Below are 57671 nucleotides of genomic sequence, written 5' to 3'. Positions count from 1 at the left end.
GAATCATTGCAATACGCCAATATGCACACGCTTTCGGGCGGTGAAACACAACGTGTTCTTTTGGCGCGTGCGATCTTAAAACAGCCGGATGTGCTGGTGTTAGATGAACCGGTGCAAGGGGTCGATGTCAGCGGCCAATTAGAAATGTATAGCCTCATCGCGCACCTGCGCGATACACTAAAATGCGCGGTATTAATGGTGTCACACGATTTGCATTTAGTCATGGCCAAGACCGATGACGTCATTTGCCTTCAACACCATGTGTGCTGCTCTGGCGCACCCGACGCCATATCTCAGCATCCATCCTATGTCGCGATGTTTGGTCGTCAAACCAGTGAACAACTGGCGTTATATCATCACCACCATCATCACCAACATGATCTTGCAGGCCAGCCTGTAAGCTGTGATCACCAAGAGCACCACCATGATTGAGTTCCTTCTTGCCCCTATTATGGGTGGCCTACTTATCGCTGCCATTGCTGGGCCATTAGGCTCTTTTGTGGTCTGGCGTCGGATGGCCTATTTCGGCGATACCTTAGCACACGCTTCATTACTTGGGCTCGCGCTTGGGTTTTTGCTCCAAATTGACTTAAATCTCGCGCTGGTGGTGACGTGTTTGCTTCTCGCGATCTTGTTGGTTGGTCTGCAACGCCAACATCTGGTTTCTACCGATACCTTACTCGGGATATTGGCACACAGCGCTCTGTCTTTGGGCTTAGTGGCGGTCAGCTTTTTAGACAACATGCGGGTTGATTTGATGGCCTATTTGTTTGGCGATCTGCTGGCGGTTTCATTTTCTGACCTTACCTGGCTCGCGGTCGGCGCCTGCTTTACGCTTGCTGTACTGGGATATTATTGGGAACAACTTCTATCGATGACCGTCAGTGAAGAGCTGGCTAAAGTCGAAGGGATAGCGGTCGAAAAACTGCGGCTTTTATTGATGCTATTGATTGGTTTAGTGATCGCATTGGCGATGAAGTTTGTTGGCGCGCTGATTATTACATCCATGCTGATTATTCCCGCTGCAACAGCCCGCCGACTGGCGTCTACGCCAGAGCAAATGGCTGCTTTTGCTAGCCTGATTGGCATGTTCGCCGTGATGCTGGGTATGGCTGGATCCTGGTTTTATGATACGCCCGCAGGGCCGTCAGTAGTGGTTGCTGCAGCCAGTGTATTTATGCTCACGCAGCTGGTCCCCTCTCGCGCCGTTACCTGAGTATCTGCGACCACGGCCTGAATGCGATGATGCTCTGAATGCGATCATAGCCTGAATACGATCATAGCTTGAAGACGATCATAGTCTGAACGAGTCTAAACGTTAAACACGTTTATGCTGTGAAAACGCGCGGGCCTTTGCTAACGCCTTAACGTCTTCCCTGAAACGACAAAAGCCGCTCACATGAGCGGCTTTGGGCTTTGCGTGATTGGAAAATTACATTACCAGTTGGTTTTTTCACGTAGTGCTTTGCCAATATCGGCCAAGCTTTTCACTGTTGTCACGCCTGCCGCTTCCAAGGCCGCAAATTTATCGTCTGCGGTACCTTTACCACCAGAAATGATTGCACCCGCATGGCCCATACGTTTGCCTGGAGGCGCAGTCACACCAGCAATATAAGCCACAACCGGCTTGGTAACATTCGCTTTAATGTACGCGGCGGCTTCTTCTTCGGCGGTACCACCGATTTCACCAATCATTACAATTGCTTCGGTGGCTGGATCCTTTTCGAACATCGCGAGGATGTCGATAAAGTTTGAGCCTGGAATCGGATCACCACCAATTCCAACGCACGTTGATTGGCCAAAGCCTTCATCGGTTGTTTGTTTTACCGCTTCATAAGTCAAGGTGCCTGAGCGTGAAACAATGCCTACCTTACCCGACTGATGGATATGTCCTGGCATAATGCCAATCTTAGACTCATCGGGGGTAATCACACCGGGGCAGTTAGGGCCGATCATTCGCACCCCTGCTTGATCCAGTTTCACTTTCACTTCCAGCATATCCAGCGTTGGAATACCTTCGGTAATACAGACGATCAGCTCAATCCCGGCGTCAATCGCTTCTAAAATGGCATCTTTACAAAAAGGCGCTGGCACATAAATGACCGAGGCAGTGGCGCCGGTCGCTTCAACCGCGTCTGCCACGGTATTAAAGACCGGAAGGCCGAGGTGAGTCGTGCCGCCTTTGCCCGGTGATACGCCACSGACCATTTGGGTTCCATATTCAATCGCCTGCTCGGAATGGAAGGTTCCTTGACCGCCCGTAAATCCTTGGCAGATAACTTTGGTTTCTTTATTGATCAGCACTGACATTGTTATTTACCCTCCGCGGCAGCAACGACTTTCTGTGCGGCTTCGGTTAGCGATGTTGCCGCAATGATGTTCAAACCACTATCGGCCAGTTTTTTGGCGCCTAAGTCTGCGTTATTCCCCTCAAGGCGAACCACAACAGGCACTTTAACGCCGACTTCTTCAACCGCACCAATAATGCCATCTGCAATCAGATCACAGCGCACAATGCCGCCAAAGATGTTCACCAATACCGCCTTTACGTTGCTATCAGACAGAATGATTTTAAAGGCTTCTGTCACACGCTCTTTTGTCGCACCGCCTCCCACATCGAGGAAGTTGGCAGGGCTGCCACCGTGCAAGTTAACAATGTCCATGGTCCCCATTGCCAAGCCAGCACCATTCACCATACAACCAATGTTGCCGTCTAGCGCAACATAGTTCAGCTCCCACTGTGCCGCATGCGCTTCGCGCTCATCGTCTTGACTCGGGTCGTGCATCGCACGCACCTTCGGCTGACGATATACCGCATTACTGTCAATCGCTAGCTTTGCATCCAAGCAATGCAAATCGCCTTGTTCAGTAATCACCAGCGGGTTTACCTCGACCAAGGCAACATCTTTATCCAAGAACAGTTGACCAATCCCGACAAAGATCTTAGTGAACTGCTTGATTTGCTCACCTTCTAAGCCAAGTTTAAATGCCAGTTGGCGACCCTGGTAAGGTTGTGGGCCAACCAAAGGATCAATCGATGCTTTGTGAATCAGCTCTGGCGTTTCTTCGGCCACTTTTTCTATTTCAACACCGCCTTCGGTGGATGCCATGAAAACAACGCGACGCGAGCCACGGTCGACCACGGCACCCAGGTAAAGCTCTTTAGCGATATCGGTGCAAGACTCAACCAAAATTTTGCTGACTGGTTGGCCATTCTCGTCCGTTTGAAATGTCACTAGGTTTTTACCCAGCCATTTCTGTGCAAATTCGCGGATTTCTTCTTTTGAGTTCGCGAGTTTCACCCCGCCCGCTTTTCCGCGGCCACCGGCGTGAACTTGGCATTTCACAACCCATTTGTTGCCGCCAATTTTATCGGCTGCTTCAGCAGCTTCTTGTGGTGTATCGCAGGCATAGCCCTCTGAAACTGGTAGACCATATTCAGCGAACAGCTGCTTTGACTGATATTCGTGCAGATTCATGATGTTCTATCCGTGTTAGTGTCCATTATTGTATCTTTATGCTTTCCAAAGAAGGGGACCTCCGTCCCCTTCAAAACGGTTTATTTCCCTCAAAAAGAGGTCGATAACACCATTAAACGTCTAGGAGCAGACGTGTTGGGTCTTCAAGGAGCTCTTTGATGGTGACCAAGAAACCAACCGACTCACGACCGTCAATAAGACGGTGATCATAGGAAAGCGCAAGGTACATCATCGGCAAGATTTCAACCTTGCCATCTACCGCCATTGGGCGATCTTGAATTTTATGCATGCCAAGAATGGCAGCTTGAGGTGGGTTAATGATCGGCGTTGACATTAATGAGCCGAACACACCGCCATTGGTCAGGGTAAAGTTGCCTCCGGTGAGTTCATCAACGGTCAACTTGCCGTCACGCCCCTTTATGGCTAAGTCACGAATACCTTTTTCGATATCGGCAAAACCTAGTTTATCGCAGTCGCGCAGTACAGGCGTTACCAGACCACGCGGGGTAGAAACCGCCATGCTGACGTCAAAATAGTTGTGATACACAATCTCATCACCATCTATTGACGCATTCACTTCTGGATAACGTTTAAGGGCTTCAACGACCGCTTTGACGTAAAAAGACATGAAACCAAGGCGAATATCATGACGCTTTTCAAACGAATCACGATACTGCTTACGCAGTTCCATAATTGGCTTCATGTTCACTTCGTTAAATGTAGTTAGCATCGCGGTGCTGTTTTTTGCTTCGAGCAGACGTTCTGCCACGCGCTTACGCAAACGCGTCATCGGCACACGCTTCTCGCCTCGCTCTGCCACTGGCGGCACATCTTGGGTCGCCGCTTTCTGCTCACTGCTTTGCGCGGGCTGCTTCTTCAGGTGCGCTTCCACATCTTCTCGGGTAATGCGTCCGCCTACACCCGTGCCTTTCACCGCATCCGAAGAAAGATCATGTTCAGCCAATAAGCGACGGACGGCAGGGCTCAGTGAGTCATTGCTCTCTTCTTCTAGTGACGCAGTGTGGCGCTTATCCGGTGATGCCTCTGATTCAGCGGGCACATCTTTGGTTGGTTCACCCGCGACAGCCCCTTCTTTCAGCTTGGCGATCGCTTGTTTCCCCAGCACGGTTGACCCTTCATCTTCAATGATAGATTCCAGTACCCCATCTGCAGGAGCGGGAACTTCTAGCACGACCTTATCTGTTTCAATATCAACCAGTACTTCGTCACGGGTTACCGAGTCACCTGGCTGTTTATGCCATGTGGCAATCGTTGCGTCAGCCACAGATTCGGGTAAATCGGGAACCAGAATTTCGATTGTCATATCGTATTTATCCTTAATGTTCTAGTTCTTACTTTAGGGTCAGAGCGTCTTGTACTAACGCTTTTTGTTGTTTCTGGTGTACAGACATATAACCTACCGCTGGCGATGCCGAGGCGGCACGCCCAGCGTAGCTGAGTGTGGCACCATCCGGTAAGGCTGCACGGAAATTGTGCTGGCTGCTGTACCAAGCCCCTTGGTTTTGTGGCTCTTCTTGACACCATACAAAGTCTTTTGCGTTGCCGTAAGGCGCAATCACTTCTTTCACCGCCTCAAGCGGGAACGGATAAAGTTGCTCGATACGAACAATGGCTACGTCATCGATTTCTTGCTCGCGGCGTGCTTTCAGCAAATCGTAATAGACCTTACCGGCACACATAACTACCCGTTTCACCTTGCTTGGGTCCAGATCATCCATTTCACCGATAGCGGGTTGGAAATCGCCCTCTGTCAGATCTTCTAGACTGGATACGCAAAGCGGATGGCGTAGCAAGGATTTAGGTGACATAACCACCAATGGTCGACGCATCGGGCGAACAACTTGACGGCGTAACATATGATAAACCTGAGCGGGGCTCGAGGGCACCACGACCTGCATATTTTGCTCGGCGCATAATTGCAAATACCGCTCTAAGCGCGCGGAAGAGTGCTCAGGGCCCTGCCCTTCATAACCGTGAGGGAGCAACATGGTTAAACCACACATCCGGCGCCACTTCTGCTCGCCAGAGCTGATGAACTGGTCAATCACAACTTGCGCGCCATTACCAAAATCGCCAAATTGCGCTTCCCATACCGTTAAGCCACCCGGCTCTGCGGTCGCATAGCCATACTCAAATGCCACGACGGCCGCTTCAGACAACACAGAGTCATAAATTTCGAACGGCCCTTGCTTATTATGGATATTGGCAAGGGGGACATAGGTACTGCCATCGCCTTGGTTATGTAACACCGCGTGACGATGGAAGAAAGTACCACGACCAGTATCTTGGCCCGTAATACGAACACGCTTGCCGTCGTCCACCAGCGTGGCATAGGCCAATGTCTCGGCCATCCCCCAGTCAACAGGTTTTTCACCATCAATCATTGCTTTACGATCTTTGTAAAGCTTACCGACTCGGCTGTGTAGCGTATGGCTATCTGGCAATTGACAGATACGGTTACCAAGCTCTCTCAGCCGTTTGGCATCGAATTTGTTCGCCCACTCAACCGTCCAGTCGTGGCCGAGATAAGGGGTCCAGTCGACCGAGTGCAACACCATTGGGCGCCACTCTTTCACTACGCATTCACCGCTGTCCAACAGATCACGGTATTCGTTGATCAATTCGGTCGCTTTTTCTAGGTTGGCAATGCCTTGTTGATCAAGCACATCCGCATAGAGTTTGCGCGGCGTCGGATGTTTTTTGATCTTTTGGTACATCATCGGCTGCGTGGCATTCGGTTCATCCGCTTCGTTATGGCCATGACGGCGATAACAGACCAAATCAATGACCACATCGCGTTGAAACTCATTACGAAAATCAAGCGCTAAACGCGACACAAATGCTACCGCTTCGGGATCGTCGGCATTGACGTGGAAGATCGGCGCCTGAACCATTTTCGCGATATCGGTGCAGTACTGGGTTGAGCGAGAATCTGCCGGATTTGAGGTTGTAAAACCAATCTGATTGTTCACCACAATCCGCACCGTGCCGCCCACTTGGAAGCCCCGCGCTTGAGACATATTAAAGGTCTCTTGCACCACGCCTTGTCCCGCAATCGACGCATCGCCATGAATGGTGATCGGCAGTACGCTTGAGCCTGTGCTGTCTTCGAGTCGGTCTTGACGCGCACGCACGGAGCCCATGACCACTGGATTAACAATTTCAAGGTGTGACGGGTTGAACGCTAAAGCAAGATGAACGTCACCACCCGGGGTCGCAAAGTCAGATGAGAACCCCTGATGATATTTCACATCACCGGTTCCCCAGCTTTCATCTTGTTTCCCTGCGAACTCATCAAATAACTCTGACGGCTTTTTACCTAGCACATTGACTAAGACATTGAGTCGACCACGGTGAGCCATCCCAACAACCACTTCACGCCCACCTTTACTCCCCGCATGGCGAATAAGCTCTTTGAGCATAGGAATGAGCGAGTCGCCCCCTTCAAGCGAGAAACGTTTTGCCCCAGGGAATTTAGCCCCCAAATACCGTTCAAGGCCTTCTGCTGCCGTTAGCTCTTCCAAAAAGGTGAGCTTCTCTTCCTCGCTAAATTGTGGCTGTCCCACAACTGATTCGAGGCGGCTTTGAATCCAACGCTTTTCTTCGGTATCTGTAATGTGCATGTACTCAGCACCAATTGACCCGCAATAGGTCTTTTGCAGTGCGTCATACAACTCACCTAATTGCATATTGTCTTTGCCAATTGCAAATGAGCCGACATTAAAGGTTTCGTTAAAATCCTGCTCGTTAAGAGAATGGAAGTCAGGTGACAAATCGGGGACAGGTTTACGTTTCCATAATCCGAGGGGGTCTAAACTGGCCTGTTGATGGCCACGGAAACGGAACGCATTGATCAGTTGAAGAACTTTGACTTGTTTCGCGTCTACATCTGGATCATTGACTGAAGCACTTGCACGCGATGTATCGGTAGCTAAGCGTCGAAAGTAATCGCGAACTCGAGAGTGGGGTTGTTCTACCGCGGTATCACTCACCACTGGTAGCTGGTCAAAGACCGCTCTCCATTCTTGATCAACTAACTCCGGGTCACTGAGGTACATTTCGTAGAGATCTTCTACGTACGTTGCATTGGCGCCAGCCAAATGAGAAGACTCTAACCAAGCCTTCATCACGCCATTTTGCATTGTTATCCCTTAACCACTAGTTATTTATCCAAACACCGGTTCTAAGCCGGGTTACCTGTTATTAAGCCCCGTCCTAGAACGGGGCATTTTTTATCTACGTTATTGGTTCAGCGTTTTAAACGCCGCGCTGAATCAGCATTGACTTAATGTGCCCAATTGCCTTGGTTGGATTAAGCCCTTTTGGACATACACTGACACAGTTCATTATTCCGTGGCAACGGAAGACACTAAAAGCGTCGTCTAGATCAGATAACCGTTCTTCAGTTGCCGTATCACGGCTATCTGCTAGCCAGCGATAGGCAGCAAGAAGGCCTGCAGGGCCGACGAACTTGTCAGGGTTCCACCAAAACGATGGGCACGCCGTACTACAGCAAGCGCACATGATGCACTCATACAAACCATCAAGCTCTGCTCTATCTTCCGGCGCTTGAAGGTTCTCACGCGACGGTGGTGTCTCATCGTTGATCAAATAAGGTTTGACGCGCTCGTAGTTCTCATAGAACTGGCCCATATCGATAATGAGATCACGCACTACGGGCAAACCAGGCAACGGACGAATAACAATCTCCGACTTATCCATTAGCGAGGATAAAGGCGTGATGCATGCCAGCCCATTTTTACCGTTCATATTGACACCGTCAGAGCCACACACTCCCTCTCGACACGAGCGACGGAATGACAGGGTTGGATCCTGCTCTTTGAGTTGAAACAGCGCATCCAAAAGCATCATATCTGACCCTTCAGGGACGTCGAGTGTGTAATCCTTCATGTATGGCGCATCGTCCACATCTGGATTATAGCGATAGACTGAAAAATTAACGTTCATCGTTTCGACCCCCTTAATAAGTACGTGCTTTCGGTGGGAAAGCGTCACGATGCACAGGCGCCATATTGACGTCGCGCTTGGACATGGTTTCCGTTTCTGGGTTATAGATGGAGTGACACAACCAATTCTCGTCATCACGCTCTTGGTAGTCGAAGCGCGCATGAGCACCACGGCTTTCCGTCCGATAATACGCGGAGACCGCCGTTGAATAGGCAGTTTCCATCAGGTTCTCCAGCTCCAAACACTCGACGCGCTGGGTGTTAAACTCTGTTGATGTATCATCAAGGCGTGCTGTTTTGAGTCGCTCACGGATAGCATCCAACTCTTTCAGCCCTTTTTCCATCGCTTCACCTTCTCGGAACACCGAAAAGTTTTCTTGCATACACGCTTGAAGGTCTTTGCGAATTTCTACTGGGTCTTCACCCTGCTGAGTACTATTCCAGCGATTGACGCGAGCCAGAGAGGCTTCAATGTCTGATTCACTGGCATCTCTTGCTTCCACCTGCGCTGCCAAGGTTTCCCCTAGGTGTAACCCTGTTGCACGGCCGAAGACAACCAAGTCTAAGAGCGAGTTGCCCCCTAAGCGGTTGGCGCCATGTACAGAGACACTGGCGATTTCACCGCAGGCAAAAAGCCCTTGAACTTCGATATCATTGCCCAGTGGATCTTGTTTAATGGCTTGGCCGGATACTTGCGTTGGAATGCCTCCCATCATGTAGTGACACGTTGGGATAACAGGAATCGGCTCTTTGATCGGGTCGACATGTGCAAAAGTGCGCGACAAATCCAAGATACCCGGCAAGCGCGATTCCAGTACATCTTTGCCGAGATGGTCGAGCTTCAGCTTAATGTGTGGGCCCCATGGCCCCTCACAGCCGCGTCCTTCACGGATCTCGATCATCATTGATCGGGCAACCACGTCACGACCAGCAAGGTCTTTTGCATTAGGCGCATAACGCTCCATGAAGCGTTCACCATCTTTATTAAGTAGATAGCCACCCTCACCACGACAGCCTTCTGTCACCAAGACACCGGCACCCGCAATGCCTGTGGGGTGGAATTGCCACATTTCCATGTCCTGCATCGGTACGCCAGCACGGAGCGCCATACCGACACCATCACCGGTATTGATGTGCGCGTTAGTGGTTGACTGATAAATACGGCCTGCGCCCCCAGTCGCCAACACGGTTGCTTTCGATTTGAAGTAACAAATCTCACCCGTTTCCATGCACATCGCCGTTGCACCGACAATCACTCCATCTTGGTTTTTGACCAGATCAAGGGCATACCACTCTGAAAAAATCGTCGTTTTGTTTTTGATGTTTTGTTGGTAAAGCGTATGCAATAAGGCATGGCCAGTTCGGTCTGCTGCCGCGGCGGTACGTGCCGCTTGCTCGCCCCCAAATTCTTTTGATTGACCGCCAAAGGGTCGTTGATAGATCGAACCATCTTCAAAGCGAGAAAAGGGTAATCCCATTTTCTCTAGCTCAATGACTGACTGCGGGCCTGTTTTACACATGTATTCGATAGCGTCTTGATCACCAATATAATCGGAGCCTTTGACGGTATCGTACATATGCCATTGCCAATTATCCTTGTGCGAGTTACCCAGTGCCACTGTAATCCCGCCCTGTGCTGACACAGTATGAGAGCGAGTTGGGAACACTTTAGATAACAGCGCACACGTTAGGCCCTGCTCGGATATTTGCAGTGCCGCGCGCATACCGGCGCCACCTGCTCCAATAACGATTGCATCAAATTCGCGAACTGGAATACTCACTTACACACCCCACAATACAAAGAAACCGGCAAACACATAGATGAGAAGCGTGGCGACAACAGCAAGCTGTAATACACCGCGCAGCAAGGCTGGCTTGATATAATCAGTCAACACCTGCCACATCCCAATCCAGCCGTGGATCAGCACAGAGACCAGGGCCAACATGGTAAAGACCTTCGTGCTGGTCTGGCCGAAAAACGCTGTCCATGAGGCATACGTAATCTCAGGGCCAAAGACGGCAAAACCGACCATATAAAGTGTGTAAAGTGTGATGAGAATCGCAGTAGCTCGGACCAGCACATAATCGTGCACACCGTTGCGACCCACCGATGAAATATTTTTTGTTACCATACTAAAACCCCCGCCAACACAGCTAGCACGCCTGCAATTACAAACGAGACTTGGGCACTTTTTGCCCCCGACTCCAGCTCTTCAAAGTAACCCAGGTCTTGGATTAAATGACGAATCCCGCCAACGATGTGATAAGCCAGCGCCGTCAAAATGCCCCAAAGTACGAGCTTGACGAAGAAGGTATCGAGTATCGCAGCAGCAGATTGAAATCCATCAGGAGAAGAGAGAGACAGGCTAAGCAGCCACAGTAGGATGGCGATCGAAACAAAGGTGATCACACCTGATATCCGATGCAAAATAGACGCAGTCGCTGTAATGGGGAAGCGAATCGTCTTAAGGTCGAGGTTTACGGGTCTTGACTTTCTTTCTTTCACGATATTGCCCACTCAGCTCTATTGAGCATTTATAGTTATTACACTCTCTGAACCTCAGTACTCAAAGCGTAAGACCTGCAACATCTGCGTAACGCGCTTCATGTACCTTATTGCTTATAACTGCAATTCTCGGTGAATGGATCACGTCAGTTAGGAAAGGTGTTTGAGCCCCTAAACGCTCTAGGATACTGATTTGCCCAGAGACCTCGAAAAAGTATACGTGGCGTAACAGACAATTACAAACGCACAAAATTGACCGGAATCTCACAACAGATATTTAACCCCCATTGCAAATAAGTTATTAACTAACGCACATAAGTTATTAACTGACGCACACATCGATAGGTTAAAAATTGACATAATAGAGGTCGATCGGTAAAACGGTCGGGTCCGTATCCTGGATGGGATTATAAAATAACAAAGGAGATTGTTATGGCAGAGAAGAAAGCTACCCTACATATCGAAGGGAAAGCACCAATCGAACTGCCGATTATCGGAGGCACTGTCGGCCCGGATGTGATCGATGTGCGCAAGCTAGTCAATGAAGGTTACTTCACGTTTGATCCAGGGTTTGTTGCGACAGGATCTTGCGATTCGCAAATCACCTACATCGACGGCGAAGCAGGTGTTTTACTGCACCGTGGTTTTCCGATAGATCAACTTGCCAATAACGCTGATTACTTAGAAGTCTGTTACATCCTGCTCTACGGCGAAGTCCCTACAAAAAAACAATACGATGGTTTTCGTTCCATGATCGTGCGCCACACCATGGTTCACGAACAAATCGCGAGTTTCTTCCATGGTTTCCGTCGTGATGCTCACCCTATGGCCGTTATGGTCGGGGTTGTAGGGGCGCTTGCCGCGTTCTACCACGATTCTCTCGACATCAACAATGATAAACACCGTGAAATTACGGCGTTTCGTTTGCTGTCGAAGATGCCTACCCTGGCGGCTATGTGTTACAAGTATTCGATTGGCCAGCCATTTATTTATCCACGTAACGATTTGGACTACGCAGAGAACTTCCTTCATATGATGTTTGCCACACCATGTGAGGAATATGAGGTGAATCCGGTAGTTGCGCGCGCGATGGATAAGATTTTCACCCTACACGCGGATCATGAGCAAAACGCCTCAACATCCACGGTACGCCTAGCGGGATCATCGGGAGCCAATCCGTTTGCTTGTATTGCTGCCGGTATCGCGTCCTTGTGGGGGCCGGCACATGGCGGGGCCAATGAAGCTTGCTTGCGCATGCTCGAGCAAATCGGCCATGTCGATAACATTCCTGAGTACATTGAACGCGCTAAGGATAAAGATGATCCTTTCCGCTTAATGGGCTTTGGTCACCGGGTTTATAAGAACTATGACCCACGTGCAACGGTCATGCGCGAAGCATGTCATGAAGTGCTTGAAGAGCTACAAATTCAAGACCCGTTATTGGATGTGGCGATGGAGTTAGAACGCATCGCACTCTCCGATCAATACTTCATCGACAAGAAATTGTATCCGAATGTCGATTTCTACTCGGGCATCATCCTCAAAGCCATCGGTATTCCAACATCGATGTTTACCGTTATCTTCGCGATGTCGCGGACGATCGGTTGGATTGCTCATTGGAACGAAATGCATACGGATCCACACAAGCGCATTGGTCGTCCACGCCAGCTTTACTCAGGCTATACCCAGCGTGAATTCACGCCGATGGGTAAACGCGATTAACTGCGACACCTTGATGATAGAGCTAACGAAGCCGCCTCGATGGGCGGCTTTTTTTATGCGGGATTGTCGATATCGACAAAGTGCGTGGTAAGCCCATGATGGTCAGCTAACCACTCACCCAACGCTTTAACTCCATAACGCTCTGTTGCATGGTGCCCCGCGGCAACATAATGCACACCCTGCTCGCGCGCTGAAAACGTGGTTCGCTCAGAAATTTCACCCGATAAATACGCATCCATGCCTTGCTCGGCGGCTAAGTCGATAAAGTCTTGCGCCCCTCCCGTGCACAGGCCGACGGTCTCTATCCGTGCTGTCCTGCCACCGTCAACGACAAGTGGCGTTCGGTTAAGCACGGTCGCAACTTGTTGCCCGAATTGGCCAAGTGTCATCGGTGTTGATAATTTGCCATAGACAGGAATGGAGACTGGATTATTGGGCTCCAAGCCACCTATGAGCTCAATCCCCAATCGTTTGGCTAGCTGGGCGTTGTTGCCTAATGTGGGATGGATATCAAGCGGCAAATGGTAACCGTATAAGTTGATACCGTTTTCAATCAACATCTTAATCCGCTGATACTTCATGCCGCGTATTGATTGCGACTCACCACGCCAAAAGTAGCCATGATGAACCAAGATAGCATCGGCTTGATATTCAATTGCTTTATCAATTAAGTCTTGGCAGGCCGTCACGCCAGTGACAATGGTTTGTACGTTATCGCGGCCTTGAACTTGTAATCCGTTTGGGCTGTAGTCTTTAACTTGTTCAGGTTTCAGTTCAGCATTAAGCAGGGCTTCTAGCTGGAAATTATTCATAGCAATCACATTCACTTGCGAGACAATGGCAACAGTGTAACCTGACAAGCAAAGATAAAAAAAGCGGCTAGCATTAATGCTAACCGCCTTTTTCAACCACACGAAGTTGCGCGTTTAAGTCACATCTTCGCGGGTTACAGATAGCCCCCAGCTTTCTCGGACTCAGCCAGCCATACAGGTTTGGTGCTGTCTTTAAGCCACACTTGGTGCAAATGGCTATAAATACGAGAAGCCAGCGATGGCGCAATCAGCGTTGGCAGGCAAGTGATACCCGCCACTACGACAACACAACGACGCAGAACAACACGGGTTTTATCGAACGGTTTATACATAGCTAACCTCACTCATCTGACCAGTTATGTGTGAAGTCTATCATTAGTTTTGTAGTATTACTACATTTTGCTGCTTTTTTATCCTAAAAATACGCTTTTGGCATTAACAAACGATTAACAAGGTAATTAAATTACATTATGGATTATCTGCGGTCACACCACTCACCGGACGCATTGTTTGCCGATAAGGAACAAATACAGGCGGATATAAAATGGCTACAACGCCAATTTCCGTTGTTGTCTTCTGAGCAATTTTCGCTGGTGCCGCACGGACTTTTCTCGGCCGTCTCGGTATCGGCATCTAAACCGTACGCGGGCCCTAGGCGAATTGGCTTTTATTATCAATGGTTGCTCACTGAGTTAATCCATCATCATCCTCACTTGCGACTAGAAGCAGAGGAAATACAGGTTAATGAGGCTGGAAAAACACGAGGTGCCATTGATTTTTTGATTGAGTACCAAGGGCAGTTAGAACACTGGGAAGTCGCGGTAAAATTTTATCTTGCTCATCAGAATCGCTGGCTGGGTCCGAACGCCAAGGACGCACTCGATATCAAAGTTGCGCGCATGATTGACCATCAATTGGCTCTGTCGAGTCATCCAAGCTTTTGCCAACAGTTTCCTCATTGGCGGCCCACCCAAAAACGCTTAATGGTTCAAGGCCGGCTTTACCGTCATTACAGCCAGGATACTGACCTGCCCGACTGGCCTCCCGTTAATGCGGCAAGTGTCGGTGGTTGGTGGTGCTGGCCTGACGAACTGCCAACAGACAGAGAATTTGCCATGTTGGCCCGCGATCAATGGTTATCTCTACCAGAATTTGGGGAGTTATCCCCCATTGTCCCAGACAGTCTCGGTAACATAGACCGCACGTGTCATTTGTTAGATAACACACAAACACCTTGGTTCGTGGTGCCGAACACTTGGCCTAATAACGCACCTTCGCCCACCCCACAAAAATAAAAAGCGCGCACTTAATCGTGCACGCTTTTTGCAAACGGAGAACGGAAACAGCGCGCTAGACGCCCTGTTGCTCAAACACGCGATCGACAATTTGTTGCGCTTCCTGTTCAATCAAGCGCAAGTGTTGCTCGCCTTTAAAGCTCTCACAGTAGATTTTATAAATGTCTTCGGTTCCTGATGGGCGAGCCGCAAACCAACCATGATCTGTGACCACTTTGAGTCCGCCAATTGCCGCGCCGTTACCTGGTGCATGAGTCAATTTAGCAGTGATGACATCCCCTGCTAAGGTGTCAGCTATCACCATTTCCGGACGCAGTTGGCTCAGCACCTGCTTTTGTTGCGCGTTGGCGACCGCTTGCAAACGGTTATAGGCAGGATCCCCATGTTTATCCGCCAGCTTTTGATAATAAGCCTGTGGTGTCAGCCCCGTCACCGCCAGGATTTCTGCCGCCAGTAAGCAAAGAATAATACCATCTTTATCGGTAGACCAAGGCTGACCATCAAAGGTTAAAAACGACGCCCCCGCACTCTCTTCACCGCCAAAGCCAAGCGTCCCCTCATGCAAACCAGGCACGAACCACTTGAAGCCGACCGGGACTTCAACCAGCGGGCGTGATAAGTCATTGACGACTTTATCGATGATGGCACTAGACACCAGTGTTTTACCGACACCTAACCCTGCAGGCCACTGCTGACGATGTCGGAATAAATAATCAATGCACACCGCCAAGTAATGATTAGGATTCATCAAACCGGCGGGGGTCACAATGCCGTGACGATCAAAGTCGGGATCATTACCAAAAGCCAAGTCATAATCGTCTTTATAAGCGAGCAACCCAGCCATCGCATAAGCAGACGAACAATCCATCCGGATAACGCCATCACTATCGCGCGGCATAAAGCCAAACGTCGGGTCGACATGATCGTTAATCAAGGTAATATCGAGTTGATACTGAGTCGCAATCTGTTGCCAATAGGCGATACCTGCACCACCTAAAGGGTCAACAGCCAGCTTTAATCCCGCTTTTTGAATAGCTTCAATATCAACCACCTGAGTCAGACCGACAACATAAGGGGTCACGAGATCTTTTTCAACGTAATAGTCGCTGGCCATCGCCGCATCAATATCGATGTGTTGAACACCCTCTAAATAGGTATCGATGTATCGATTGGCTCGGGATTCAATCGCCCTGGTGATTTCTCCCTCTGCCGGCCCGCCATGTGGTGGATTATATTTAATGCCGCCATCTTGCGGTGGATTATGTGAAGGGGTAATGACAATGCCATCCGCTTGTTCAGCATGATCACGATTATAAGCCAGAATTTGCTGGGAAATGCCCGGTGTTGGCGTATAGCCCTGATTTGCCTGTGCGATAATTTGCACCTGATTCGCCGCCAACACTTGTATGACCGCCCCAAACGCAGGCGCAGACAATGCATGTGTATCTTTACCGACAAACACTGGCCCTGTGATGCCACGGGCTTGGCGTTCATCACAGATTGCCTGCGCAATCGCTAAAATATGATCACGATTGAAGGTGGTGCTTAATGCGCTCCCGCGATGACCTGACGTACCAAAAGCAACTTGTTGTTCGGGTTGCCCTGGTCGAGGTTGAGCTTGGAAAAAACGCGTAACAAGCGCAGGAATATCACACAAGTCTGCTGCTTGTGCGCGTTGTCCTGCTTGGGGATGCACTGCCATATTTCTCTTCTCCCATGAGTGGCATAGATTAAATCGCGTTCACAACCTTCTCGGTCAAATCACTGGGGAACTGCATTTTTTCCATCAACTGCTCCACCATTTGGCGTTTACGACCAGTGTTGGTATTGGTGATGACCCAAAAAGGTGTATCTGGAATCTGTTTAGGTTTGGTTGTTTTGCCGCTTTCCAACAGTGTTTGTGGATTATCGGAAAAATACAGACGAGTACGTCCTTTTAACGCCATACCATCAGCAAAACCTTGCTGATCAACACGGTATAAAGTGGTTAGGACAAGCATAAAACGGCCTATGGCACGATCTTGTGCGGCAAACTCATCTGAGATCAAAAGCGTTCGCATCGCTTTGACACGATCAGTGGACACACTCCGTCCAGCATCTTTACTGACAACAATGCCACTAGAACGAGAGGACGTCGTCGGCGCAGCTTGACTGGGCTGCGGTGCCGCATCCGACAGTAATAGGCGACGTAAAATGTCTGATGCACTTTCGCCAATATGCTGGGTTTGGCTGGCAATATAACGGTATAGATCGTCGTCAACCTCAATCGTTTTCATTGTTTTTCATCGCGTCCTGTTTATCGTTTGACGGGGCGATTATACAGAGATAGATAGGTATACTCTACGTTAAAGCCAGTAATCTGAGAGAAAAGCAACGTGTTGTTAAATGGAAAATCTCGTGGTGAGGGGTCACCACTCGTATTAATCCACGGTTTATTTGGGGATCTGGATAATTTAGGTGGGCTAGCTAAAAGCCTTGCTCAGCATTTTTGTGTCTATCAGATTGATCTCCCCAACCATGGACAGTCCTATCATACTAAGAGTATGGATTATCAAAGCCAGTCAGATGCTGTGGTTGCTTGGATGAACGCGCAACGTCTTGAGACGGTCACGCTGGTGGGCCATTCGATGGGCGGCAAAGTCGCCATGGCCATCGCCCAGCGTTTTCCCGAGCGCGTCTCGCAGCTGGTTGTGATGGACATTGCCCCCGTCGACTATCAAGTTAGCCGACATGACAATGTCTTTAACGCACTACGCGAGACCCAAACAGTTACCTTAGAAAATCGCCAGCAAGCGCAATCGATCATGAATCGATCGATCGAAAACCCAGGTGTGACCCAATTTTTATTGAAATCACTCTATAAAACCGATCACGGTCACTACGACTGGCGCTTTAATATTGATAATCTTTATCACGGTTATCGTGACATCATGGGGTGGACAGCCTTTGGACCGTATTCAGGCCCAACATTATTTGTTAAAGGACAGAACTCTGAATACATCCAGTCTGAGCATCGCGATACCATTGTCGCGCAGTTCCCCCATTCAAAAGCGCACATGGTGGCAGGCACAGGGCATTGGCTACATGCAGAAAAGCCAGCCGTGGTCGCAAGTGTCATCGAACGCTTTTTAATGCCGGGCGAGCGTTAACAGTTAAGCAACCCTTGTGGTATATTGCGCCGCAGAAGTCGGTGCTCAATGGAGGCACGCATGCTTTACGAGCACTTTCAATTGCTCGAAAAAATTGGTCTAGATCTCGTCTTCGCCGCGATTTTCTTTTTTATCGGCATGGCAATTAAAGACGTGTTACGTGAGGGCAACGTACCAGTATTCGGTCGACGGATCGTCTGGTTTGTGCTCACGCTAGGCTGTGTCGGCTTTATCGTAAAAGGGGTTATTCAATTGGTTTGGGAAGGCGTCGGTATCGGCTAACCCAACGGAGAATAATCGCCTATGCATATGGGTGTGAAAAAGCACGGCTTTTTCTTAAATTCGAGTTAGTTGCAAACAGCAACCCACTGACAAAAACGGGTATTTTTATATGGCGAGTGTAGGTCTCTTCTTTGGTAGTGACACAGGCAACACTGAAGCAATTGCGAAAAGCATTCAAAAGCAGCTGGGCAAGCAAATGGTCCACGTGCAAGACATCGCGAAAAGCAGCAAAGAAGATATTGATAACTTCGATCTGCTGCTGATCGGGATCCCAACTTGGTATTATGGTGAAGCGCAGTGTGATTGGGATGATTTCTTTCCCGAGCTAGAGCAAATCGACTTTTCCACCAAACTCGTTGCCATTTTCGGCTGTGGTGACCAAGAAGATTACGCAGAGTACTTCTGTGATGCAATGGGCACAGTGCGTGATATTATTGAAGCCAAGGGCGCGACCATCATTGGTCACTGGCCAACGGAAGGATACGAGTTTGAAGCCTCGCAAGCCCTTGTGGATGATAGCCATTTTGTCGGCTTATGCGTTGATGAAGATCGCCAACCAGAGTTGACCGACGAACGTGTGAGCAAATGGGTTAAGCAAATTCACGAAGAAATGTGTTTAGCCGAACTCGAAGACTAAAACACACTGATTCGAGAGACGAAAAAACGCCAAGGCGAGCTTAGCCTTGGCGTTTTTTATTACGCAGCTTCTTTGGGCGAGATATCACGGTATTGCCGTTTCTTTCTCACATACAGCGTGCGCTTGACTTCTGCAACCACCTCGCCATGTGCATCTTTCACATGTACCACAAATTCGGGTAACACCTTGTCGCCCCGCCCTGCCTTGTGCTGAATATCAGTTAATACCGCTTCGCTGATCACAAAATCTGCATATAAATCGGTGGTCCCAGGCTTGATAAAATTGATATCAGCTTGCTTGTCCCACACATGGTACTGTGGTCCTAAAATACCCATTAACATCAATGCGTAAACAGGATCAGTTAAGGAGAAGATACTGCCGCCATATTGAGTACGATTGGCATTTTTGTTCCACCAACGTAACTTCAATCGCATATTGACACGTTTAAAGTCAGGGCTGATGTTTTCAATACGAATACCGGCCCCCCAAAACGGTGGCCAGCTATTAAGTGCCCACTTCACCACTCGTGGCTTATAGAAACGATTCATGGTCTATTGACTTCCTTATCTGGTCCAACCAGGTAATATTCACATCTTGTAAACATTGATGCAACCACAGATGAACAATTTTCGTACGCAGAAAGCATGGCTGATGTAGCGAGAGCAGTGCAATTTTGATAGTCTTATAGAATATTTCCTTGCTAATCCAACTGTCTTCACAGAGACAGAAAACAGGTAGATACACATGTCAGACAATAACCAGGCGTTGAAGCAAGCTGGGCTGAAAGTCACGCTCCCACGACTCAAGATCCTAGAAGTGCTGCAACAGCCAGATTGCCAGCACATCAGTGCCGAAGACCTGTATAAGAAGTTAATTGATCTAGGCGAAGAAATTGGCCTAGCGACGGTCTACCGCGTATTAAACCAATTTGATGATGCGGGCATTGTAACGCGTCACCATTTTGAAGGCGGTAAATCGGTCTTTGAACTCGCGACACAGCATCATCACGATCACTTAGTTTGTCTTGATTGCGGTAAAGTCATTGAGTTTTCTGACGACTTAATTGAAGAGCGTCAGAAAGAGATTGCCGCCCGCTTTAATGTGAAATTAACCAACCATAGCCTGTATCTGTATGGCCATTGTCAGGAGGGCGACTGCAAAGCCGATCCTTCCATTCACAACGCAGATTAATCGATGCTCACCGACTAGCGGTGTGACATAACAACAAAAAAGCCGGCGTGATAAACACGCCGGCTTTTTATTACTTCCCTTCTATTTTCGCCCAAGTATCCCTTAGGCTCACTGTTCGGTTAAAAACAAGTGCATCGGGTTGGCTATCTTTGTTATCGACACAGAAATAGCCCGTCCGCTCGAACTGATAACCTTTTTCAGCCGGCGCATTCTGCATACTTGGCTCGACATAGCCTTGCTGTACTTGCAGTGATTCTGGATTAATCGTCTCGGCAAAGTTATCTGCACTTGCTGGGTTAGGTACCGTAAAGAGGCGATCATACAAACGGAACTCAGCAGGTAACGCCTTATCGGCAGATACCCAATGAATAACGCCTTTGACTTTACGACCATCGGCTGGGTCTTTCCCTAACGTATCGGGATCGTAGCGACAATACACCGTGGTAATATTGCCGTCTTCGTCCTTGTCACAGCGTTCTGCTTTCACCACATAGGCATTACGCAAACGCACTTCTTTGTCTAACACCAGACGCTTATATTTTTTGTTTGCTGATTCGCGGAAGTCTTCGCGCTCAATCCAGATTTCACTCGAGAAGGGTACCTGGCGGGTTCCCATTTCGGGTTGGTTCGGATGATTCGGCGCGTCAAGCCACTCAACACCGTCTGTTTTGTTTTCAATCACCAGTTTAATGGGATCAAGAACAGCCATTGCGCGCGGTGCGTTGTCGTTCAAGTCGTCACGGACACAAGACTCCAAAGAGCTCATTTCAATGGTGTTGTCTTGCTTAGTGACACCAATACGCTGACAAAACTCACGAATCGACGCCGGTGTATAGCCGCGACGACGTAAGCCAGAGATAGTCAGCATACGTGGGTCATCCCAACCATTAACGAGTTGTTCTTCCACCAATTGATTGAGTTTACGTTTCGACATCACCGTGTATTCGAGATTCAGACGGCTAAATTCATACTGATGAGGCGTACAATCAATGGTGATGTTTTCCAGTACCCAATCATACAATCGACGGTTGTCTTGAAACTCTAACGTACAAAGTGAGTGAGTAATGCCCTCAAGCGCATCAGAAATGCAGTGGGTGAAGTCATACATTGGGTAAATGCACCACTTATCCCCAGTTTGGTGATGATGGACAAAACGAACGCGATAAAGCACAGGATCACGCATCACCATAAACGGCGATGCCATGTCTATTTTGGCTCGTAGACAGGCTTTTCCTTCTTCGAACTCTCCCGCGCGCATTTTCTCAAACAGTGCGAGGTTTTCTTCAACAGTACGCTCACGGTAAGGGCTATGTTTGCCCGGCGCCGTCAGGGTACCGCGATACTCGCGGATCTCATCGGGCGTGAGCTCTTCAACATACGCCAATCCTTTTTTAATCAACTCGATGGCATAACCATAAAGCTTATCAAAGTAGTTTGAGGAGTAACGCACCTCTCCCGCCCAATCAAAGCCTAGCCACTGCACATCACGCTTGATTGACGCGACATACTCAACGTTTTCTTTCTCTGGGTTGGTATCGTCAAAACGCAGGTTACATTCACCCTGATAGTCTTGCGCAATCCCAAAATTCAAACAAATTGATTTAGCATGGCCAATGTGCAAATACCCATTCGGCTCCGGTGGGAAACGTGTCACGATCGCTGTGTGTTTCCCTTCCGCCAAATCTTTATCAATGATTTGGCGAATAAAGTTAGTGGGACGAGCTTCAGCATCACTCATCAAGGTTACCTCGTATCAAAAATGCGAATTTTAAAGCTACATAGACGTTATGATCGCCTATTCCGCCCTCTGACTCAACCCGTTGTTGTGATTGTCTTTGCTACGCCCTCTTAATTGTTACTTTTTTAGACGAAACCAACATGCTCAGTGGATAAAAAAAAACGCCCAGCAACCCGCTGAGCGTTTTCATCGTCATTATTTATCATTCAAACTAAGTTTAAGGCAACGACACCTTGGAGAGATCTTCATCTTCAGGGATCTGCTTGAGCTCCCCGGCAATAATCTCTGCCAATGGACCGAGGATAACCTGCAAATTATTTTCGCCGAGTTTGACCACGCCCATCGCACCAATCGCTTTCAGCTTCGCTTCATCAACAATATCACGGTCAGCAACTGACAGACGCAAACGCGTAATACAGGCATCAATCGAAGTCAGGTTTTGATGGCCGCCTAATGCTTTCAAGTATTGACGCGCAAGTTCACGGTTATCACTCTTGCCATTATTGTTGGCAGGCGCACTTTCAACCGCGTCATCTTCTCGACCTGGCGTTTTCAAGTTCATTGCCATGATAGCCGCTCGGAAGGTGGCATAGTAGAGCACAAAGAACACCAGCCCCATGACAGGAAGCATATACCACTCGTTGGCGACGGGGTTTTTCGAAGACAACACCAAGTCAACAAGGCCTGCCGAGAAACCAAAACCTGCCGTCCAGTTGAACGTTGCAGCAATGAACAACGAAATACCGGTCAAGAACGCATGCAAGACAAATAGCACTGGCGCGACGAACAGGAAGGCAAACTCAAGCGGTTCAGTCACCCCGGTAAAGAAAGACGCAAAACCTGCAGCAATCATGATCGATGCTACACGTGCTTTATTCTCTGGGCGAGCGGTGTGATACATAGCCAACGCTGCACCCGGTAGGCCAAACATCATCACGGGGAAGAAACCGGCCATATACATGCCTGTAGTGCCTTTAATCGCCTCACCAGATTCTAGGCCTTGCGCACCGAGCCAGAAACGACCCAAGTCATTAATCCCGACGGTATCGAACCAGAATACCGCATTCAGCGCATGATGCAGCCCGACTGGAATAAGTAGGCGGTTAAAGAAGCCGTAAATACCAGCACCGGCGGCGCCTAAGTTGGTAATGCTTTCACCGAAGTGAACCAGGCCACCAAACACCACAGGCCAGACAAACATCAGTACAAACGAAATGGCGATAGCCACCACAGATACAAGGATAGGTACCAAGCGTTTACCACTAAAGAAGGCTAACGCTTTTGGCAGCTCAACGCCGCTATAGCGATTATAAAGCTCAGCCGACACCACACCAATCAAGATACCGATAAACTGGTTATTGATTTTGCTAAACGCTAACTCATTGTTACCCAGAGAAATATCGATTAAACCAATTTGGCTAACCGCGCCTGGGGCACATAACGTGGTGATCACCATAAAGCCAACAAAGCCCGCTAGTGCCGCCGCACCGTCTTTATCTTTTGACATCCCATATGCCACACCAATGGCAAATAAGACGGACATGTTATCAATGATCGCCGCGCCTGACTTAATCATAAAAGCAGCAAGGGCATTATTTGCGCCCCAACCGGTTGGATCCAGCCAGTAACCGACCCCCATTAAGATCGCAGCTGCAGGTAGTACCGCTACCGGCACCATCAGCGCACGACCTATACGTTGTGCATAACCAAGAATATTCACCGTCGTTCCCCCTGTGTATTTTTCTGTGTTCAGCAATTGTGCGTCTATGCGCCTTTGCTGGAACCACCACTTGAGCATTCACTCAAGGACTTTTTATTAAATCACTTCTTTTGTAAAGCAATGTTACTCACTCGCAGTTTATGTCAATAAATTCGCTTCGCAAATTAAACCCGTGCTATTTGTGAGAATCATCACCGAATAACCCCAAAACAGAAGAAAATTGTTAGCCTGATCATAAAACTTATTTTATGATGAAAATAAATGCACATATCCGTTATGCTAGAGCCTAGATTCCGGAACCGATTACCGAGGTGATTCATGCGACTCATTCCTTTACAAACCAGCCAGCAAGTTGGTCTTTGGTCGGCGCGTTACATCGTCGATACCATTAACCAGTTTGCCCCGACCGCAGACCACCCTTTTGTGTTAGGTTTGCCGACCGGTGGCACCCCACTGAACACCTACAACCAATTGATTAAACTTCATAAAAAAGGCGAAATTAGCTTTGAACATGTGGTGACATTCAATATGGACGAATATTGTGGTATCCCGGCCAATCATCCGCAGGCCTATCGTACCTTTATGTATGAAAACTTCTTTAACCACATTGATATTCAGGAAAAAAACATCAATCTGCTTGATGGAAATGCGACCGATATCGAGGCGGAATGCCAACGCTATGAAGGAAAAATCAAAGCCTACGGCAAAATTCATCTCTTTATGGGCGGTGTGGGTAACGATGGCCACATTGCATTTAATGAACCGGCCTCTTCGTTAGCATCGCGAACTCGGATCAAAACCTTGACCGAAGACACGCGTGTGGCAAACTCTCGCTTCTTTGATAATGATATCAATCAAGTGCCAAAACACGCGCTCACCATCGGTGTTGGTACGCTACTCGATGCCGAAGAAGTCATGATTCTGGTTACTGGTGCCAATAAAGCGCAAGCGCTCGAAGCGGCGGTGGAAGGGTCCGTCAATCATCTTTGGACCGTCTCGGCACTGCAGCTTCATCCCAAGGCCATGATTGTGTGCGATTCGCCCTCAACCGCAGAGCTAAAAGTCAAAACGGTGAAGTACTTTCAAGAGCTTGAAGCCCAAAATATCCATCATTTATAAGGAATTTAAGCATGTATGCCCTAACCCACTGCCGGATTTTTACTGGCCATGAGGTACTTGATGATCATGCCATCGTCATTCGGGAAGGCCTGATTGCAGACGTATGCCCACAACATGCGCTTTCCACTGACATTGAAACACGCAGTCTAGAAGGTGCGATGGTTAGCCCTGGTTTTATTGATCTGCAGCTGAATGGCTGTGGCGGCGTGATGTTTAATGATGACATTACGTCCGATACCATCGATACCATGCACCAAGCGAATCTTAAATCAGGTTGCACTAATTTCCTGCCTACTCTGATCACCAGCTCTGATGCCGATATGAAAGCCGCTGTCGCGGCAATGCGGGACCATAAAGCCAAGCACCCGCATCAAGCAGTTGGGTTGCATTTAGAAGGACCTTATTTAAATACTCAAAAAAAAGGAATTCATAGCGCTGATTATATTCGCCCAAGTAGCGATGACATGATTGCCTACTTATGCGATAACGCAGACGTCATTACAAAAGTTACTGTCGCGCCCGAGCTCACCCCCCGCGCCCATATCCAGGCGCTGACAAAGGCAGGGATCATTGTCTCGGCAGGACATACCAATGCGACCTACGCTGAAGCAAGAGAGGGCTTCGCCAATGGTATCGGCTTTGCTACGCACCTGTTTAATGCCATGACATCGATCACAGGGCGCGAGCCTGGGATGGTCGGTGCGATTTATGATACTCCCGATGTTTATACCGGCGTGATTGCTGATGGCTTTCATGTGTCATATGCCAATATTCGACTCGCGCACCAAGTAAAAAGGGATAAATTAGTGTTGGTTACCGATGCAGTCGCACCAGCAGGAGCTGACATGGATCACTTTATTTTTGTAGGTAAGAAAGTATATTACCGCGACGGTAAGTGTGTTGATGAAAATGGTACACTTGGCGGCTCAGCATTGACGATGGACCGAGCGGTGCATAACAGTGTTGAGCATGTAGGGATCGCCTTGGATGAAGCCTTGCGGATGGCGACGCTCTATCCTGCTCGCGCAATGGGCATTGATCAGCATTATGGCAGTATTCGTCCCGGAAAAGTCGCGAATCTTGCCATTTTTGACCGTTCAATCAACATTCAAGCAACGATCGTAAACGGGCACTATTTACACAGCTAGGACACCTATGACTGGCGGAAAAATTGGGAATGTCGATCTCGTAAAGCAACTGAACGGCGCAGCCGTTTATCGACTCATTGATCAACAAGGGCCTATTTCACGCATACAAATTGCTGATGTGAGTCGACTGGCTCCTGCAAGTGTGACAAAAATAACCCGCCAACTCTTGGAAAGAGGCCTGATCAAAGAAGTGGCGCAACAGGCCTCAACCGGTGGACGTCGCGCCATTTCACTGACCACCGAGTGCGCCCCTTTTCATACGCTTGCCGTGCGATTGGGGCGTCATTTTATTGAGCTATCTTTGTATGACTTAAGCGGTGCCTCACTGGCTGAGCACGGTGAAACCTTTCATTACCAAGATCAAGACCAGTTGGTCAAAGGCTTAATCGATATCGTGAGCCAATTTATTGATACCCACCAACATGCCATTAGAGAGCTCATTGCCATTTCGGTTGTGATGCCAGGTTTGGTCGACCCAGATTCTGGTGTGGTCGAGTACATGCCCAATATTAATATTCAGCAACTCGCGCTCGCCGATACACTGCGCGATGAATTTGGCGTGCAAGCCTTTGTTGGCAACGATATTCGAGGACAAGCACTCGCTGAGCACTACTTTGGCGCCAGTCAAGACTACTACGATTCAATGCTGGTCAGTGTGCATCACGGAACCGGGGCAGGGATTATCGTCAATGGCCAGATTTTTCTCGGTTACAACCGGAATGTGGGTGAACTCGGCCATGTTCAAATCGACCCTCTCGGTAAAAAATGCCAATGTGGTAACTTTGGCTGCCTGGAAACCGTCGCATCAAACGAGGCCATCATTGAGCATGCGCAGCAATTATTGGCTCAAGGTCATCCCAGCAGCCTAACGCACGATCAAACGTTAACCATCGAGGCCATTTGCCAAGCCGCCGAGCAAGGCGATGAGCTGGCCCGTCAAGTCTTAGTCAAAGTCGGTAATCATTTGGGTAAAGCGATCGCGATGACGGTGAACCTGTTTAACCCGCAGCTGGTTGTCATTGCGGGTAAGATCACCGCCGCCAAAAGTGTGGTATTCCCCGCCATTGAGCGCTGTGTAGAAAACCAGTCACTGCCAAGCTTCCACCAAAAACTGGCGATCGTTAGCGCGGATTTACAAACTCAGCCGACTATGGCGGCGTTTGCTTTAGTCAAGCGTGCGATGCTGAACGGTGAACTCCTTCAACAGTTACTCGAAGAATAATGCTATCGGGCTTGCTCCTCTGTAAGCCCGTTTTTCTCCCTTTTCACATTTATCCCTCATCGGCCAAGTTAGCGACTATTTTACATTCACAGACTGACGACAAAACGTGTACATTATAGCCACGTGACAGACAAGACGTTGTCTCATTCAACTCTGGAATAAGTATAAAATATGGAACTGGTTTTTATCTCAACCGCTTTTGTTAGTGGCTACATATTAATGCGCTGCCACCTTCCCCCCTTAGTTGGCTTTCTGCTCGCCGGTTTTGCTCTCCATGCAATGGGGTACCAATCCACCCCCGTGATCACCCAGCTGGCCGAACTAGGGGTCACCCTTCTCCTTTTTACAATTGGGTTGAAGCTCGATGTCAAAACGCTGTTTGCCAAAGAAATTTGGTTTGGAGCCACCGCGCACAATGTGCTGACAACCGGCTTTTTTACCTTAGCGCTAATGGGCCTGAAAGCCTTGAGTCTTCCCATGCTATCAAGCATGGGCCTGTCAGAGATGCTGCTACTCGGTTTTGCGTTATCTTTTTCTAGCACCGTTTTTGCGATTAAAGCCTTACAAGATAAAGGCGAACTCAACGCGACGTATGGTACCTTGGCGATTGGCATGCTGATCATGCAAGACATCTTCGCGGTGATCTTTTTGACAGCCATCTCAGGAAAAACACCTGATCTGACCGCATTATTGTTATTCGCTTTGCCTCTGCTCAAGCCCGTACTCGGCAAGCTACTCGATAAGGCAGGCCATGGGGAAATGCTGGTACTCTACGCTATTTTCCTTGCACTGGTTGCTGGCGCCGGGCTATTTGGCGCGGTCGGGATCAAGCCTGATTTAGGCGCGCTCATCTTGGGAATGTTACTCGCCAGCCATCCCCGCGCATCAGAAATGGCTAAATCTCTATTTAATATTAAAGAGTTATTCTTAATCTGCTTTTTCCTCAATATTGGCTTATCCGAGCAACCTACTTGGCAAAGCTTTAGTTTTGCGTTGATTTTAATGTTACTGCTGCCGATAAAAGGCATTTTGTATTATTGGGTCGTTAGTGGTTTTCGCTATCGTGTGCGCACCGCGCTGTTTACCACCCTTACCTTGTTTAACTTCAGTGAATTTGGTCTCATTGTCGGTGGACTGGCGTACCAAACCGGATTAATGCCTGGGCCGATTCTTGTCTCTATTGCGATCGCGGTCTCGCTCAGCTTTATCTTCTCTGCGCCGCTAAATACCTTTAGTAACGCGTTGTATACATGGGCCTCGCGCTGGTTACCCGAGCGTGCTCCAGATAAACTTCACACCAGTGAACAACCCATTAATCTCGGTGACGCCAGCATATTGGTATTGGGGATGGGGCGTATCGGCACGGGCGCTTACGATGAATTGGCAACCACTCACCAGCAGCCCATCGTGGGGATTGATACCCGAGAGGAATCCGTCGCTCACCACCAGCAAGAAGGACGGCAGGTGATCCTGGGTGATGCCACCGATCCCGACTTTTGGTCCCGAGCGGTCTCAAATGGCAACGTATCACTGATTTTACTTGCGATGCCCAATAGCCAAGCCAATACACTGGCACTGGAACAAATCCGACAAACGCCCTTTAAGGGCAAAGTGGCCGCGATTGCTAAGTACCAAGATGAGTTGGAGCAACTTAAGGCTCTGGGTGTAGACGAAGCCTTTAATATCTACCAAGAAGCAGGCAGTGGCTTTGCCCGCCATGTGCGAGAGCGCTTTTCGTCATCGGCTGACTAGCGCCGTTTTATCGCTGTTTTCTCCCTTATGACGCACAAGACGCTGACGCTTCTTGTGCGTTTTTGTATGTTATCTGTGCTATTTTTAGTTTTTATTCGCTATTTATCGTTATTTTTAAATAATATTCATCACTGGCACGATTTAGATAACGAATTTGTTTTACCTGCTTGTGCATTTCCTCTCCCCAAGGCACAGTGTCTCTACATTGTGGCCACCACGTTGGCACCATATGACTGCCACAGCACATGGCTGCCACAGCACATCAATCAACACTATGGAGAGGAAAATTATGTGTTCAATCTTTGGAGCGCTCGACATTAAAACCGATCCGCAACAATTGCGTGACGTTGCGCTCAAAATGTCAAAAACCATGCGCCATCGAGGGCCTGACTGGTCGGGGATCTATTCATCAGATAAAGCTATTTTGGTCCATGAGCGCCTTGCGATTGTCGATCTTAACAGTGGTGCACAGCCACTTTATAACCCACAACAAACCCAAGCTTTGGCAGTGAACGGTGAGATCTACAATCACAAAGAGCTTCGTGCCGAATTCGCGGCGGATTATCCGTTCCAAACAGAATCAGATTGCGAAATTATTTTGGCGTTATACCAAGAAAAAGGCGCTGAGCTGCTGGATTACTTAAACGGTATTTTTGCCTTTATTTTGTACGATGAAGAGCAAGATGCCTACTTGATTGGCCGCGATCATATTGGCATTATTCCGCTGTATCACGGCCATGATGAGCACGGTAACTATTATGTAGCGTCAGAAATGAAAGCACTGACACCGGTATGTAAAACCATCAGCGAATTCCCTCCTGGTCACTTTTTATGGAGTAAACAGGGTGAGCCTGTCCGCTACTATAAGCGCGATTGGATGGACTATGATGCCGTCAAAGACAACCGCACCGATAAAGCCGCGCTCAAAGAGGCGTTAGAAAGTGCCGTACATCGTCAGCTCATGACCGATGTGCCGTATGGCGTATTACTCTCTGGCGGGCTCGATTCTTCCGTGATCTCTGCGATCACCAAACAGTTTGCGGCGAACCGCGTTGAAGATGATGACCAAAGCCAGGCTTGGTGGCCGCGTTTGCACTCATTTGCGATTGGCCTTGAGGGCGCGCCTGACTTAAAAGCAGCCAAAGAGGTTGCCGATCATCTAGGGACTGTTCATCACGAATTCACTTACAGCATCCAAGAAGGGCTAGACGCCATTCGCGATGTGATTTATCACATTGAAACCTATGATGTGACGACTATTCGCGCCTCTACACCTATGTATTTGATGTCACGCAAAATTCGCGCGATGGGGATCAAAATGGTGCTCTCCGGTGAAGGCGCCGATGAAGTCTTTGGCGGATATTTGTATTTCCACAAAGCGCCTAACGCACAAGAATTCCACGAGGAAACCGTGCGTAAACTGCTCGCACTAAACATGTTCGATTGTGCCCGCGCCAACAAATCGATGGCCGCCTGGGGGGTGGAAGCCCGTGTGCCTTTCCTCGATAAAGCATTTTTGGAAGTGGCGATGCAAATCAAACCGGACGATAAAATGTGCGGTAACGGTAAAATGGAAAAACACATCATTCGTGAGTGCTTTGGCGATTTACTGCCTGAATCAGTGGCATGGCGACAAAAAGAGCAGTTTAGCGATGGGGTTGGCTATGGCTGGATTGATACCTTAAAAACCATTGCCGACGAAAAGGTCAGCGACCAGCAGTTAGCCACCGCTGAATTTCGCTTTCCATACAACACGCCGACCACCAAAGAAGCGTATATGTATCGTGAGATCTTCGCAGAGCTTTTCCCGCTCGACGATGCGGCGAAATGCGTTCCAGGCGGCCCATCAATTGCTTGCTCAAGTGCCAAAGCCATTGAGTGGGATGAATCTTTCAAAAACCAGGCCGATCCCTCTGGCCGCGCCGTACGCACTGTCCATGAAAAGGCGTATCAATAACAGCGTCCTTATCCTCGCAATAAAAAACCGCCAAATTGGCGGTTTTTTTATTCGCATTCAAAGCCTCTCGCCTTAGCGTTCCCAGTAGGCTTCTTCCAGGCTATCTTCACGTTCTGGCAACCCGCGAGAAAGACGTGGTGAGTGCTGCGCCAATACCTCATAGCTCACACGGTTGGCGTATTTACACACCTGAGAGAAAGACGAGTAGGTCAAAAATGGATACTGGTGTTTACGCGAGTTAGGCACATTGTCACGGTGGTAACGGTTGGCTGACATATCATGCAGCAACGCAGAGAGTGCACCGTCACCCGCGCCATTGGTATTTTTAATCCGTTCCGGTCCCCCCATATAAGGAGCAATATGCGAATACACTTTTATTGGGTTTTCGCAATCGGCTTTGATCATTGGACGGCTGAACTCATACATATTGAACTCAGGAATCGCACCAGGTAGCAGCGGTAGTGACGTTTCACGTTTAGCTTTGTCTTCACTGTAGCCGGCCATATACAGGCCAATCGGGCCTGCGGTGCAAAGCACCATGTCCACCCATTGTAGCGTCGCGTCAGCCGCCAATAGTGGATCACTTTCTCCGGTCAACGCCTCGCCTTCATCTTCGTTCATGGCAACCACACTGACGTGTTCAGCGAGAAAATCGCGCCACCACTGTGGATTTTGTTCAATCACATATTTGGTGCCCAATGTCATGACTACCGGCACGTTATGCTTTTTGGCATATTTGATCGCACGCATGGTCGCATCTGGCATCGGATCGCCTTCTTTACAACGGACCAAGTACGCAGTCAGTACCAACGCCGAGGCGTTTTCAAAGATATGCTCAGGAATCGAATCAGGATGGAGTTGGTTCATCAAGCCTTCGTTGATGGCAAACGTACGCTCACCGCAATCGCCAATCAGCGCATAGCAACGACCAATCGGGCCTTGAACCGGTTGCAGGTAGTTCAGATCCATCCGGCTAGAGGTGTTACACAAATACCGATAAGAATAACTACCAATACGAATATCCTGACTCATTACCCCTAGCAAGATCGACTGATCGTCAGCCAATGCGGAATAATTGTGTAAGGTATTACCAATGGTGCCGCCGGCAAACTCATGCGTCACCAAGTTGTTATCTTTTAGCTCTTGATACAAGGCTTCGGCACGCTCATCATCAATCACCAATGAGTGGCCCTTGCTTAAACCATAACGTTCCAGAAACTCATCACCTACTTTCGCTTCTATATCGACCAAGGTTTGATCAATGCCGATGACATGAGGGCGCTTAAAGCCGCGGTCCGTGGCAGGATTGAGCAAAGGATCCCGGGCATGAACCGGAAAGTAGTGTTTAGACTTACGTTGTCCTGGAAATTTCATGGTTCGTGTAACTTGGCTAATTGAAGGAAGGCGCGAATTCTATCACAGAATTTGCGCCTGCGTAGCGTCTGGCCTACGAATTTTCTTGCCTACCAGCCTTGCGTATGGTCTGCCACCAGCGCGGCAAGTAAATCAATGTGGGCCTTGTCATCGTTTAAGCATGGAATAAAACGAAAGGCTTCGCCACCGGCTTCTAAGAAGATATCACGACACTCTCCGGCGATTTCTTCTAAGGTTTCCAAGCAGTCAGATGAGAACGCGGGAGTCATGATATCTACCGTTTTGACCCCCTGGGCTGGCAACCCTTCCAAGGTTTTATCGGTGTAAGGCTTCAGCCACTCTTCACGGCCAAACCGTGATTGATAACTCATCATAATGGCATCATCTGGCAAACCTAATTCGGCTTGGAGCAACGCGGTGGTCTGTTGGCAATGCTGCGGGTACGGGTCGCCATTATCGGCAAAACGCTGCGGGATCCCATGATACGAACATAACAAGCGATCCCCTTTTCCATGCTGCTCCCAGTGGCGTTTCACCGACGCCGCCAACGCGGATTGATAAGCAGGGTGATCGTGATAATGATGCACATAGCGCAATTCGGGAATACGTGGTCGCCCTTTGAGTGATTTGGCTACTTTATCAAAGACCGCCGCCGTGGTGGTGGCCGAGTATTGTGGGTAAAGCGGTACGATTAGAACCTTTTCACAGCCTTGTTGCTCCAGCGTCTCAATGCCCTGGATGATTGACGGTGTACCATACGTCATTCCCAACGCAACTGGCATATCTACTTGTTTTGCTAACGCATCACGCTGACGTTTGGCATACACCATTAACGGTGAGCCTTCCTCCATCCATACACTTTGATACAGTTTGGCGACCTTGGGTGACCGTACCGGCAAAATCACGCCGTGCAATAATGGGCACCATAACCAGCGGGTTAAATCGACCACTCGGTGATCATGCAAAAACTCAGAGAGAAAGCGCTTTACCGCGGCGGGCGTCGGTTCATCTGGCGTCCCCAAGTTGACCAATAGCACGCCAACTTGGTGTTTATTTTCTGTCATTATGGTTGTCCTTGGCATCGGCTCAGTCAAAGAGCGAATAATAGTAATGAGTGACATGCAGCTTGCCATAAAAAAACCGGAGCGACTAATCGTCTGCTCCGGTTTCTGCTATCCGTCATACCGATGACGTCATAGGGTTACACCGCATCGGGCGTGGCGCTGATTAGCCGAGTACTTTTTGAATCTCGGTGCTGACCTGCTCAACCGCTTGGGTGCCGTCAAAAGTGACAAACTGGGTATTGCCGGCATCGGCTTCTTTTTTATAGTACGCAATCAGTGGTGCCGTTTGATTGTGATACACGTTTAGACGCGCTCGCACTGTCTCTTCTTTATCATCATCACGCACCACCAGCGGCTCGCCCGTCACGTCGTCTTTCCCTTCCTCTTTCGGTGGGTTATAAACCAGGTGATAGGTGCGACCAGAGGCCAGATGAGCACGGCGACCACTCATACGCTCTACGATAACGTCGTCCGGAACGTCGAATTCGAGTACGTAATCGATCGCGATACCGATCTCTTTAAGGCCATCCGCTTGCGGAATCGTACGTGGGAACCCATCTAGCAAGAAGCCGTTGGCACAATCATCTTGCGAGATACGCTCTTTAACTAGGCCAAGAATAATGTCGTCAGACACCAATTCGCCCGCATCAATAACTGCTTTGGCTTTTAAACCAAGCTCAGTGCCCGCTTTAATCGCGGCGCGCAACATGTCACCGGTAGAAATTTGCGGAATCCCGTATTTTTCCATGATGAACTGCGCTTGCGTCCCTTTACCCGCGCCCGGTGCACCCAAAAGAATGATGCGCATAGTGATCCCCTTTATGATTATTTAGGTTTCGTTAAACTGCGTCTATCGCCGCAAAGACCCGAAACATACACGCTTAGCCAAACGCTATCAAGCCCGGCATCCGGCCGGGCTTGTCGTTCGTCACTGAGTATGTTGATTGACTCGACCTGTGTCGATTATACCTTGGTCAGAAGTTGATTGACCGACGCCAAGAACTCTGACGGATCATCCATGCTGCCCTTCTCTGCCAACATCGCTTGGCCGAGCAACATTTCTACCCAAGTACCAAATTTTTGCTCGTCGCTTTCATCCGCCATGCGCTTGATGAGATCATGCTCTGGGTTTAGCTCAAAAATGTATTTCACATCAGGCGCTTGCTGGCCAGCGGCTTCTAGCAACTTCGCCATTTGTGTGCCCATTTCAAACTGATCAGTCACAACCACAGCTGGGGTGTCTGAAAGCTTAAACGTGGTGCGCACATCTTTCACCCGCTCACCTAGGTGAGATTTCACCCGCTCAACCACAGATTCAAACGCTTTTTCGGTTTCTTCGCGCTCTGCTTTTGCCTCTTCATCGTCGAATTGGCTGAGGTCGAGATCCGCTTTGGTGATCGCTTGGAACGATTTGCCATCGAACTCGGTCAGGTAGCTCATCAGCCATTCATCGATGCGATCGTACATCAAGATCACTTCAATGCCTTTGGCTTTAAACTGCTCCAAGTGTGGGCTGTGTTTCGCGGCGTTATAGCTATCTGCCGTGATGTAGTAGATCTTGTCTTGCTCTTCTTTCATGCGCGACACATAGTCGGCCAACGACACGGTTTGCTCAGCGCTGTCTTCTTGGGTTGAAGCAAAACGCAGCAAGCCAGCAATTTTTTCTTTATTGCTGAAATCTTCCGCTGGGCCTTCTTTCATCACCAAGCCAAACTCACGCCAAAATGTTTGATACTTGTCGGCATCATTTTTGGCCAGTTTTTCTAGCATCGACAGAACACGCTTGGTGCACGCCCCCCGCAGCGATTGAGTGATCTTGTTATCTTGTAAGATCTCGCGCGATACGTTGAGCGGCAAATCGTTAGAATCAATCAAACCACGTACAAAGCGCAAGTAGCTTGGCATAAATTGTGACGCATCATCCATGATGAACACGCGCTGTACATAGAGTTTCAGTCCATGTTTGTGCTCGCGGTTGTAAAGATCCCACGGCGCCTTAGAGGGGATATACAACAAACTGGTGTAATCATTTTTACCTTCAACCCGGTTATGGCTCCAGGTTAGCGGCTCTGCAAAATCATGCGAAACATGCTTATAGAATTCTTTATATTCTTCAGCAGAGATATCGGACTTGGCACGGGTCCATAGCGCTTGCGCTTTGTTCACTTGCTCCCATTTGCCTTCGCCAGTCTCGTTGCCTTCCTCGTCTTTTTCTTGTGTCCACATTTCAACCGGAATACCGATGTGATCCGAATATTTACCGATCACTTCACGCAGGCGCCAGTCGTTAAGGAACTCTTTCTCATCGTCTTTGAGGTACAGCGTAATATCGGTGCCACGTTCCGCTTTACTAACAGGCTCAAGTGTATATTCACCTTCACCGGTCGATTCCCATTGCACCGCTTCGTCAGCCCCAAGCCCTGCAGCACGGGTACGTACCGTCACTTTATCCGCGACAATAAAGGCGGAGTAAAAACCGACACCAAACTGGCCAATCAAGTTGGAATCTTTGCTTTGGTCTTCGTTCAGTTGTTTTAAAAACTCTTCGGTGCCTGATTTGGCGATGGTGCCGAGATTGGCAATAACATCGTCACGGCTCATGCCGATGCCGTTGTCAGACACGGTGAGTGTGCCGGCTTCGCTATCAAAAGACAGACGAACACGCAGATCACCGTCGTTTTCATACAGCTCAGGCGCTGATAGCGCTTTAAAGCGCAGCTTATCCGCGGCGTCCGACGCGTTTGAGACCAGCTCTCGAAGAAAGATCTCTTTGTTTGAGTAGAGAGAATGGATCATCAACTGCAGCAATTTGGAGGTATCTGAACCAAACTGGTGTTTTTCTGGGGTTTTCACGCTCATGTCAATCTACCTAACACTATGATGTTTAAAGGCTGAGTGGGTAATCGACCCACGTCACGAAGAATTCATATTCAGTACCCCAGGATATAAGGGCCACATCAGCCGCTTTCAAGGTGTGACTGGTCAAATAAACATCAGTTGAGAAAAAGAAAGCCTAACCGGGCGGTTAGGCTTGATAAGCGGTTAGCGATATTGACGCCGTTAGCGGTATTTAAGCTGTTGGCGGCCAATGATGGAGTGCGACAGCGTGGTGCCATCCACCAATTCAAGCTCACCACCCATGGGAACACCATGGGCGATACGGCTCGCGCCCACTTGGTGTTCTTGGCAAAGCTCGGCGATGTACTGCGCCGTGGCTTCCCCTTCTACCGTGGGATTGGTCGCCAGAATAAGCTCTTCAATCGGTTCACTTTGCAAGCGCTTTTCCAAAACGTCTAAACCGATATCTGCCGGCCCAATCCCATCTAATGGCGACAAGTGCCCCATTAAGACAAAATAGCGCCCGGCATATTGGCCGGTCGCTTCAACGGCGGCAATATCGGCCGGGCTTTCAACCACACAAATCAGTCCGGTTGCTTGTCGTTTCGGGTTATCACAAATGGCACACACGTCTTGCTCTGTAAATGTCCGGCACTGGCTGCAGTGGCCAATGTCGGTCATTGCCGTGCTCAGTGACTGCGCCAGGGCAAGCCCCCCTTGGCGATTACGTTGCAAAAGATGATACGCCATTCGCTGCGCCGACTTGGGACCCACCCCAGGTAAACAACGCAGCGAGTCCATCAGCTGTTCAAGTAACTGGCTGGTGCGCATAGATTAAAACGGCATTTTCATGCCCGGTGGTAACTGCATACCGCCTGTCACGTCTGCCATTTTTTCTTTCTGTTGCTCTTCAACACGACGTGCAGCATCGTTGAATGCGGCTGCAATCAAGTCTTCCAGCATGTCTTTATCGTCTTCCATCAAGCTATCATCGATGTCGACACGACGGATGCTATGGCTGCCTGTCATGGTCACTTTCACCATGCCTGCGCCCGCTTCGCCTGTCACTTCCATGCTGGCAATTTCTTCTTGTACTTTTTGCATGCGCTCTTGCATTTGCTGCGCCTGCTTCATCATGTTGCCCATTCCGCCTTTACCAAACATAATTCTCTCTCTTGGTTAGGTGTCTTAAATTGGTCGAATGCTGTCTTCTTCTAACTCCGCCGCAAAACGTTGAAGCATAAAAGTGACATTCGGATCATTATGCAGGCTGTGTGTCGCCTGCGCTAATTTTTGTTGATAGCGTTGCTCGCGCCGCTCTAACGGTGTGATTCCCGACGTGCCGAGCTGTACCTCCAAGGTTATGGGGGCGCCCAAGGCCGTCGTCAAGGCCTGCGTTAATTGTTGCTGCGCTTTTTCGGTATTCAGATGTGATTGATCAGGCCTTAATGTCAGCCGAACCTGGTCGCCTTCACGCACCATAGCGGCATTGAGCGCCATTTGTTTCACCAACCGCTCGACCTCAAGGCTATCGGCCAACGCACACCAAGGATCTTGTTGGTTAGTCTCCTGCACCAACTTATCGCGCATTGCTGGCGTTTTCTCATGCTCAAGCGCTTGTTTGAGCGCCTTTGGCGTCAACGACGACGCGGTGGCTGGCGCCTTGGCTTGGGGCTGAGAAGGACGCCATTGATAAGGCTCCGTCGCCGCCAATGATGTGTCGCGTTGCCGTGCGGGCACCGGCTCAGATGGCGTTGCAGTGGAGGTCGCGACTGAGTTGGCGTCAGACACAGGCGATGTCGATTCTGCAGCGGTCGCAACGCGATCCAACACAGATAATGCATCACTCTTGGCCGGTGTCTGTCTCGCCTTTTTTGCGCCAGACTCTGTCTGACTAGTTTGTCGCTTCATCCTGCTACGCAGCTGGTTGCGGGCTTGAATCAAACTCGATGCCGCAGACGCGGGTGCCTCACTGGCTGGCACGTCTGATGCGTTCGTTGTTGGCGTCGTATCCTTAGCTGGAGCCGCGTCCGTTGCTGGCGTCGCGTCTGTCGCGGGAGCCGATGCAGGCGATATCGGTGTGCTGTCATCGTGATCAGCCGCCGACGAAGCGTGATCAGGCACAGATGCGATCGGATCGGCCGGCCTGGTGTCAGGCGCAGTGGGTGTCGCCGAGATAGATGATTCGGATGAGGTAGGCCCACGGCGATCCGACGCGGCAACTTGCGCTTTTAATGCGCTAATCGCTTGAGTTGGATCAGGGTTTTCGCTCGCCGCTTTGGGCTGGGCGCCTGACGCCATACTTGAGGCGCTTGGCTGCGACTGCGACGTTGGGGCGTGTTCGGGCACGGCAATAGTCACCGGCTCATAAGGGACCGTTTTAACCGGCTGGAACGCCAACATCCGCAGCAATACCATCTCTAGCCCCGCACGTCCATCGGGGGCATAGGGTAAATCTTGTCGACCCTGCAGCGCTATTTGGTAACATAGCTGCACATCTTGCGGCGTTAAGCGCGACGCTAAAGCCTGTATGCGCGCGTGATCACCCTCTGCATCATCGCGGGTTTGTGGCAGTGTTTGCGCCAACGCAATTTGATGAAGCTGGCCTGCGAGCTCTTTAAGCAACCCATCCCATTCGACGCCAATTTGTGCAATCTGCGCCAGCCCATTCATCAGCTCAACCGCATCTTGATTCACTAATGCTTCCAGTAACAACAACGCATTGTCACTGCTTAAGGTCCCTAGCATTTCTGCTACTGCGCGGGTGCTAATCTGACCGTTACCGAGCGCAAGCGCTTGATCGGTTAAGCTCAGCGCATCGCGCATACTGCCTTCTGCCGCACGTGACAGTAGCATCAGCGCGCGCGCGTCAGCTTCGACGCCCTCTTGACCAAGAATGTAATCGAGCTGGGTTTGGATCTGACTGGCGTCAAAATGTTTTAAATGAAACTGCAAGCAGCGCGACAAAATGGTCACCGGCAATTTTTGCGGATCCGTGGTCGCCAGCAAAAATTTCACATACTCGGGTGGCTCTTCCAGCGTTTTAAGCAAGGCATTAAAACTATGCCGCGACAGCATGTGGACCTCATCAATCAGGTACACCTTATACCGTCCGCGTGCGGGTTTATACTGGACGTTATCAAGCAGCTCGCGCGTATCTTCTACCTTGGTGCGTGACGCTGCATCAATTTCCAACAAGTCAACGTAACGCCCTTCATCAATTTCACGGCAGGTGGCGCATTGGCCACACGGTGAGGACGACACGCCCTGCTCGCAATTTAATCCTTTGGCAAAAATACGTGCGATGGTGGTTTTGCCCACTCCCCGCGTTCCACTGAACAGGTAAGCATGGTGCAGGCGGTCATGATCGAGCGCATTGGCGAGCGCCGTCAGCACATGGCTCTGCCCCGCCACCGCGTCAAAGTTATGGGGGCGCCATTTGCGTGCAAGAACTTGATAACTCATGTCAATTGGCTTCCTAGTGGCTGATAAATGACCCAAGGCCCAGCGTCGTGTTCACCATTAATGGCCGGCAAACTCGCACAAACTGTACACACTAACGCCAAGCGCCGTCAGTTTTTCCTCACCGCCAATATCCGGTAGGCTAATGACAAAACCGGCGTGTTCCACGGTGCCGCCCAACCGACGCACTAATTTGACCGTGGCTTCAATGGTGCCACCGGTGGCGAGCAAGTCATCGATCACCAGCACTTTATCACCGTCATCAATGGCATCACTGTGGATCTCAAGCGTATCTTCACCGTATTCTAGCTGGTAATTTTCGCTGATCACCGCCCGTGGCAATTTGCCTGGCTTGCGCACCGGCACAAATGGCAATGCCAGCGCTAAGGCCAAGGGCGCGCCAAATAAAAAGCCGCGCGATTCGGTGCCAATCACCTTGGTAAAGCCTTGATCCCGATACTTTGCTACCAGGGCATCAATGGTGGCCTGGTAGGCGGTCGGGTCTTCCATCAAGCTGGTGACGTCACGAAATAAGATGCCTGGCTTAGGGTAATCAGGAATGGTTTGAATGCTTTGTTTAATCACATCCAAGTTGTCGTTGCTCATGGCCAATTCTCATCGGTAAAAAACGCAAACCGCCATATTATGAATTTTCGGCCGTACCAGCAACAGATTCCGTCTCAGGCAGGCGGAGAAACCAGCATAAGAGCACAATCAGACAAAGCAGTAGCATGCCTTTTAACCAGAGCGCTGGCACCATGTACATTGAGAATGAGAAACTGGCCACGATCATCACCGTTGCCCGCTTTTTGACCCGCCGGCTGATGGCGCGTTGTTGATACCAGTCAGTCAATATTGGCCCGAACGTTGGATGGGCATGAAGCCAATTGGCGATACGGGGAGAACCGCGCATAAAACAGCCGCTTGCGAGCAACAAAAACGGGGTTGTTGGTAACACAGGCAAAAACGCCCCGGCGGCACCGAGTGCGACCCAAAACCAACCCAAACCGTTCCACGCCCAACGCCAAGCGACGGATGGAGCTGGCGGCGCGGGTGTTGTTTGTCGCGCTTTTGACTGTGGCGCGTTTGACTGCACCGCTTTTGACTGCATAGCCAACTTGCCCTTATTGCCGCACGGTCACCAGGGTGACCCTCTTACCCCAGTGTAGTGATCCAGCCGCAATGGGTACAGGGCGAGCTTAGGAAAAATGAGGCAGTATTGAATAAGGCGGTGATTAACCGCCAAATACAATCCCGAGCCAAGTGAGGCTTGCGGGTAAGGTGGGGATCAGTAAGACCAACAAAAAGCCGATAAAATACTTTAGGTTATAAGGTTCTTTAAATTCGTGACTCATAGGTTACAACGCTCACAACAACATAACATCAGTGAGTAGCTACTATAGCCTAGCTTGGCCCCGCTAAAAACGGACGTTTTGTAAGGTTTTAATCCGATTATTGATTTACATCAGGGTAACAACTTGGTGCATTGGGTCATGATAAACGTCATTTAGCCAATCAAGCGAACTGACCATGGATACAAATACTCTTGCGCAGCTGCGGCGTAAGCTCACTCGTGAGCGTGCCGAGCTGATCGCCACCTTAACCACGCGTTTGCGTGAAGACTGGGACAAGCATTGCGACACCCTGACTGTCACAGAGCTGATCAAAGAAAGCCAAGGCCTACCTGGCGCAATTCGTTGCCTCGGTGAACGTCTGGAAAAAGTCGATGCGGCTTTGTGTGCCATGGATTTGGAAATTTACGGATTGTGTGCCGATTGTGAGAGTGACATTCCACTCGATGATTTAATCAAAGATGCCGCGGAGCAGCGCTGTCCGCAGTGCCGCGCATCAAACTATTATCACCACGATCCGGCCACTCGCCGCGCGACAACGGGCCCCCGTAAATCGGTGTGAGCCCAGGTCGACTTTCGCTTGTCTCATCGTGGCTTAAACGGAACGCGCCCAGCATCAGCTGGGCGCGTTTTTTAATAACCGTGTAAAGCTGTCAAGTGGGTGATACTGACTACCACGCCTCCCCCGAACACGCGCTTAATCTTGATCAATGATCCAACGACGGAAGGTTTTACGCTCTTGGTCGCTGGCTTTGGTGTACCAAAGCTTAAGCTGCGACAAGGCATCGCCTTTAATAGAGGCTTGTCCTTGGTCGTCGACCTCGACTAACACGTCGTTAAGGTTTTTGCTTTCACCTTGGTCGATAATAATACCGTTTTCGCGGTTGTACTCGGCCACCAGCGCTTCCATATCGGCATAGGCGCCAAAGCCATCACCTTTAAGCTCGACGGCCTCTAACGGCATTACCTCGCTATTATCAAACTCGGCTTGCCATTGTGGGTTATCATCAAAATAGCTGGTCGCCTGGGTTTTCACTCTTAGATTGGCATCAATGTTAATGGTGGCATCGCGGCCATCAACGTCTAGCTCAAACAGATACGGACGCGAGGTAAAAATCACCTCTTTACTTCCTCGCTTTACTTCGCCATCAAAGCGCATCACCAACTGGTGGGTGCCATTAGCAAGTTCAATGGTCTGCTGCGGCGCCCAGTTGTCAAAACTGACTTTGCTGCCATCCACCACCAAAAATTCAATATGACGGGCGGAGGTAATTTCCGCCGCATGGATGGCGCTCGATGCCATCAGTGCACCCAGCATCCATGCGGCTTTTGTTAACTTCTTCATTGTCACTCCAAACGATACGACGAAAAAAGCCGCCCTAAGGCGGCTTTTGTAATCAGTGCTACAACTTAGCAATAGGATTTAAGCTCAATTAGAACTTAACTTCCATACCTGCTACGTAACCCCAGTCTTGCTTGTCAGCGTCGTTGTCGCCAACTTCTGCGTACACGTGCGCGTTACTGTGCAGTGCATAAGTCACGTTAGCGTAGTAACCGGTTACGTCTTCTTCACTGTCGTTATCTTTGTTGTCGATACCGATAGCGTAAGTGGTTTTACCGTGCGTATAATCAGCTGCAACAGAGAAGAAGTCAGCTTCTTCTTTGCTAGAGCCATCATCAACGGTGTTCACGCCGTAAGACGCTGCTAGGCTTACATTCTCGATGCCAGCATACTCAACTTCGAAGTTGTAGTTTTCTACGTCAGAATTTGCGTTGTACACATAACCATCATCTGTACCGTTAACATTTGCGTCATCTGCATAGTAGTAGTAGACGCGCATGTCAACGTCAGCTACACGATAGCCAAGACGGCCATCATAGATTTTATAATCATCAGTAGCTTCTTCGCCATCACTGTTCTGTACTGTAGAGAAGCCCGCGTAGAAAGTGCCGTTGTCGTAAACGTATTTAGCAACTTGGTTACCTTCGGTTTGAAGAGTGCTGTTAAGAGCTGTTGACAACTCGTAATCTTTGGTGATGCCCATGTCATCGTTGATTAACAACTGACGACCGAAAGTAAGCGTACCCCAATCACTACCTTTGAAACCAACATACAATTCGTCGTTTTCAGTAGTGCGCTCTTCGAATTTAAATGCAAAATGACCGATAGCGGCTAAATCATCAGAGATTGCAACTTCGGTATTTACTGCAAAGTCACCGTCATCTAGACGCCACTCACCGTCGCGATCTTCACCTACAGCTTGGAAGTATTGAACTTCAGCGGCACCTGATGCGTCTACTTTAACGCCTTCTGCGTCATACAGGTTGATGCTTGCTGATGCTGAGCCAGCAGCCAGCAGAGCTGGTACTGCCATTGCTAGAATAGTCTTTTTCATGGTTAATCCACTGCCTTTTCTATTTAGTCATTATGAGTTCCTTCATGGAACTCTGTTTTATGGTGACTGTCACTCTGTTACCAGCAGCAAACGCTGCGAAGCACAAAATGCCAGTTCACTGAAACTTCGTGGCTAATCGTGCAGAACATTTGAGGTTCTGTCAACTGGCTGGAAGCGCATTACAAAATAGACAAAAAACACTTAAAAACAAACAGATAGTAAACATTAATGAACTAAGATCACAGTTTAAACCTCGTTAGCAGTGTGCGTTGATGAAATTTAACAACAACCCTTTGCGATATAAAATTCTGAATACTGCTTTTTATTATTTCATTTTTAGAATAAAAAACTAATCAATAGCTTAAATACGGCTTTTTGTTAATCAAACGGCAGATCAGCAAGATAGCAGCGAATGGTTCAAATTAAATTCGTGACCAAGATCTCATATCTGTAAGGAAAACTTACATTTCGCGATCGTTTTCACGTTTTTTCTCCGTGTTATACTGGGGCTTATCCTTTACTACTCGGACCTGTTGATGCTCAGCCCTGCCGTAAAATCAGACATTCGCGCGTGCTACCAAACGCTACAAGACCAACTTCCCTACTTTATTCCGCGCAAAGCTCAGAACTATTTAGTGGCAGAGCTGGCCAAAACCTTGGCGGGTGATTATGACCCCAAGCGTCGGCTACTGGTGGCCGAGGCCGGCACAGGGGTGGGCAAATCAATGGCGTATTTGATGGGCGCGATCCCGTTTGCGCTTAACAACAATAAAAAAGTGGTGGTGTCGACCGCAACCGTGGCGTTGCAAGAGCAGCTCGCCGATAAAGATATCCCGTTTTTTCATCGTATCTGCCCCAAGCCGTTTGATTTTATCTTGGCGAAAGGGCGGCAACGTTATTGCTGTGCACACAAGCTGAGTGCAGTGGCAGAGACCGAGAGCATCCAAGGGGCGCTATTTGCTCAAAAACCTAAGCGCAGCGAGCAATTGCTGCTGAATGATCTTTACGTTGCCCTGAGTCGAGGAAAATGGGATGGTGACCGCGACAGCTGGCCCAAACCGATTGCCGATCACCTATGGCAAGCGATCGCCTCTGACAAACACACCTGCCATGCTGGCCTGCCCGCTCACCGTGGTTGTCCCTTTGCCAAAGCGCGCGAGGCGATGGATAAAGCGGATGTGGTGGTGGTTAATCACAGCTTGCTGCTCGCCGATCTCGAACTCGGCGGCGGGGTGATCTTGCCCGAGCCAGAGCAGTGCCTGTATATGATTGACGAGGCGCACCACCTTCCCACGGTGGCGCGTGACTTTTCAGCCGCCAGTGCCAGTTTGCTTGGCGTGGTGGGCTGGTTAGAAAAGCTCAATCAAGCCGCCACTAAACTCGGGAACACTGCGGATATCAAACGTGCACACCGCTTTGTTGATAGCTTACTCGAGGCGATACAAACCCTGATCCCAGGATTACGCGAGGCAAAAAACATGCTCAGTCAACTGTCGCTCAACGACGACGGTTGTTATCGCTTTGCCGACGGTGAACTGCCCGGAGCCCTAATTGCACCCAGTGAGCAGCTTAAAACCGCGAGCAAAAAAGCTCATCAGGCATTGGGAAAGATCCATGATTTGATCAATGAGCGTCTGAAAGAAAATGACATTTCCGCCAAACTGGCTGATCCGGCGCTTGCCGAAACCGCGTTTTTCCTCCAACGGTTAGAAAATTTAGAAAAAGTCTGGACCTTAATGGCCCAACCGAATGCCGATAAAGGCGCACCGCTTGCCCGTTGGGTGCAAGCCTGCCGTGAGCGCGAGGCGGATCTTTGGGTGCATGTCTCTCCCTTAGAAGTAGGCTGGCGTCTGGATCAAATGCTCTGGTCTCGCGCCGCCGGGATTGGCCTGTTTTCTGCGACCTTGCGCGCCCTGAATCGCTTTAGCTATTTTTGCCGCCAAGTCGGACTGAGTGAAAGCGACGGTTCGCGCTATTTAGCCTTGCCCTCGCCGTTTGATTACGCCAATAAAGCGCGCTTGGTGATCCCAACCATGCCTTGTGAGCCGCAAGCCAGTGCCTTTACGGCGGCGCTGAGCGAGAAAATCCTTGAGCACTTAGAGGGCGAGCGAGCGTCCTTGGTATTGTTCGCCTCTTATTGGCAGATGAAACAAGTCACCCAAGCCATTGAGCAAACGGTCACACAACGCGGCTGGCAACTGCTCTGTCAGGGCACACAATCACGCACGGCGCTATTAAAGGCCCATCAGCAAGCAGTCAGTGCGGACAAAACCAGTATAATTTTTGGCACCGGCAGTTTTTCCGAGGGCTTAGATTTGCCCGGTAACTTATTGACTAATCTCATTATTACGAAAATTCCCTTTGCGGTCCCCACTTCTCCAGTGGAAGAAGCTCACGCGGAGTACATTGAACGCTGCGGTGGCAATCCGTTTTTACAAATCGCGGTCCCAGAAGCGAGTAAAAAGCTGGTGCAATCAGTCGGTCGTCTACTGCGCAAAGAGGAAGACTCTGGTAAGGTAGTGCTTCTTGACCGGCGCATTATCACCCGCAGATATGGCCAATCTTTACTCGACTCGCTGCCGCCATTCAAACGCGTGATCGAACCTTAAATTAACGAGTGACTATGCTTGAATTGATTGATCTTTCGACCTTAGTGATCCTAGGGCTGACTGCTTTTGTCGCCGGCTTTATCGATGCCGTCGCCGGCGGTGGCGGCATGCTGACTGTTCCAGCCCTGTTATCACTGGGTTTGCCGCCCCATGTGGCGTTAGGTACCAACAAACTGGCCGCGACCTTTGCCTCCAGCACCGCCGCCTTTACCTATTATAAAAAACGTCTTTTTTCGCCTTTATTTTGGCAACACGCGTTTTGGGGCACCTTGATTGGCGCAACCGCAGGGACTTTACTGGTTGATGTGCTAAGCACTGAATGGTTAGAAAAGGCGATCCCCGTGGTGGTGCTTGTGGCAGCGATTTACACCGTTTGGCATCCCCACCCTAAGGGAGATAACAACCAGCTCCCTGCGCGCTGCCCTAAGCTACCGATGAAGCAATGGAGCCAAGGCCTGTCGTTGGGCTTTTATGATGGCGTTGCCGGTCCGGGTACGGGCGCGTTTTGGACGGTGTCTACCATGTCGCTCTATCGGATGAATATTTTGCTCTCTTCCGGATTGGCGAAAGCGATGAACTTCACCAGTAATATTACCTCATTGGTGGCGTTTGCGCTTTTGGGCCATGTGAACTGGGCGCTTGGGCTGACCATGGGCGTATGCTTAATGCTAGGCGCGTTTATTGGCGCCCACTCCGCGATTCGTTTTGGCAGTCAGTTTATTCGACCTATTTTTGTGACCGCGGTGGTGATTTTAGCCGGTAAACTGGCCGTTGATGCTTGGTTTTAATCGCCGTTATCGTCGCCGCTGTGCGTGACTGAGAGACCCATAATGAAAGCGCAAATCGATGCAATGTCCCAACACCTTGAGCAACTGGCCAATCAAGCCGCAGAGGTCGACCGACGCCGTGGCGAAGCCCGCGCGCCTTTATTCGCGACAACGCTTTTTCATTGCAAAGGCAAATTGCTCACACCCTGTGTGAACGAAGCCCAAGGATTGCTGGCAGTGATGCAGCGCGATCACCAACAAGGGGCGCTGACCGATGCACGTGCGACCCATATTTGCGACACCTTGTTATCGCAAATCACCGCGCTACAACGTGAACTGGCGACACAGCCGTTACGTAAGCAAGAGCAAGCCAAACGCGGGCCACGACGCCAGGCGATTGGTGAGCTTTATCAAGACTTAGCCAAGCACCAAGATTGGGAGCGTCGACTGGCCGATAAACTCCGAGACGCCAATGCCAGCGTCGAGATGGCATCGACCCCTGCGGTGCGTCAGCAGTACCAAAAACAAGTGCTTGCCTTAGAACAACGCCTAGCACGCTGCACCAAGGCGCGAGAGCGTATCGAAACCACGATCAGTTACCGAGAAAAAAAATCGTGATTCACGTTCAGCTCACACCAAGCGTCAAACCCGAGCGCTCAACCAGGAGAGATACGTGCTGCCATTGATTTATCATCCGGTGTACTCGGACTTTCCCCTTCCCGACGGCCACCGCTACCCTTTGCAAAAATATCGATTGTTGTTTGAGCGGTTACAACGCCTGGCATTACCGGTTGAATTTCATCAACCGACCCCGGCCACTCGGAAAGTGATTGATGCCGTTCATGATCCCGAGTATGTCAGTCAGTTGCTGGCAGGGGATCTCCCCTTAGTCAAAATGCGTCGGATTGGTTTTCCATGGAGCGACGCATTGATCGCACGCAGTTTAACCTCGCTCGGCGGCACCACACTGACGGTCGATCACGCTCTGGATTCAGGCCTTGCTATTCATCTCACCGGCGGCTATCACCATGCGCACTACGACTTTGGCAGCGGCTTTTGTTTATTTAATGATTTGATGATTGCCGCCCGCCATGCGCTCACCCAGCCAGGCATTGATAAGGTGATGATTGTCGATTGTGATGTACATCATGGCGATGGCACCGCCGCCTTGGCCGCCGACCACCCCGATATTGTGACTTTTTCTGTCCATTGCGAGAAAAATTTTCCCTCACGCAAACCGCCCTCCGATTTGGACTTACCCCTGCCAACAGGCACAGGCGATCAGGACTATCTCAGCGCTTTTTTGCCCTTGTTAGATCTCGCCCTCGCACAATACCGCCCTGATATGGTGATTTATGATGCGGGGGTCGATGTCCACCAAGCCGATGCGCTTGGCTATTTGGCGTTATCGACCGAGGGCATTTATCAACGCGATAGCGGGGTACTCTCACGCTGTGCCAAGCATGATATTCCGGTCGCCGCGGTGATTGGTGGCGGATACCATGACTCGCACACCAGTTTGGTGCCGTTGCACGAACAACTCATTCAAGCGGCCCTTATTCACTTTGCTGATTTTGCATCCAGCTCGGAGGTATCATGACTGACCCGCACGCGTCGACACCAAGCGCCTTAGAAAACGCCCCTGATGACGTCAAACTCGCTGTCGATCTTATTTACTTGCTCGAAAACCATGCCATTGATCCAGATACCGCTTTATCTGCGATTGAGATGGTGAGACGCGATCTGCTGGCGAAAAAAAACTCACCTCCCTAATCAATTAGGCATGCGGCCGCTACTTTTTCTGACAAAAACGGTTGGCGTTTCCGAATGGCTTGCATGCTTACCACTCGATTTTGCTGATATTACGTGCTGTCGATCACATTTTGCTCAGTCTTAACAATGTGAATAAATAGTCATTATTTACGCTATATTATTTATCCAATTGAACCTGGACTGCTTTAACATCAAGCAATTAGCCTGCAAAGCATTACATTTTGGTTACAGTTTTTGGTGCTGTTATTAACACACGCAACCGATTAAAAAACCAACACTTCGCTAATCATATAGTGTTTTGTCTCACAAATATCGGTATTATCCGGCGTGCTCCAATTAGTGTACCGGTGCGTTGAAACATCGGCATGGCTAATCAAAGCGCACTCTGGCAACAGCCGAGCATGGATTCAAAATGCTGTTGCAGACTCAACGTCCACTCGTCATATCAGGCCTTGATGCATGACTTTCTCGAGTGACGCGTTGCTCACCTGCATGGATGGCAGCGATCTCACAAGGACAGTGGTTGTCGACCCTCGCATTCGGTAATCATCGGGTTATGGCTCGAGCAACAACCGTGCAAGGCGTCTCCCAACAGACAAAACAGAGTTTAATGATGGAACTACTTAAAAATCTATTTGTGTCCGTAGTCGATACAGGTAACGGCCTCCTTTGGGGCAGCGTACTGATTTATCTTTTGATTGGCTTAGGCTTGTACTTCACGGTGCGATCAGGCTTCATTCAATTCCGTAACTTTGGCCACATGTTTAAACTGATGGCAGACAGCCGTAATGGCGCATCAGGCGGGATCTCGTCGTTCCAAGCATTCAGTACCAGTCTTGCCGCGCGTGTCGGCACCGGGAATATGGCAGGTGTCGCGGTGGCGCTGTATCTTGGTGGCCCGGGTGCTATTTTCTGGATGTGGCTAACCGCCCTGGTGGGTATGGCCACCAGCTTTGTCGAATCCACTCTCGCGCAAGCGTACAAAGTGAACCACAACGACAAAACCTACCGCGGAGGCCCGGCTTACTACATCGAAAAAGGCTTGGGTCAACGTTGGCTTGGGATTGCATTTGCCATTTGCTTGATTATCGCCTTTGGTTTGGCTTTTAACGGGGTGCAATCGAATTCCATTGCCGCAGCCATGGACACCGCGTTTGGCTTTAATGATCTCGCTGTCGGTATTGGTCTGGCGTTGGTCACCGCACCGGTTATTTTTGGCGGCATGCGCTCAGTCGCACGCGTTGCAGAGCTGATTGTCCCCTTTATGGCACTGGCTTATTTATTGGTTGCCTTGGTCGTGGTTGCCATGAACATCGAACAGCTTCCCGCAGTGATTACAACCATTGTCAAAAGCGCATTAGGCTTGGAGCAGGCTGCAGGCGGTGCCATGGGCTATGCGATCGCGCAAGCAATGATGCAAGGGATTAAACGCGGCTTGTTCTCAAACGAAGCAGGTATGGGTTCAGCCCCTAATGCTGCGGCAACGGCGACTACCAAGCCGAATCATCCTGCCGCGCAGGGCTACGTCCAGATGCTGGGTGTCTTCGTCGATACCATTGTCATTTGTACCGCGACCGCATCGATTATCTTGATCTCAGGCATGCTTGAGCCTGAGAGCGGCCTGACAGGTATTGCACTGACGCAAGAAGCCTTGGTCAGCCAAGTCGGTGATTGGGGCGCTGCCTTTATCGCCATCGCGATTCTGCTGTTTGCCTTTACCTCGATCATCGCCAATTATTCGTATGGCGAGTCTAACATCGAGTATATCTTTAAGTGTCGTAAAGCCATCTTGTTGTATCGTATTGCGGTGCTCGCAATGGTGCTGATGGGCGCGGTGATGGATCTGCCACTGATTTGGAGCTTTGCTGACTTATCAATGGGGATGATGGCTGTGATTAACTTGGTCGCGATTGCGCTGCTGTCTGGCGTCGCGTTCGCCTTGATGAAAGACTACGAAGACCAGCGTCGTGCGGGTAAAAACCCGACCTTTGATCGTACCAAATTCCCGAAACTGGATAAGCAAATCGATAAAGACGTTTGGTAATGCCAAGCCGATAGAACAAAAAAACCACCGGTGATTCGGTGGTTTTTTTATTGGGCTCACTTTTTAAGGCGATGAACTTACACGCTCAACCAATACCCGATTAACAGCGTAAAAACCAGACACGCGCCGGCGTAAAAACCCAACTCAATTTTACGCGCTGTCATATCTTCTGCTTCTTCCGGTTTGAGCGTCAATCCCCAATAGGCAAAGCCAACCGACGATGATAACAACAGCACCCCGAGACCGAATGCCAGCCCCTCTACTACGTGGATCAATGTCATTTGTGTTCCTCTTACTTTCCGTCACTGGCTTGTAGCACGCAAATTATACGCCTTGTCGACGAATACGGAAACCACACGAGAAACGTTCATTGTGTCTTTGTTTATTATCGCCATAACTCACTAATGGGTGTATCAGGCGAGAAGTCGTATGCAATTTGTGCCTGTAGCAGCTCAGCAGTGGCGATTGCATCGGTAAGCGCATGGTGGCTTTGATAAAATGGCAACTGATAGCGCTGCCGACTATCAGCCAAGCGAATCGATTCCGGCGGCCGACGGGCTATCCAGTCAGCGAAGCTACGCTTGCCGGTGCGATGCTTCCAGGCTTCTAATTCCATGGTATCGACCATGGGGAAAATAATACCCTCGCCTAGCCGCTCTTTTATCGCACGATCCAAAAACTCGCGTTCAATCCGGCGATAATGCACCACCACCACTGAACCGGCCAGCGCGCTGAGTAGTGGCTCAATCACATGGGAAAAATCCGGTGCATTGACAATGTCGGAGTGCGTGATGCCGTGAATGACAATCGACGATTCGGCAAGTGGTCGGTTGGGGTTCACAATCCAATGCTGTGCCTGTTGGCAGCGAATACGATTGAGAGTAAAAGGCACTAAGCCAATACTGACAATCGCATCTTGCTGGCTATCGAGCCCCGTTGTTTCAAAATCAAGCGCCACAAACGGCACTTGCGAAACGGGCGTGTCGGGTGACACCCATCCTTGCTGATAAAAGGCCTGCAAGGTTTCGTGCTGCACGGTCTCGCGTTTCGTGTCTAGCATCGCACGCCAGTCTACCTGGTCTGCATCCTCTTTTTTCCTAAGATTAAAGTGGAACATATCCTTCCTTTACGACCGATTGGGCTGATAACGGAATTTCAAAAATTTCTGGGCATTACTTAAAATCTGAAAGGCGTCTTTTAAATTACGGCGCTCAAAGTCAGATAAGTTCTCCGGCTCAATATTGTTATCAGGTTCACGATCCGCTTCTATATCTAATGCTTGGTGACGGATCCTGACCATCGAAATAAACTCCATCGCATCGCGCAGATCGGGACCGCGGCCTTTGGGTAAGATCCCTGCTTCGATAATATCGTCTAAACGCTCAAACGAGTTTTGCGAGCGCGAATCGGTCGCCAATGCATGAACACGTATCAAGTCGGCTAAGGGCGCGGTACCACGCCGCTTTAAGTTAATCGAATTATTGTGGCGACCGTCTTGCTCCATGACAAAATCTTTAAAAAAGCCTAATGGTGGAGTGCGGTTCAAGGCGTTACGCGCCATGGACGCCAAAAAGCGATTATTGCGACGGGCGCGACGACCCACGAAAGCTTTAAGTTGTTCGGCCCAGTTTGTGCGACCATGCACCCCATCCAAGTCGAAGAAAATATTACTGTCGAGCAGTGAACGCGGGCTAGGATTATCTATCCAATCGGCAAAGCATTGCTCCCATTGTTTCAGCGTTTTACGCCACTCGGGGTTGGTCGCCATGATATTACCGGTGCAGTAGGTATAACCACATGCGTTTAGGCCATCAGAGACGCGCTTAGACAGGGCTTCAAAATACGCATTGTGTTGGCCATGATCGTAGTTGTCATCAAGGATAATTGCGTTGTCTTGGTCGGTGACAATCAGCTGCTCATCACGCGCCATAGAGCCCATCGCCAAAAAGCAATACGGCACAGGCGGCTCACCCAACTCTTCTTCGGCAAGCTCTAAAAGACGCTGCTTAAAACTGCGTCCAATCACCGACAGTGCCGAGCCAATCATATGCGAGTTGGCATCTTCATTGACCATGCGTACAAAGCAATCTTTGACCTGCTTAGATAAGATCACCAAATCCTCGACCGACTGCTGACGGAAGATACTCGCCACCAAGAACAAGCTGTTTTGCGACTCGTAGCGTGCAATATCAGACAAGGCAACCACACCAATCGGCTTGCCGTGTTGTAGCACCGGCACATGGTGCAAGTTGGAGCGCAGAATGGTCAGCATGGCCTCAAAAATATACGCATTATGATCCAAGGTAATCAACTGTGGCGACATGATCTCCTGAACCGGCGTTTCATAAGGCAAACCTTCTGCTAACACCCGGTTACGCAAGTCTCGATCGGTAATAATCCCCAGTACCGGTTTGAGCCCTGTTTCTGAATTGGGCTCATCACCCATGACCAAAATCGATGAGACGGTTTCTTGCGACATCACTTGCGCGGCATATTGCACGGAGTCAGTACTGGCAATCATCACCGGGTCGCGAATAATCAGTTTCTTCACTTTGGAGGTGGTGAGATCATTGGCTTCATTGTGGCTTGATACCGCTTGGCGCAAGCGTGTTCTATCTTCCACCTCGACAAAATCGGCAAAATGCTCAAAATCATCAAACAAGCGATTAAACGTGGCCTCCGGAATAAAATAGATCAAGGTGTCTTCAATCGCTTTCGCGGGCATCCGCACACGATTGTTCATCAATAGACCCATTTGGCCAAAAATGTCGCCCTCGGATATGCGGTTATACAGGGTGCCATTACGGCGAAACAGCTCGACAGCGCCGCTACGCATGATCGCCAAGTCGTGAATTTCGTCACCGTAAGCAAAAATATCGGTGCCTGCACGGAAATAACTGATCTCAATGCTGGTTGCCACTTCTGCGACCACCTCTTCGGGCATTGAATCAAATGGGGCGTACTGTGCAAGAAATGTTGCAATCTCGATTTGTTCAGCTTCCATAGCGCTCACCTAAACGTGCGATAATATCGTGGTAGGACACAGTGAATCAGGATGTCCGTTGGCTGTGACACAGTGTGCCGTATCACTTGCCATAAAAAAAGGCAGCCTCGAAAGCCTGCCCTTTCTATCTTAGCTAACTATCAAGCAGTTAGCACATTTCTTTATTTTGCACGCGGCTCAGAAGCAAGACCTTTAAACAAGGAGAGCGTCGCCACCAGCAATACCACCGCGAACGGGAAGCCCGTCGAAACCGCCATTGCCTGCAACGCAACAAGCCCACCGCCGAGGATCAGTGCGATCGCGACCAGGCCTTCGAAGGTTGCCCAGAAAACGCGCTGCGATACCGGAACGTCCATTTTCCCGCCTGCCGAAATAGTATCTAGCACCAAAGAGCCGGAGTCAGACGAGGTAACAAAGAAGACAATGACCAAGATAATACCGATAAACGAGGTAATCTCTGCTAGCGGCAACCCTTCTAGCATGGCAAACAAGGTCAGCGACAACTCTGCGTCAACTACCGCGGTGTAGTTTTCGCTGACGAACTGGTTAATCGCGGTGCCACCAAATGAAGTCATCCACAATACGCTTGCGGCGGATGGGATCAGCAGCACACAGGTAATAAACTCGCGAACGGTTCGCCCACGTGAGACGCGGGCAATAAACATACCCACAAATGGAGACCAAGAAATCCACCATGCCCAATAGAACGCGGTCCAACCTTGGGTAAAGTTGGCATCCTCTCGGCCAAATGGCATAGCCAGCGCCGGCAGGTTCTGTAAATACGCCCCGAGGTTACCAAAGAAGCCGGTCAGAATCGCTAACGTTGGCCCGACGATAATCACGAAAAGGAGGAGTAAGAACGCCAGGCCTAGGTTGATCTCAGATAAACGCTTTACCCCTTTATCCACACCCGCTACGACCGAAAAGATCGCCAACGCAGTAATGCCGATCACCAGCAAGACTTCAGTGGTGGCCCCCAATGGTGTATCAAACAAATAATGCAAACCACCGGATGCTTGTGATGCACCAATGCCAAGCGAAGTAGCGAGACCAAAGAGCGTCGCGACGATAGCTAAGATATCAATCACGTGACCGGTCCAGCCCCAAATACGCTCACCAAACAACGGATAAAATACCGACCGAATGGTCAAAGGAAGCCCTTTGTTATAAGCAAACAATGCCAAGCCGAGTGCTAATACGGCATAAATCGCCCAAGGGTGTAAGCCCCAATGAAAAATGGTTGCCGACATCCCCAGTCGACGCGCGGCTTCGGTATCACCGGCGGCAGCCCCCAAAGGCGCCCAGTCGGTACGTAGACCATCAGTACCCGTTGCGGTCCCTTGTAACGCCGTTTGGAAATGGGTTAGTGGCTCAGAGACACCATAAAACATCAAACCAATGCCCATACCGGCGGCAAAAAGCATCGCGAACCAGCCAGCATAGCCGTAATCCGGTTTGGCCTCAGTGCCCCCTAGCCGCACCTTGCCTAGTGGTGAGACAATTAGCACCAAGCAAGCGATGACAAAGACGTTACCAGTTAAAAGAAAGAACCAGACGAGATTTGCGGTTAACCAAGCGCGCATCTGCTCAAAAATCGGGGCCATTTGGTTTTGGAAAGCCAACGTCACAAACACAAAGGCCATAATCACCAAACCCGCGACCATAAATACACGGTTATGAATATCAAAGCCAAACGGGCCAAACTTGAGGGCAACGTTGTCCTGACCGACCTGATAATCGGTGTCGATCGGATTCACCTTCCCGTCTGGTGTCATCATATCTTCATGGCTTTTATCGCTCACACGTAAACTCCTTACTCCGTCTACTCGGCAACCTGTCATTATTGCTAAACGCTGCCTGGACGACACTCGATATCGAGGTAAACGTCAGCACGCAAAAAGAAGCAATGACAGAAAAGTCAGCAAGAATATCACACAAGATGAATAGGTGAATAAAGGGCTGGCGAGCTTGGTCAATATTTAACCACTTCATAACGCTCCGTCTCGAGAGACGAACATTAGCGGCAAAGGAGGGCTGAAAAAGAGGGCAATAAAACAGCGCTAATAAAAAAGAGGCAACGCATGGTGCGCTGCCTCTTTCATCATTGACTAGATTAACGCTATTTCGCTAACTAGCCTCGCGGCTCTGACATCAAGCCTTTAAACAAGGAGACCGTCGCGACCAACAGCACAATCGTGARTGGGAAACCGGTTGATACCGCCATCGCTTGCAGGGCAACCAAGCCACCGCCAAGGATCAGCGCAACCGCAACCAAGCCCTCGAAAGACGCCCAGAAAACACGCTGTGGTACAGGCACATTCACTTTACCGCCCGCTGAAATGGTATCAATAACCAATGAGCCCGAGTCAGACGAGGTCACAAAGAATACCATAACCAGGATAATCCCGATAAACGAGGTGATTGATGCCAACGGCAAGTCATCCAACATCGCAAACAGCTTGAGTGAAAGCTCCGCATCAGCAACAGCGGTATAGCCTTCATTAACGAACTGACCAATCGCCGTGCCACCAAAGGCGGTCATCCAAAGCACACAGGCCGCTGAAGGGATGATAAGCACACAGGTGATAAATTCACGCACAGTACGACCGCGTGAAACACGCGCAATAAACATACCCACAAATGGGGACCAAGAAATCCACCATGCCCAATAGAAGGAAGTCCAGCCTTGGGTAAAGTTCGCATCTTCACGGCCAAATGGCATAGACAGCGCAGGCAGATTTTGTAGATATGCCCCTAGGTTTCCAAAGAAGCCGGTTAAGATGGCAATCGTTGGACCCACGGCAATAACAAAGATTAGCAGCAACAGTGCCAAAATCATGTTGATTTCAGACAGGCGTTTGACCCCTTTGTCCACCCCTGCAACAACCGAAAGGATCGCCGCGCCCGTAATACCCATCACCAGCATGACTTCGGTGGTATTACCCAGGGGCGTGTCAAACAGATAGTGCAGACCGGCGGATGCTTGTGATGCCCCCAAGCCTAGCGAGGTGGCAAGACCAAACAAGGTCGCAATGATCGCGAGAATGTCAATCACGTGCCCTGTCCAACCCCAAACACGTTCACCGAACAGTGGGTAGAACACAGAACGCATGGTCAAAGGCAAGCCTTTGTTATACGCAAACAGTGCCAAGCCTAGAGCCAATACCGCGTAAATCGCCCATGGGTGTAAACCCCAGTGGAAAATAGTCGCAGACATACCTAGGCGACGAGCAGCTTCAGTATCCCCGGCTGCCGCCCCCAAAGGCGCCCAGTCAGTGCGAAGACCGTCAGCACCGGTTGCCGTTCCACCTAACGCGGTTTGGAAGTGCGTCAATGGTTCAGATACGCCATAGAACATCAAGCCAATGCCCATACCGGCCGCAAAAAGCATCGCGAACCAGCCAGGATAGCCGTAATCCGGTTTTGCCTCAGTACCACCCAATCGAACTTTACCCAGTGGTGACACAACCAGCACTAGACAAGCAACAACAAAAATATTACCTGCAGAAAGGAAGAACCAGTCTAGATTTGAGGTTAGCCATCCACGCAAATCCCCAAAAACAGGACCGATTTGGTTTTGAAATGCCAAGGTGACAAAAATGAAGGCCAAAATTGACAGCCCGGAAATCATAAATACTCGGTTATGAATATCAAAACCAAACGGGCCGAGTTTCAGCGCTACGTTATCCTGACCGACCTGATAGTCAGTATCGATCGGGTTAACCTTCCCGTCTGGTGTCATCATATCTTCATGGCTTTTATCGCTCACGAGTTAACTCCTTAGTCCGTTTATTCGGAAGCCTGTGAGTGTTGGTAGCGAGCTCATTATTTATTGATGTTTAAGCCATCTTTAACATCAATAAAAGATCAGTCATCACCACACAGTCGGCTACATTAACACATCTCGAAAATTTTTTAATTAGGGGCCTAACCAAATGTTCATTTTGTGACCACCTACTAAGAAAAAATCAGCCCGAATCCCGCGTCCTTACTCGCTCAGCGAGTTATTTGAACTCTTTATTTCAGAACTATAAATAATCGTGTCGCTAAGGAAATAGCACTATCCTTGGCCTATTCGAATCATAGCCGGGTTTTATTCTAGATGCCCATGAAAAATAGACACAGTCACCATCAACACTTTTGATGCAACGCAATCTTCACTCACAATGCTGATAGGAAGAACCCGTCTCGACACCTTTTATAACCAAGATGTCACGCATCATTTACGAGCTACAACACACCTTTTATCAATATAGACACAAGTGCAATTA

The 57671-nt window shown here is 49.6% G+C and carries 51 protein-coding genes (1 of these 51 only partly in view); 20 read left to right on the top strand and 31 right to left on the bottom strand.

Features of this window, described 5'->3' with window-relative positions; all coding sequences use genetic code 11:
• Positions 1-432 carry the 3' portion of a zinc ABC transporter ATP-binding protein ZnuC gene (gene znuC / locus BZG81_RS04805; protein WP_077676854.1) on the top strand. The gene continues 333 nt to the left of window position 1, outside the view, so the window shows 432 of its 765 coding nt (coding positions 334-765); the start codon falls outside the window, past its left edge; its stop codon occupies positions 430-432.
• The gene (gene znuB, locus BZG81_RS04800) at positions 425-1216 is read left to right on the top strand and encodes a zinc ABC transporter permease subunit ZnuB (protein WP_021022451.1); all 792 of its coding nucleotides are present in this window, start codon (positions 425-427) and stop codon (positions 1214-1216) included. Before znuC ends, znuB begins: the two co-directional genes overlap by 8 nt.
• A gap of 221 nt (positions 1217-1437) precedes the next feature.
• Here znuB and sucD read toward each other — a convergent pair whose 3' ends face one another.
• The 8 genes from sucD to sdhC all read right to left on the bottom strand — a co-directional run bounded on the left by sucD (position 1438) and on the right by sdhC (position 10985).
• The gene (gene sucD / locus BZG81_RS04795) at positions 1438-2310 is read right to left on the bottom strand and encodes a succinate--CoA ligase subunit alpha (RefSeq protein ID WP_077676853.1); all 873 of its coding nucleotides are present in this window, start codon (positions 2308-2310) and stop codon (positions 1438-1440) included.
• A 2-nt stretch (positions 2311-2312) separates the two neighbouring features.
• A complete protein-coding gene (gene sucC / locus BZG81_RS04790) occupies positions 2313-3479 on the bottom strand; it encodes an ADP-forming succinate--CoA ligase subunit beta (protein ID WP_077460170.1) in 1167 nt (388 codons plus the stop codon).
• A gap of 112 nt (positions 3480-3591) precedes the next feature.
• Entirely contained in the window at positions 3592-4803 is a 1212-nt protein-coding gene (odhB, locus tag BZG81_RS04785; RefSeq protein WP_021022454.1) for a 2-oxoglutarate dehydrogenase complex dihydrolipoyllysine-residue succinyltransferase, read from the bottom strand.
• A gap of 28 nt (positions 4804-4831) precedes the next feature.
• Positions 4832-7642 (bottom strand): 2-oxoglutarate dehydrogenase E1 component, encoded by a 2811-nt coding sequence (gene sucA, locus BZG81_RS04780; RefSeq protein WP_077676852.1) that lies wholly within the window; start codon positions 7640-7642, stop codon positions 4832-4834.
• A 115-nt stretch (positions 7643-7757) separates the two neighbouring features.
• Positions 7758-8468 carry a succinate dehydrogenase iron-sulfur subunit gene (locus BZG81_RS04775; RefSeq protein ID WP_077460168.1) on the bottom strand — a complete coding sequence of 237 codons (711 nt, stop codon included), beginning with the start codon at positions 8466-8468 and terminating at the stop codon, positions 7758-7760.
• Positions 8469-8481: 13 nt separating this feature from the next.
• Complete coding sequence (gene sdhA / locus BZG81_RS04770) at positions 8482-10248, bottom strand: succinate dehydrogenase flavoprotein subunit (RefSeq protein ID WP_021022457.1); 1767 nt, start codon at positions 10246-10248, stop codon at positions 8482-8484.
• Positions 10249-10599 (bottom strand): succinate dehydrogenase, hydrophobic membrane anchor protein, encoded by a 351-nt coding sequence (gene sdhD / locus BZG81_RS04765; RefSeq protein ID WP_021022458.1) that lies wholly within the window; start codon positions 10597-10599, stop codon positions 10249-10251.
• Positions 10593-10985 carry a succinate dehydrogenase cytochrome b556 subunit gene (gene sdhC / locus BZG81_RS04760; RefSeq protein ID WP_077676851.1) on the bottom strand — a complete coding sequence of 131 codons (393 nt, stop codon included), beginning with the start codon at positions 10983-10985 and terminating at the stop codon, positions 10593-10595. The genes sdhD and sdhC overlap by 7 nt, the downstream gene beginning before the upstream one ends.
• Before the next feature lie 420 nt (positions 10986-11405).
• Between sdhC and BZG81_RS04755 the strand changes: the two genes are divergently transcribed.
• Positions 11406-12695: a citrate synthase gene (locus tag BZG81_RS04755; protein WP_077676850.1), complete on the top strand. Its 1290-nt coding sequence runs from the start codon at positions 11406-11408 to the stop codon at positions 12693-12695.
• Positions 12696-12748: 53 nt separating this feature from the next.
• Here the strand turns inward: BZG81_RS04755 and BZG81_RS04750 are convergent, their stop codons facing one another.
• Both BZG81_RS04750 and BZG81_RS04745 read right to left on the bottom strand, forming a co-directional pair.
• Complete coding sequence (locus BZG81_RS04750; protein ID WP_077676865.1) at positions 12749-13507, bottom strand: Nif3-like dinuclear metal center hexameric protein; 759 nt, start codon at positions 13505-13507, stop codon at positions 12749-12751.
• Positions 13508-13641: 134 nt separating this feature from the next.
• Positions 13642-13839: a DUF2517 family protein gene (locus BZG81_RS04745; protein ID WP_021022462.1), complete on the bottom strand. Its 198-nt coding sequence runs from the start codon at positions 13837-13839 to the stop codon at positions 13642-13644.
• A gap of 138 nt (positions 13840-13977) precedes the next feature.
• On the opposite strand from BZG81_RS04745, the gene BZG81_RS04740 reads away from it, so the two are divergent.
• Positions 13978-14802, top strand: coding sequence for a DUF1853 family protein (locus BZG81_RS04740; RefSeq protein ID WP_077676849.1), 825 nt, complete (start codon positions 13978-13980; stop codon positions 14800-14802).
• A gap of 55 nt (positions 14803-14857) precedes the next feature.
• Here BZG81_RS04740 and pgm read toward each other — a convergent pair whose 3' ends face one another.
• A complete protein-coding gene (gene pgm, locus BZG81_RS04735) occupies positions 14858-16504 on the bottom strand; it encodes a phosphoglucomutase (alpha-D-glucose-1,6-bisphosphate-dependent) (protein ID WP_077676848.1) in 1647 nt (548 codons plus the stop codon).
• A gap of 28 nt (positions 16505-16532) precedes the next feature.
• A complete protein-coding gene (seqA, locus tag BZG81_RS04730) occupies positions 16533-17078 on the bottom strand; it encodes a replication initiation negative regulator SeqA (protein ID WP_021022465.1) in 546 nt (181 codons plus the stop codon).
• A gap of 99 nt (positions 17079-17177) precedes the next feature.
• On the opposite strand from seqA, the gene BZG81_RS04725 reads away from it, so the two are divergent.
• The 3 genes from BZG81_RS04725 (at position 17178) to fldA (ending at position 18870) form a co-directional block, all read left to right on the top strand.
• Entirely contained in the window at positions 17178-17951 is a 774-nt protein-coding gene (locus BZG81_RS04725) for an alpha/beta fold hydrolase (RefSeq protein ID WP_021022466.1), read from the top strand.
• Positions 17952-18011: 60 nt separating this feature from the next.
• Complete coding sequence (locus BZG81_RS04720; RefSeq protein WP_021022467.1) at positions 18012-18233, top strand: DUF2788 domain-containing protein; 222 nt, start codon at positions 18012-18014, stop codon at positions 18231-18233.
• 109 nt (positions 18234-18342) lie between these two features.
• On the top strand, positions 18343-18870 hold the full coding sequence (fldA, locus tag BZG81_RS04715) for a flavodoxin FldA (protein WP_077460163.1): 528 nt from the start codon (positions 18343-18345) through the stop codon (positions 18868-18870).
• A gap of 59 nt (positions 18871-18929) precedes the next feature.
• Here fldA and BZG81_RS04710 read toward each other — a convergent pair whose 3' ends face one another.
• Positions 18930-19418 carry a DUF4442 domain-containing protein gene (locus BZG81_RS04710; protein ID WP_077460162.1) on the bottom strand — a complete coding sequence of 163 codons (489 nt, stop codon included), beginning with the start codon at positions 19416-19418 and terminating at the stop codon, positions 18930-18932.
• A gap of 196 nt (positions 19419-19614) precedes the next feature.
• On the opposite strand from BZG81_RS04710, the gene fcrX reads away from it, so the two are divergent.
• Positions 19615-20061, top strand: a complete 447-nt coding sequence (fcrX, locus tag BZG81_RS04705) for a ferric iron uptake transcriptional regulator FcrX (protein ID WP_021022470.1) — start codon at positions 19615-19617, stop codon at positions 20059-20061.
• A 70-nt stretch (positions 20062-20131) separates the two neighbouring features.
• Here the strand turns inward: fcrX and glnS are convergent, their stop codons facing one another.
• Together glnS and nagE are read right to left on the bottom strand one after the other, a co-directional pair.
• The gene (glnS, locus tag BZG81_RS04700; protein WP_077460161.1) at positions 20132-21799 is read right to left on the bottom strand and encodes a glutamine--tRNA ligase; all 1668 of its coding nucleotides are present in this window, start codon (positions 21797-21799) and stop codon (positions 20132-20134) included.
• Between the two features lie 217 nt (positions 21800-22016).
• Positions 22017-23519: an N-acetylglucosamine-specific PTS transporter subunit IIBC gene (nagE, locus tag BZG81_RS04695; protein ID WP_077460160.1), complete on the bottom strand. Its 1503-nt coding sequence runs from the start codon at positions 23517-23519 to the stop codon at positions 22017-22019.
• Positions 23520-23837: 318 nt separating this feature from the next.
• On the opposite strand from nagE, the gene nagB reads away from it, so the two are divergent.
• The 5 genes from nagB to asnB all read left to right on the top strand — a co-directional run bounded on the left by nagB (position 23838) and on the right by asnB (position 30717).
• Positions 23838-24638, top strand: a complete 801-nt coding sequence (gene nagB / locus BZG81_RS04690) for a glucosamine-6-phosphate deaminase (protein ID WP_077676847.1) — start codon at positions 23838-23840, stop codon at positions 24636-24638.
• An 11-nt stretch (positions 24639-24649) separates the two neighbouring features.
• Positions 24650-25786 (top strand): N-acetylglucosamine-6-phosphate deacetylase, encoded by a 1137-nt coding sequence (gene nagA / locus BZG81_RS04685; RefSeq protein WP_077676846.1) that lies wholly within the window; start codon positions 24650-24652, stop codon positions 25784-25786.
• Positions 25787-25793: 7 nt separating this feature from the next.
• Complete coding sequence (nagC, locus tag BZG81_RS04680) at positions 25794-27008, top strand: DNA-binding transcriptional regulator NagC (RefSeq protein WP_077676845.1); 1215 nt, start codon at positions 25794-25796, stop codon at positions 27006-27008.
• Positions 27009-27179: 171 nt separating this feature from the next.
• Entirely contained in the window at positions 27180-28760 is a 1581-nt protein-coding gene (locus BZG81_RS04675; RefSeq protein WP_077575875.1) for a cation:proton antiporter family protein, read from the top strand.
• A gap of 289 nt (positions 28761-29049) precedes the next feature.
• A complete protein-coding gene (asnB, locus tag BZG81_RS04670) occupies positions 29050-30717 on the top strand; it encodes an asparagine synthase B (RefSeq protein WP_077575876.1) in 1668 nt (555 codons plus the stop codon).
• A gap of 72 nt (positions 30718-30789) precedes the next feature.
• On the opposite strand, the gene BZG81_RS04665 is transcribed toward asnB, so the two are convergent.
• From BZG81_RS04665 to BZG81_RS04625, 9 genes are all read right to left on the bottom strand, one after another.
• Positions 30790-32091: an inosine/guanosine kinase gene (locus tag BZG81_RS04665; protein WP_077460153.1), complete on the bottom strand. Its 1302-nt coding sequence runs from the start codon at positions 32089-32091 to the stop codon at positions 30790-30792.
• A gap of 89 nt (positions 32092-32180) precedes the next feature.
• A complete protein-coding gene (gene hemH / locus BZG81_RS04660; RefSeq protein ID WP_077676844.1) occupies positions 32181-33155 on the bottom strand; it encodes a ferrochelatase in 975 nt (324 codons plus the stop codon).
• Between the two features lie 163 nt (positions 33156-33318).
• Positions 33319-33963, bottom strand: coding sequence for an adenylate kinase (adk, locus tag BZG81_RS04655; RefSeq protein ID WP_021022480.1), 645 nt, complete (start codon positions 33961-33963; stop codon positions 33319-33321).
• A 155-nt stretch (positions 33964-34118) separates the two neighbouring features.
• Positions 34119-36014 carry a molecular chaperone HtpG gene (gene htpG / locus BZG81_RS04650; protein WP_077676843.1) on the bottom strand — a complete coding sequence of 632 codons (1896 nt, stop codon included), beginning with the start codon at positions 36012-36014 and terminating at the stop codon, positions 34119-34121.
• A gap of 201 nt (positions 36015-36215) precedes the next feature.
• Positions 36216-36824: a recombination mediator RecR gene (recR, locus tag BZG81_RS04645; RefSeq protein ID WP_021022482.1), complete on the bottom strand. Its 609-nt coding sequence runs from the start codon at positions 36822-36824 to the stop codon at positions 36216-36218.
• Between the two features lie 3 nt (positions 36825-36827).
• Positions 36828-37157: a YbaB/EbfC family nucleoid-associated protein gene (locus tag BZG81_RS04640; protein ID WP_021022483.1), complete on the bottom strand. Its 330-nt coding sequence runs from the start codon at positions 37155-37157 to the stop codon at positions 36828-36830.
• Between the two features lie 24 nt (positions 37158-37181).
• Positions 37182-39458, bottom strand: coding sequence for a DNA polymerase III subunit gamma/tau (gene dnaX, locus BZG81_RS04635; RefSeq protein WP_077676842.1), 2277 nt, complete (start codon positions 39456-39458; stop codon positions 37182-37184).
• Positions 39459-39515: 57 nt separating this feature from the next.
• Positions 39516-40061: an adenine phosphoribosyltransferase gene (gene apt, locus BZG81_RS04630; protein ID WP_021022485.1), complete on the bottom strand. Its 546-nt coding sequence runs from the start codon at positions 40059-40061 to the stop codon at positions 39516-39518.
• 37 nt (positions 40062-40098) lie between these two features.
• Positions 40099-40566, bottom strand: coding sequence for a YbaN family protein (locus tag BZG81_RS04625; RefSeq protein WP_077668856.1), 468 nt, complete (start codon positions 40564-40566; stop codon positions 40099-40101).
• A 419-nt stretch (positions 40567-40985) separates the two neighbouring features.
• Here BZG81_RS04625 and BZG81_RS04620 point away from each other — a divergent pair, with 419 nt between their 5' ends.
• Positions 40986-41369, top strand: coding sequence for a conjugal transfer protein TraR (locus BZG81_RS04620; RefSeq protein ID WP_021022488.1), 384 nt, complete (start codon positions 40986-40988; stop codon positions 41367-41369).
• A 135-nt stretch (positions 41370-41504) separates the two neighbouring features.
• On the opposite strand, the gene BZG81_RS04615 is transcribed toward BZG81_RS04620, so the two are convergent.
• Both BZG81_RS04615 and BZG81_RS04610 read right to left on the bottom strand, forming a co-directional pair.
• Positions 41505-42152, bottom strand: coding sequence for a YccT family protein (locus tag BZG81_RS04615; RefSeq protein ID WP_241827351.1), 648 nt, complete (start codon positions 42150-42152; stop codon positions 41505-41507).
• A gap of 88 nt (positions 42153-42240) precedes the next feature.
• Positions 42241-43203, bottom strand: coding sequence for a porin (locus BZG81_RS04610; protein WP_077676841.1), 963 nt, complete (start codon positions 43201-43203; stop codon positions 42241-42243).
• Between the two features lie 536 nt (positions 43204-43739).
• On the opposite strand from BZG81_RS04610, the gene dinG reads away from it, so the two are divergent.
• From dinG to BZG81_RS04580, 6 genes are all read left to right on the top strand, one after another.
• Entirely contained in the window at positions 43740-45812 is a 2073-nt protein-coding gene (gene dinG / locus BZG81_RS04605; protein ID WP_077676840.1) for an ATP-dependent DNA helicase DinG, read from the top strand.
• A gap of 14 nt (positions 45813-45826) precedes the next feature.
• Positions 45827-46600: a sulfite exporter TauE/SafE family protein gene (locus BZG81_RS04600; protein WP_021022492.1), complete on the top strand. Its 774-nt coding sequence runs from the start codon at positions 45827-45829 to the stop codon at positions 46598-46600.
• Positions 46601-46642: 42 nt separating this feature from the next.
• Entirely contained in the window at positions 46643-47197 is a 555-nt protein-coding gene (locus BZG81_RS04595) for a primosomal replication protein (protein WP_241827350.1), read from the top strand.
• A gap of 55 nt (positions 47198-47252) precedes the next feature.
• Complete coding sequence (locus tag BZG81_RS04590; RefSeq protein WP_077676839.1) at positions 47253-48179, top strand: histone deacetylase family protein; 927 nt, start codon at positions 47253-47255, stop codon at positions 48177-48179.
• Positions 48176-48352 (top strand): pleiotropic regulatory protein RsmS, encoded by a 177-nt coding sequence (gene rsmS, locus BZG81_RS04585; protein WP_021022495.1) that lies wholly within the window; start codon positions 48176-48178, stop codon positions 48350-48352. The genes BZG81_RS04590 and rsmS overlap by 4 nt, the downstream gene beginning before the upstream one ends.
• Before the next feature lie 613 nt (positions 48353-48965).
• Entirely contained in the window at positions 48966-50396 is a 1431-nt protein-coding gene (locus BZG81_RS04580) for an alanine/glycine:cation symporter family protein (protein WP_077460143.1), read from the top strand.
• 77 nt (positions 50397-50473) lie between these two features.
• Here BZG81_RS04580 and BZG81_RS04575 read toward each other — a convergent pair whose 3' ends face one another.
• The 5 genes from BZG81_RS04575 to BZG81_RS04555 all read right to left on the bottom strand — a co-directional run bounded on the left by BZG81_RS04575 (position 50474) and on the right by BZG81_RS04555 (position 57145).
• Complete coding sequence (locus BZG81_RS04575; RefSeq protein WP_021022497.1) at positions 50474-50677, bottom strand: hypothetical protein; 204 nt, start codon at positions 50675-50677, stop codon at positions 50474-50476.
• Between the two features lie 104 nt (positions 50678-50781).
• Positions 50782-51513, bottom strand: a complete 732-nt coding sequence (locus BZG81_RS04570; RefSeq protein WP_077676838.1) for a 3'-5' exonuclease — start codon at positions 51511-51513, stop codon at positions 50782-50784.
• A gap of 9 nt (positions 51514-51522) precedes the next feature.
• Positions 51523-53400 carry a DUF294 nucleotidyltransferase-like domain-containing protein gene (locus BZG81_RS04565; RefSeq protein WP_077676837.1) on the bottom strand — a complete coding sequence of 626 codons (1878 nt, stop codon included), beginning with the start codon at positions 53398-53400 and terminating at the stop codon, positions 51523-51525.
• Positions 53401-53561: 161 nt separating this feature from the next.
• A complete protein-coding gene (locus BZG81_RS04560; RefSeq protein WP_241827353.1) occupies positions 53562-55178 on the bottom strand; it encodes a BCCT family transporter in 1617 nt (538 codons plus the stop codon).
• A gap of 353 nt (positions 55179-55531) precedes the next feature.
• Positions 55532-57145, bottom strand: coding sequence for a BCCT family transporter (locus BZG81_RS04555; RefSeq protein ID WP_443216217.1), 1614 nt, complete (start codon positions 57143-57145; stop codon positions 55532-55534).
• Between the last annotated feature and the right edge of the window lie 526 nt (positions 57146-57671).

Source organism: Salinivibrio sp. MA607 (genome assembly GCF_001996245.1).
Lineage (GTDB): Bacteria > Pseudomonadota > Gammaproteobacteria > Enterobacterales > Vibrionaceae > Salinivibrio > Salinivibrio costicola.
This window is presented reverse-complemented; position numbering and strand designations above follow the sequence as displayed.

Coding starts and splice junctions, on each gene's coding strand:
- nagC (WP_077676845.1), top strand. CDS start 25,794: ATGACTGGCGGAAAAATTGGGAATGTCGATCTCGTAAAGCAACTGAAC.
- asnB (WP_077575876.1), top strand. CDS start 29,050: ATGTGTTCAATCTTTGGAGCGCTCGACATTAAAACCGATCCGCAACAA.
- BZG81_RS04580 (WP_077460143.1), top strand. CDS start 48,966: ATGGAACTACTTAAAAATCTATTTGTGTCCGTAGTCGATACAGGTAAC.
- glnS (WP_077460161.1), bottom strand. CDS start 21,799: ATGAGTGATGCTGAAGCTCGTCCCACTAACTTTATTCGCCAAATCATT.
- BZG81_RS04625 (WP_077668856.1), bottom strand. CDS start 40,566: ATGCAGTCAAAAGCGGTGCAGTCAAACGCGCCACAGTCAAAAGCGCGA.
- rsmS (WP_021022495.1), top strand. CDS start 48,176: ATGACTGACCCGCACGCGTCGACACCAAGCGCCTTAGAAAACGCCCCT.
- apt (WP_021022485.1), bottom strand. CDS start 40,061: ATGAGCAACGACAACTTGGATGTGATTAAACAAAGCATTCAAACCATT.
- BZG81_RS04665 (WP_077460153.1), bottom strand. CDS start 32,091: ATGAAATTTCCAGGACAACGTAAGTCTAAACACTACTTTCCGGTTCAT.
- fcrX (WP_021022470.1), top strand. CDS start 19,615: ATGTCAGACAATAACCAGGCGTTGAAGCAAGCTGGGCTGAAAGTCACG.
- hemH (WP_077676844.1), bottom strand. CDS start 33,155: ATGACAGAAAATAAACACCAAGTTGGCGTGCTATTGGTCAACTTGGGG.
- BZG81_RS04565 (WP_077676837.1), bottom strand. CDS start 53,400: ATGGAAGCTGAACAAATCGAGATTGCAACATTTCTTGCACAGTACGCC.
- seqA (WP_021022465.1), bottom strand. CDS start 17,078: ATGAAAACGATTGAGGTTGACGACGATCTATACCGTTATATTGCCAGC.
- nagA (WP_077676846.1), top strand. CDS start 24,650: ATGTATGCCCTAACCCACTGCCGGATTTTTACTGGCCATGAGGTACTT.
- BZG81_RS04720 (WP_021022467.1), top strand. CDS start 18,012: ATGCTTTACGAGCACTTTCAATTGCTCGAAAAAATTGGTCTAGATCTC.
- adk (WP_021022480.1), bottom strand. CDS start 33,963: ATGCGCATCATTCTTTTGGGTGCACCGGGCGCGGGTAAAGGGACGCAA.
- BZG81_RS04710 (WP_077460162.1), bottom strand. CDS start 19,418: ATGAATCGTTTCTATAAGCCACGAGTGGTGAAGTGGGCACTTAATAGC.
- BZG81_RS04615 (WP_241827351.1), bottom strand. CDS start 42,152: ATGAAGAAGTTAACAAAAGCCGCATGGATGCTGGGTGCACTGATGGCA.
- BZG81_RS04750 (WP_077676865.1), bottom strand. CDS start 13,507: ATGAATAATTTCCAGCTAGAAGCCCTGCTTAATGCTGAACTGAAACCT.
- dinG (WP_077676840.1), top strand. CDS start 43,740: ATGCTCAGCCCTGCCGTAAAATCAGACATTCGCGCGTGCTACCAAACG.
- BZG81_RS04560 (WP_241827353.1), bottom strand. CDS start 55,178: ATGATGACACCAGACGGGAAGGTGAATCCGATCGACACCGATTATCAG.
- BZG81_RS04620 (WP_021022488.1), top strand. CDS start 40,986: ATGGATACAAATACTCTTGCGCAGCTGCGGCGTAAGCTCACTCGTGAG.
- sucA (WP_077676852.1), bottom strand. CDS start 7,642: ATGCAAAATGGCGTGATGAAGGCTTGGTTAGAGTCTTCTCATTTGGCT.
- BZG81_RS04595 (WP_241827350.1), top strand. CDS start 46,643: ATGAAAGCGCAAATCGATGCAATGTCCCAACACCTTGAGCAACTGGCC.
- dnaX (WP_077676842.1), bottom strand. CDS start 39,458: ATGAGTTATCAAGTTCTTGCACGCAAATGGCGCCCCCATAACTTTGAC.
- BZG81_RS04600 (WP_021022492.1), top strand. CDS start 45,827: ATGCTTGAATTGATTGATCTTTCGACCTTAGTGATCCTAGGGCTGACT.
- fldA (WP_077460163.1), top strand. CDS start 18,343: ATGGCGAGTGTAGGTCTCTTCTTTGGTAGTGACACAGGCAACACTGAA.
- BZG81_RS04775 (WP_077460168.1), bottom strand. CDS start 8,468: ATGAACGTTAATTTTTCAGTCTATCGCTATAATCCAGATGTGGACGAT.
- BZG81_RS04675 (WP_077575875.1), top strand. CDS start 27,180: ATGGAACTGGTTTTTATCTCAACCGCTTTTGTTAGTGGCTACATATTA.
- sdhD (WP_021022458.1), bottom strand. CDS start 10,599: ATGGTAACAAAAAATATTTCATCGGTGGGTCGCAACGGTGTGCACGAT.
- znuB (WP_021022451.1), top strand. CDS start 425: ATGATTGAGTTCCTTCTTGCCCCTATTATGGGTGGCCTACTTATCGCT.
- nagB (WP_077676847.1), top strand. CDS start 23,838: ATGCGACTCATTCCTTTACAAACCAGCCAGCAAGTTGGTCTTTGGTCG.
- BZG81_RS04570 (WP_077676838.1), bottom strand. CDS start 51,513: ATGTTCCACTTTAATCTTAGGAAAAAAGAGGATGCAGACCAGGTAGAC.
- recR (WP_021022482.1), bottom strand. CDS start 36,824: ATGCGCACCAGCCAGTTACTTGAACAGCTGATGGACTCGCTGCGTTGT.
- BZG81_RS04575 (WP_021022497.1), bottom strand. CDS start 50,677: ATGACATTGATCCACGTAGTAGAGGGGCTGGCATTCGGTCTCGGGGTG.
- BZG81_RS04745 (WP_021022462.1), bottom strand. CDS start 13,839: ATGTATAAACCGTTCGATAAAACCCGTGTTGTTCTGCGTCGTTGTGTT.
- BZG81_RS04755 (WP_077676850.1), top strand. CDS start 11,406: ATGGCAGAGAAGAAAGCTACCCTACATATCGAAGGGAAAGCACCAATC.
- htpG (WP_077676843.1), bottom strand. CDS start 36,014: ATGAGCGTGAAAACCCCAGAAAAACACCAGTTTGGTTCAGATACCTCC.
- BZG81_RS04610 (WP_077676841.1), bottom strand. CDS start 43,203: ATGAAAAAGACTATTCTAGCAATGGCAGTACCAGCTCTGCTGGCTGCT.
- BZG81_RS04640 (WP_021022483.1), bottom strand. CDS start 37,157: ATGTTTGGTAAAGGCGGAATGGGCAACATGATGAAGCAGGCGCAGCAA.
- BZG81_RS04740 (WP_077676849.1), top strand. CDS start 13,978: ATGGATTATCTGCGGTCACACCACTCACCGGACGCATTGTTTGCCGAT.
- odhB (WP_021022454.1), bottom strand. CDS start 4,803: ATGACAATCGAAATTCTGGTTCCCGATTTACCCGAATCTGTGGCTGAC.
- pgm (WP_077676848.1), bottom strand. CDS start 16,504: ATGGCAGTGCATCCCCAAGCAGGACAACGCGCACAAGCAGCAGACTTG.
- sucC (WP_077460170.1), bottom strand. CDS start 3,479: ATGAATCTGCACGAATATCAGTCAAAGCAGCTGTTCGCTGAATATGGT.